Raw genomic sequence first — 46,319 nt, forward strand, 5'->3', positions numbered from 1 at the left:
GCATAACCATTCCAACCCCGCCATAATAATCATAAAAAGCTTGTACATCGGCAGTATAGTAGTCAATAATTCCGTCGAGTGTAGAGTTCTGTTTAACCCCGCCTGCGTAAGTGCCATCATCAACGGCAAGCCTTTTATCAGATACTACAACATGGACATTGCCTAAATGGTCTGTTAATTCGTAAAACTTATCGCCAATTTTTCTTTGCGAAACTATTGGTGCCGGCAATAATGTGAGCAGTCCATATTTTCTGTATGGCTGCAGCGGCAAGCCACCCGAGCAGCTTCCGTTTTGCAAATCCAATGACGCTTCTTGTGTAATTGAAGTGTTATCAATATTGTTGTAAACGTATAAAGAAGTAACGTTAGATGCGTTGTTTACATATAGTTTATTATTGTAAGCTCTGCGAACTTCTGCATTGCCCTGGCTGTTGCTGGTGTATGTATCTAATGTTTCTATTGCTTTTGTTGTAAGGTTCATTCGTTTTAGTAAAACACTTGTTGCTCCCGGAACGATTAATTGCTTTTCGGCATAGCAAAGGTAATTACTATTTTTTGAAAAGTCAAAAGAAAGTGTTCTATAATCTTCGCCAATATAATTTTCTCTTCTCAGAACAATATTGTATGGTGTGCCGTTTATGCTTCCATTTGAGAGCGGATATAAGCTAACAATGTGTCCGATGTTAGCATTGGCGAATGGCACAGGGGGCCATGCCGGCTGTGCAGCAAAATTATTATAATATCCTATAGCATCAATACTGGGAATTGCACTTGCTATTAAAGCAGGATTGCCAATATTATTTTGAATATATCCGGCAGCAGATGCAATATTTGATGCTGTTATAGATTCAAACGGGTGAATATTGCTACCCGGTTCTGTTATATAAAATATTGATGTAACAGCACCGGAACCTGACTGCCCTGTTCCATACAGATTATATCCGCCATACGTTACGGCAAGTGTGCTGCCATTTGGAGATATTTGCGCCTGATTAAGAGTCAGTTTTTTAGAAGGTGAACTATTTTCGATTTTAAGAACTGTTTCGGTTGAAGCAAGAGTTATTAAATTATTAGTCAAGTCGGATACATTTGCCTGCGCCTGCTTAATGTAAGTATAATTTTTCAACATCAATAGCGGAAGACAAGCAGGGCAATTATTATTGCCGATAATACTACTTTCCCATCCATTATGCTGATAAAAAATATATAATTTATTAGGTGTACTGCTTCCGGTTAAATCATTGTATCCTGCAAATGCAAGTTTTGTTATTTCGTTCGGACTTGCTGTAATAATGGAATTGTTTGCAGAAGTTACGGTTTTGTTTATGGCATCAATAACATGATAATAAACGCCGCTTTTATCGCCGGTAATTAAGTAATACAATCCATTAAAGTTAGGCATTTTCATAGCTATTGCAGGCATGTCGGATGAAGCGTTGAAATAAATATTACCTTTGAAAGAAGGATTATTATCTTTATCAAGTAATATGTACTGTTGTCCTCCAGAAAAATATTTTACACTAACAAATCTGAACTGAACATTACCGTACTGGTCTTCAGCCGTGGCAATGCATTTTCCAGCGTCATATCCGGCAAAGTTAGTGGGAGGAAGATTTTTCAAGTCGTTAGTAGAAACATCAGCATTATTGTCGAAATCAACACTAACAAAAGGATTAGTATATTTGAATGTTGATAGCTGCTTTTGGTTTGTTGAAGCGAGCCAATGCCTGTATTCTGTTTGGGTAATTGTCTGCACATCAGATACGGGGTCTGCACCAATATTAGATTGCTTTTGGCAAGCTGTTGTTTCGGGAACGTAGGATGATTCATTAAGCACTTCCACTCCGGTGGGCTTAAAAACACCAATACGTTTACTTCCATATATAGGAGCTTCGGAAAGGGTTACTTTTGTGGCTGTGTTGCCGGCAGTGCGGTCATATATGGCAATGGGGTTACCTGTGGGGTCGTAAACATACCACGTGGTTTCTGTTGTTTGAAGAGTTTTGTAATCACCGGTAAAAGGTGTATTTACCTTTTCGGTTTCGCTTTTCATAATACGGTTGCCCAAAGCATCATAATGATAAATAAGAAAATAAACTTTTGAATAGTCAATTACATTATTATCTTTAGGGTATTTTGTAACACAAACCACTTTATTGATATTATTCCAGTTAATGTATGATATTCCTTCCTGATTATCAGATACAAGGCGGCCTATATCGTCATATGCATAATTAATTGCAGGCTGTCCGCTCTGAATATCTACTTTGAAATCCGAGGTTCCCGCGTCATCGGCAACTGAAAAGAGCTTGTTGTTCTGCACTATATGGTTTCCATCTGGCAATACAAGAAGATTGTCGTAGATGTATCTAAATTTGTCCATTTCATTTGAAGGAATAATGCCAACAGGATACGCATTGCGTGTAAGAGTCAAAATATTACCGTTGGCATCGTAAGTGAAATTTTCGGAGTAATCGGAAGTTTGAGCCCATGATGCTAAAAGGGGATTGCCAATAACGTCGCCTGCACCTGGGTCGACAGGAACGCCTGTTCCTGAAACATATTCATGTAAAGTTGAAGATTTAATACGGTTCAGGATATCGTAGCGATAAATATTTGTTTTCATTCCTAATTGAATAGTGCCAAAAGGACCGGCGACATGGCTGCCGGCTCTGATATTAGATGTCCAGTAACTGATATTGCCGTTGTAAAGCTGGTGTTGAGCGGCATCATTAGTATTTAAAAGAATAGTATTATACGGGTCAAAAGTATTAGTTTCCCCGATTTCAGAACCTGTACGATGGTAATCATTTTTGTAATAGCCAAGTTCCATACCGAATTCATCGGGAAGAACTTTTTCATTGGAAGAAGCCGAAGCAAAGTCGGCACCGGGGTCTTTAAGTGAGTAGAGTTCCGGCTGGTTAATTGCTTTAAGATAGCCATTTATATTATAGGTATAATCAATACCTTGAATTTTATCCTTACCGATTTCTTCGCGGGAAAGAGGTCCGTGCAGATAGTATTCGTAAGAAGCATCGCGTTCCCAAGTAATACCTTCTTTGCTGGTATATGCTGCAAGAATACGGTTGTCGGCATCGTATTCGTAACGGTGCATAAATTGAGTATTGAAGTTTTCATCGTAAATAAAACGTGTAACTTTATCGGAAACAAGGTCGTATTCGTAGCGCAGATAGTTTTTGCCTATGCCCGGCAGTTGTTGAATTAACCACTCGACATTGCCATGAGGGTCGTAGCTGTAGAAAGTATATGATTCGGGATTGCCGTCGCCGTCTTCATCACGGTAAACATAGCTTACTCTGTTGCGAAGGTTTTCCTGATACATTGCTGTCATGTCGGTAGGTTTGTACATCACAGGGTACGATATATCATTACTTATAGCATCGGGGTCTTTTGCACGATTCGAGTATATTGTGCGGGTAACTTCGGAAACACTTGCAATTCCAACAGCAAGAATTTTACTATCAAAATTACTGTATGGGAAAATGCTTGCATTAGAATTAGTTTGGGGGCTCCATATTTCAGGAACAGCAAGTTCATTTGGGTCAGATATTGTAAATCCACTAGTAGTTGCCGGAGTTAATTCTCCGCTTTCAATAATTCTACCGAGAGCATCGTAAACAGAATAAGAATAATTGCCGGTTTGATTTTTCTGAAAATCATTTTGGCTGAGAATAATTTGTCCTTTAGCATTGTACCAAAAACGTGTTTCGCCTCCATCGGGAGTGTTTTGTTTAACAACCTGCTTTATACTGTTGTATTCATAAGTAGTTGCAATATGAGCAGGATACACGGGGGCAGGCGGAGTAGGTGAAGGTGGAACAGATGAAATAGCATTGCGGTAAGCCATTGCAGCATCCATTCCGGTTTTATTCAGTATATCAACGTCTTCGGGAGAAACCGTGCGTATGAGATTATTAGCCCTGTCATAATAATAGAGAGTGTAATATGAATAATCAAGATTATAAGAATACGTAAATTCATCTGTTATGTTTGCAAGACAATTGGAGGTATAACTGTCAGTAATACTTTTTATCAAATTTTCTTTACAGGTCTGAATCTGGCTCATAAACTGAGATAAGATGTATTCACTTTTCAATTCATTGCAAGTCAAAGGGTGAGTAATAAATTCGGTTTTGACAGGTTTCATTTTTTCCCAAGCCATACAGAGATTGCAGGTTGTTGTATTATCTACAGGTATGGAACATTTGCACAGTGAACGTGCTAAAACTAAGCTAAGTCCGTTGAATGTTTCGATTCTTGCTGGGGAGTTGGTTGTATTAGCTCCTACAGAAACATTGCAATTGCAAGAGTAATTACTACCTGCAGCAGCGAAACTGTAACCACCACATTCCGCCGAGTTATTATCATCCTCTGATGCAGATAATGACCCAAGATACACAATCAATCCACCAATAGGAACACCCTGATAGTTTTTTTGTTCTATTATTAACGATGAAGATAAGCACCCTGTCGTGCTTGCTGGTGTAACAGAGAAAGTAAACATTTCATCAACAGGAGAAGTACTGCCAGAAGCATTAGCTGCCCAGTTTATATTAGGGTTATCGCCACCAAATTTGGCAGACATAACGGGTAAGATACAATCACACCTTATTATATGGAAATAAAAAGCACAGTAGCCGGGTTGAACAGCGCCGAGATTATCTTTAGCGGAAACAGCAGTAACATAAAGTTTGACTTTACTTCCCGTGCTTGTGCCATCGGAAATATAAACATCTTTTTCTATTTCTCTGAAATAATAATTTGAAGGATTGTAATCAGTTGTAATATCAATAAAATTAGTGTTGTGAGTAATGCTATTGTCATTTTTTACTATATCATTTACTTCGGATTTGAAAGAGCTAACGATTTCATTTAATAAGTTGTTATGTGTAGTTGAAGTGTTATCAATTAATATACTTGGATTCTGAGTAACAGAATGTGAAAGGTGAAAATAATCGAAAGGGCAAATATTTGCAGTTGTTTCGGTATAACTGCTACAAGCAGCATACCAACTACAAAAAGGAGTAAAAGTAGTAGTGGTATTAGGATTTATAGTAACTGCAGAAGTTGAAGCAGAGCCAGAAGTAGCCCAAATATATAATTGCGAGTAATCTCCCGTGAAATTAGTAGGAACAGAAATTGTAACTTTATTATTGGCATCTACCGAAGCCGTGAAATTGGGAATATTATAATCTATATTTACCTGATTTGCAATTTCGTTTGCAATATCGGCATCGGTAGTTTTGTTGATTGTAGTGGTAAGCTGCTTAAAAACATTGTCTGTGCTACTTTTTATAGTAAGCTGAAGATTTGTTTTATTAGGAAAGGTAGTAGTGTTAGGAACATCGACTATAAAATCAGTAAGGAAATCGCTGGTATTAAAATAATTTGGAGAAACATAAAGCGAGCATTGGGGCTGAAGTATATATGGCTGCGGAACAGCGTGCAAAATGTCGTTCTGGTCGAAAAAGAATTTAACGAATGAGCTTGAAGAGAGTTTAAAGTTGTTTGAAAAATTATCGAATCCAGGATAACCGGTAGTAGCATCATTAGTAAGTACCCAAGTAGCAATAGGAATTGCAGGACTCTGACCAGTACAATAGAATGCAACATTCACTTCGATTAATTTGTCATTTCCGGGAGTTGTCGGGTAAACGCAGTCGTCCTTGTATGAAACTACATTTGTTACGACAGTAATTTTTTTATACACGTTTGGAGCAGTAGCAGTTTGCAGTACAAAATCTTGTTTTTCTTGGTTATAGTTCACACCTCCTGTAGTAGGCAGTGTTGATTCAAAAACATAATCGTAGCCGGTTGCAATTAGTTGATTGCCGCATTGAACGGTAGTTCTTTTTTGCTGCAATCCTCTATCGAGTGAAGTATTAATAAAATCAATTATCTGGTCTTTAACCAAGTTTGCATCACCAACATCGGAATATCCTGAAATATTTATAGGAGAAACAGAAGGAGTCTCAGCCACAGGAGCAAATTTGGGCACCCACATAAATGCTTTTTCGTATTCGAGTTGTTCGCTTTTAAGTATGGCTTTGAAGTCATCGGATTGAACATAAGTCATATAAATCATACCTGTTGGTATAGAAGGAGTACCATCGGTAAAGACAATTGTATAATTATCGGTAGGATTATTTTTAGCCGGGTCGGTGACATCTTTAAAAACCTGAGTACTGACAGGCATCTGGCATTGTAATTTGCATTGAGCAACCATAGCATCAACAAAACATTCTTTAAGGTTAGCTTTGGGGCATGAAGAGCAATCGTAATTGATAAATATTTCATCGAAAGTAAGCCATGTGACAGTTTGACCACCAATTACTGATGTTTGACCAGTATATGAAAGCCCTTTACTGTGATTAAACTCAGTAACAAAGTTATCAATAGCACCTTCAAAGGCGGGGCGGCTGTTTTCGCAACCTTCTTCGCAAACAGCAGGCAGGTTTATTTGTGTACCTGCAGGTGGTGGGTCTGTATGAACACATTTACAAAAACCCTGAGCAGCCCATTTAGCTTTTTCAGCAGAAGAGAGGGTGGGAGGAGCAGTGTTTATATTAAATGTTTTATAACAGATATCCTGTTTTGTAACAGTATTAATATTATTTTCTAGTGTAGTTGTATTATATATTGAAGTACTAGGGTCATTATCTGCAAATAAATTGGGACAAGAATTATTGTCTTCACTTCCAAAAATACGATAAGCAGTTTCACCTGCTGGTATTGAAGGTAAGTTGCAGTTTGATGCAGAATTATACCAGTCAGCATCAGCCCAATAAATTTTTATGTTATTAACATTATTTGCCCAGTATGTGCTGCTAATAGAACCGTCAGTTTCCCTGTTTTCATTTAAAATACTAATATTTTGGTAATTACTGCAAGTAAGGTTGTAGCCAAGACATTCATCGAGGGTTGCAATTACGTCAAAATCCGATTTGTATTGTGTTTCCCATGCATCGGGATTGCTGCCAGGATGATTCGAGTTAAAGGACTCATTAAGCGTATATAAATTAAAAACACTAACGGCGCACTGATAAATCTGGTCGCAAGTATATCCATGATTGGTTATTAAATCGTTAACATGATTTTTAAAAGTTGTAAGAGGCACCAAAGTTACGGTTGATAAGGTACAAGGGGCAATATATGTGTTATACAATTTATCCAAATCAGCATCAGTACAAGAAGGTGCAGCTAAACTGCAATCATAGCCCGAAGTGTTGACTGAAATGGTGCAGCAAGAGGGGTTTAGGGTTAAATGTCCTGCAATATTAGGAATATCCCACACAATATTACTTTCGTTATATTGGTCAACCCAGCTATCAGCAATATTGCTTAACTGTTGTTTGTAATCGTCGAGATACCTGATAGTGGAAGGAGCAGGTTCATTATTATTAGTGTAAACATTTTTAGTAATATTATATGAGCCGGAAGGAAGATATATTTCGCCTGTTGTAACAAAATTTGTAAAATTTGAAGCAAGTGTAGTACCGTCAATAGCAGTCAACTGATAAGTTACACCTGCAGGAAGGGTTTTTAATTCTATATCTCCTGTTGCCGGACAGGCATGGGGCGGGATTTTTATTAAAAGCTTCATATTTCGCCTGTTATCATTGGGGGAAAGAGGGCATGTAATTGTTATTTCTACAGTATAATCGCAAGTTTCGCATATTATTGGTCCGCAGTTATCACCGAATGTTTTCGGAGAAATTTTATAATCAACATTTACTTTTTTTACTTTTAAAGTTTCAGGATTAAAAAAATGGTCTTCATCGGCTTCAATAATGAGAGAGGTAAAGGTTGTAGATTTATTATCCAAAGCACTGTATGTTGAAGAAGGCAGAGAACTTTTAACTTCGAAAGGTTGGAAAACATGTTCGGGGTTGCGTGAGCATGTGCTGATATCAAGATTTGCAGGAATAGTAGGAGCAGAAACGATTGTAGCAAGGACTTGTCCGGCTTTTGCCATGTAATTTGTAGTAACAACGCCGTTAGGGTCTGTAGTTTTAACCTGATAAGTAGAATTCCACAGAGGGGCTTCGTTTCCGAAAACACGGTCAAGTTCTGTTTGGGAAACAGCATCGTACTGAATAGTAGTATTGTGTCCATCCGCCTTAAGGTTTAACACATCACCTGCTAAACCTTGCTTTAATGGTCTGCCCGAAGCATCGTTATAAAACAATGTTCTTGTATATGGGAATCCTTTAGCATCGGGGATATATTTAGCTTTATTGCCAAGCGTTAAGTTATTGTCGGAGTAGTAAAAATTAACACCTGCATCGGTTGCAAGAGGAGTATTAGTATAGAGATTAGCATCAGCATCAAAATTGTTGGCATTGAAAAGCCACGAGGAGCCAGAACTTGTTGTATTAAAGAAGTTACTTTTATAACCAAAATAGGAGTCATTAACAGGAGCAACAAGAGAATTAACGGCAGCACGACCGCTAAAATCGTAAACTGTTTGAGTTGCAAGTACACTTCCTGACGCACCTTGCGAAAAGAGTTTTGTTTGCTTTTGAAATAGCTGGTTCAAACCGTTAGCAAACGACATAGTTTCGCTTTTCTGGGAATTTTCGGTATATACTCTTCCATGTATCCAGTTGAAGTTGTCGTTGAACTGGTTGTAGTAGAAATAGCAATTATCATTGTTGGAATATGTTATTGGGTTGGGCGGATTGGTAGTGTGAACATTGACGAGATAGCTATTATTAACTATAGCTACAGGAACATTAGCAGGCGATAGTGATATGGGGATACTTGTATTTGGTGGTGTAAAAAGATTCGATGGGGGTATAGTTGTTTGAGTTGTCCATGAGCCATAGTTCAGATAATTGGAGCGACCTCCTTCGTAATAACTGCCAACAGCGCGAACACGCCAAAAGTAAAATCCCGTACCTTCGGTAAGTGTCATTTTATAAGTTTTCTGCCCTCTTTCAACTTCAATTGTGGATGCTTTTTCCCATTTAATTTCCACGCTTCCTGTTTCATCGGCTTCAACTTTAAGCACCTGCAGGTCATAACTATCGAAATACATATCATTGTCGCTATTCATAGGAAGGTTCCATTCAAATTGGATTTCAACAGCTTCGGCATTACTTCCTGTTTGTTCATTAATGTTGAATCCGGAAGCAGAAACACTACTAATGGAAGGAATTATTTCATTATTTGCCTGCGAGGAATTGTTTTGATATAAGCCAAAGCAAATATCGTTGTTTTTACCAATTAATAAACGCAGTTTCGATTGAGCAAAAGACTCATTGCACTGGAAGGAATTTTTTGTTATTATAAAATAGCTTGTAATATTAGCAATATTGGTATAATCAATTTCTATAATTTTTTCGGGTCTATCTTTATCAATAGCGAAAATACTTGGAGTAAATGCCCTTATTTTATTGTTTTGGGCATCGTAAGCATCAATAGAAACATTAAGGGAACAGCTCCAAGGTTTCAAATTACCAAGCTCGTATATATCACCCATGTCGAGTTTCAATGACAACTTCCTGCTTTTTACTCTTGTTTGCTGATAGGCAGACTGAGTAATTTTATCAACAGTAACAGTTATTGTCGAATGAGTGTTTAAATAAGTATAGTCGTAGGGAGTTACAGTGGCCATATATGCCGGCTTAGCTGAAAATGCATGTTTAACTGAAAAAGCATAGCTAAAAACCAAAGTCAAGCATGCGATTTTTATCAAGTTGCCCATTTTATTAATATTGAATGTTTGCATATAAAATAGAATTTATTTTTTATTAATTACTTAACTTTATTTTTTCTTGTTTTACGAATATCTCTGTATGTATATTTCTCATATTCTTTTTTTAATTTTCCATTATTCAAAACAATTTGTAATGGACTTATTTTAAGTTCTTCATCGTTGCATTTTTTTTCGAGCAAAAGATACTCATAAATATCTCTTTTTGGTTTATTATTTGGTGTGTAATAATTATATACGATTGTATATACTTCGCCGGTGGAGTAATTGTATGTATAATCAACTTCCTTAAAAACATTTGGAATTTTACCATTTTTAGGCGGAAAATATACATCAAGGCGACCTTTCTTTTGTTCTTTGCTACACGTTATCTGGCTCGCAATTTTTTTCAATGTGTCAAGCTGCTTGCGAATGTCGTAATTATATGGTACTGCCTGCTGCTTTTTAGCAGTGTCTTCAATATTTCTCACAACAATAGTTTTTTGTGCTTTTAAAATAATAATCTGAGTTTTATCATCCTGAACAACCTTAATATAATTATTCTCAAGCTTCATTTTTGCACCATCGAGCCATAAATTATTTATAACACGCTCACCGGTAATTGTGTCTTCGATATTTTGAATAGCAAACTGCACGTGGTATTTTGTAATATCTGAGTTAGTATAATACCTGTAAATTTTTTCAAACTCTTTGCTGCAATCGGGTTCGGAATTGTTAATAAAAGCAAGGGTTGTAACTGATAACACAATCAGAAAAAGATAAATAATATTTTTAAGTAATATTTGCACGTGTATAGTTTTATTTATATGATTTTTTATTTCTTTTTATCCTGCCATTTATAATATTTTTTCATTAATTCCAAAGTTGTTTTTAAAGCTTTAAAAGGATTTTGTACTTCGGAAGCAATAAGTCCGGCTTTATCTGTACCGTAATAGGCATCATAAGTTTCGAGATTCTTTAATATATAATATGCTTTAGAAATAGTAGTGTTTGTTTTTTCATAAGTTTTATTTCCTATATTATTTTTACTACTATGAATGCTTGATTTATTATACAAATCGCTTATTATAACAAAAGCATATTTATATCCCTTACAAGAAGATTTAATAAGGTCATAATAATTAATAACTTTATATTTATAAGGATAATATTCCTCCAATATTTCATTGTATTTTGCATCACTACCATAAGAATTAATTACTAAAAGTTCGTTCGATTTTAATTCGTTTTCGTCGGGAAATGATTCAATTGAATTATTGATTTTTGTTAACATATCATTATATCGTTGACTTGAATTCATTGTTTCTACTGTATTTGAAGTATCCACAGCAATTTTTTCAATAAAGTAGCCCTTAGTTTTTTTTGAAATTTCATTTTTCAATTCATCGAATGCATCAGCTAATGACAGGTTTGCCTTTTGTATAACATAAATCTGTGACGCCTGAATTTCACCAAGTTTTTGAATTGTCAAAGTAATCGGTTTAACATCTTCGAGTGTTAATTCTCCGTTTTTAAAAGCTTTTTCGGCTTTTGGGATTTCACTGAAATTAATTGACAGTATAAAAGCCGGTAGTTGCTGCAAGTTGTCTTTATATTTACTCATTGATTCAACATACTCGCTTTTTGTAACATATTGAAATGCCGACGGCTTCATATTTAATTTTAATAATCTTTCATTTATTAATTCGCATATAGCGTTATATAATCCTTCATCTAAAGAAGTTTTATAGTCATCCGGATTTATTTTTTTATAAGTTGTGCCGGGAAAATAATAAGCGCCTTTATCTCTGCTAAAAGTAATTTGATTTTTACCCATGGAAAGAATCCTAACAACAAAGTTGCTATTCTTTGCAAGAATATAATTCGGCAATTCTTTTGAATATTGCGAAAATGCATTAGTAAAAATAAATACTAAGATTGCTGTAAATGTGATTGCTTTTCTCATTGTTTATAATTTTTATTATTTTAATTTATTTACTTTTTAGTATTATATTGTGTCTCAGAAACAGTTTTTTGTCCTTTAACGGTTTCTTTTATTTTACGAACAAGCAGTCCCTGCATATTATACTGAAAAATTGAAGCAAAATGCTGGTCATCGAGAATTGCAACGGGTCGTTTTGCTTTGTCGTAAACATAGCAAGTCATTTCTGATTCGGATGGTTGAATTTTAACATCGTCAATATAAACTCCACTGATATCTTTTATAGTGACAGATACTGTTAGAACAGTGCCATCAGATACACCTGCAATAACACTTTCGTAAAGCGACCACAGACCCGCATCGCATATTTTTTGCATTTTAGTATTTGTTGTTGCGAAATTATTATTGTTTTTATCAATTCCGACAATATTGAAATAAACACTATTTTCGAGAGGCAATCCTTTTTTATTAGGATTATAAAGCCATGCTCTTACAATAAAATCTTTAGAGGTACTATAGGTATTTTTTATTGTTCCTACAGGAAAACCGTAATTTGATTTGTTTAGCAGGAGCGAATATAATCCTGTGTGAGCATATACAAGTGAACGATATGAATCTTGAGTGCTATTAGTAATGGTAGTAATATACGACAGGTTATTCTCAAATACAGTACCATTGTATAAATTTTCGAAACTTTCATAGGATATTGTGCCTTCCTTAGCATTTTGAGCAATGGCAACAGGTACTGTTGAATAGTATCCGTATTTTGCTGCACTATATATGTTCATAACGTCTTTATCTTCAACAGCATTGCCATTGGGAGAATATTGAGTGGTGGTGGATACGTTCACCCAATTATCATGGTTTACAACAGGAGTTCTGTCGGCTTCTTGTCCTTGATATGTTGCCTGATAAACAGCATCTTTCCAATCGAAAACACCATAGTGACCTAATCCATCCAAATCCACTAATTTTAATTTGAATTTTCCGCTGTTGAAATTTTTGTAATCGTTGGGTGTAGTGCCTCCTGATGTAGGATTAGGAACTGCAAAAGTATTAAGCCGTTCGCGGTAAACAAACTGCTGAAATGGACGCCATTTGCCAAGAGTTCCTTTTTCAAAGTCATTACCAGGAAAACCAGGTGTAGGATACAATGCCTGATTGTAATTCCATGTATCATAGTAGGTAGTGGTTGTGGCTGATACCACGGGAATATCAGGAAGACAAAGGGGTAAACGGCATTCATAAGGAGCACCCTCGCTGGTTTCTACACCATGAATAACTAAACATGTATTATTATTATAAATTTCCGTTTTTGCATAAAAACATGACATGGCAAAAGTGCCAACAGTGATTCCGCCACATAATGAGTTATTTGTGCTGTAACCATACGAGAAGGCATAAGGATAGGGTATGTTGGGATAGGAGGGATTAAGTTGTATTATATAGGTCAATATTACATCTTCGTTATACTCACAACAAAGTTCTTTAGGAATAGTAAATGTACGCGTAAGTGTTGTTTCCGGATAAGCAACTAAAATACCCTTATCTGTATTTATTTGATTATTAATAGTTTGTATTATGGGCGTTGCGTAGTTGCCGTTGCTGCTAAAGGGAGAAATGTTTTTACCATGGTACATGATATTGCCTTGTTTAGCAGTAAGCATGTTGTTGTAACCGCTGCGGAGTATAGTAACATTAGCAGTTGAACCGGTATAATTAGAGCTAATACCCGAGCGTTGAAGATAAACCAGACCATTAATATAATCAATATCATAAACATGATATAACGCTGTATTAGTACCTTTTAGTTCAAGGAAATCGCCTTTAACGAATGATTTCAAGGCATCACTTGGTGCCGGTTTACAATCTTGTGAAAGGTGAGTATTATCAACGGCAAAAGTTAAATAAGGATTTCCTGTAGCAGGTGCAGCAAAAGGAATATCAGCAAATTGTAATTTCTGGTTTAACGCTTTAGAGCGGAAGTTTTCGTGGCTGCAGCTTGCGAGGAAGTCCTGATTAATGTAAATATTACCAAAGTCGTCATAAGTATTGGTAACAACAGGCGTGCCTGAAAATTTGTCGAGCACTTTATTTTCGGTAACATGAGTAACACCATCGGATAATGAAGTGGTTTTTTTAAGAATGGCAGGATAGCTGATAATTTTGTTAATGACATGAGTTCGTAAATTTTTAATATCGCCGTTAACACCAACTTTAACGCCTGTTAAAACAGGGATGGAACCTGGTATAGGAAATGGTATAGGACAAAGAACAAAAGCACCGAGGGTAACATCAACACCTATATCGCCACCTATTGTGAGTTCGTTGACTTTTCGTCTTTCGCCGAGTATTTCACATTCTTTGCCAAAATAGCTACAACTAATAGGAGCAATGCTCATATTTTCATCCATAACATCAACCATATCTGATGGAGAAAAGTATTCATAAGTTTCCTGAGCCATAATAGTGCCATTTGAAGCATATTTAGTAATTTGCTTTTGTTTGCCATGCATACTGTTTGAAATAAACATATAGCCCTGTGACAAATCATATTTTTCATAAGAAAAACTAACAGAAATACCAACCATGTCGATGTTAGCACCGGCAGATAAGCTTATTTTAGGAGGGTGAATTTGCTGCAAATCGGACTTCACAGCCTTGAACGGGTAATCACGACACGTATAAAAATCGTGTATTTCATAGCCAGTAGAGGTAAAAGTATTGGTATTTATATTTTTAATAGTAACTTTAGAATAACCTACAGATGGCGAAGGATAAAGAGATTCGCCAATAGGACCTTCCTGAGAATAAACATCGCGTCCGTAAAGTAGTGCATTAAACCCTGTTTGAGGGTCTTTGTCAATAACAACAACAAAAGGATTTTCTCTTCTACCTTCTGAAGGTTCAAAAGTGGCTACACCTGAAGAAATAGTATAACCCGATTCAGGTGTTGTGTAATTATATTCCTGTCCGTACAAAGAACCATGGTCGGTTTCTGCGCCGGTGCCGGAAGGTTTATCGGAATCAATACCGGGGTCGTACATTAAAATTCTTTTAACCCTACAACCGCCACCGTATTTTTTGCCAATACCGCCATCTCTATACAAAGGCATTTGTACTCTAACATAAGACATGGCAGGTTGAAAGTAATTGCAAGAATTCGCCGCGTCCACTACTTGTTCTAAGCCTTTGAATATATTTTTAATATAACCTTCTACACTTTTGTTTTCTGCCGGTTGCGCGGACAGGTCTGCAGCACAAGTCGTTATATTACCTCTACGGTTATTTCTGTAAAAATCGGAACATACTTTGCGAGGTAATTCGCGTTTACTTGTTGCATTAGGATATGCAATTTTGCGATATAGCGTATTTGCAACACCAGGGTTAGGGTCGTTTCCATTGAATTTAAAATAAACACCACCATTATCATAGCCATAAGCATCAATTCTCGCATAACCTTCTAAATATTCGGGAGAGTTTGCATCCAAGAGTTGATAATAGAAATTAAAATACATACGCTCTTTGTCTAAGTTCATTTTCTGAAAAATATCATCAACTATATTTTGTTTATCAAAATTAGACATAGAAGAGAAATTAGTAATACCTATTTTTTCCAAGTCAAGGTAATATCGTTTATCATCTGAACCACCGGCAGTTTCATCGGAAGAAGTGGAAGCCAGCAGAGGTACCATAACGGCAGCACGTTTATCCTGCACATACATATAATCATTTTGCTCGTATTGTACATGAATTTCGCCACCGCTTGGTAAAATAATGCGTTTGAGGCACCATGCAGCAGGGTCGAAATCAACATTGGGAGTTATATTTTGCTGAACAAAGTTAAAGTAACGGGCTAAATCACCAAATCCACTACTTGAAGTACCGTTACCATTTTTCAGCAAACCGTAATCTCTGTAATTGCCCCAACGGTCGGTGTTAACATAGGAATAAGGTGGATTTTGAATTTTTTGTTTACTAGTATTAATACCACACATACCCTTATAATCATTTGTAAGATTTCCATATGGAGCGGGATAATTAATGGCATCGGAACTATTGGTTATACCAGTGGCGTTGTTGTAGTAGTTATAGTTGTATTCAAATTGGTAAGGGCTAAGTTTTGAAGTAATTTTACCTTCATATTCAAACCAAACTTTTGTTAACGTGAGCTTACCATCAGTACCAGTATAACCACCAGATTTATCGAAATTTGGAAGACCCGGACAAAGTGAGTAATCATATTCAAAATGAACTGTTTTAATTGGTTTTGCACCAGCATTAGGAATGTACACTCCACTACCTGCAGTTACTTCACCAACATCATCAATTGCATAAAGGTCAATTTTATCGAGCTTCTGCAATTTCACACCTACACCTCCTCCTTTTATATCATTATGAGTTACTCCATAACCATCTCTTCTTTCAGTAACAGTAAATATAGCAACATGGGTTTTTGACGCTATGCTATAAATGTAATAAAGTTCTTTTTCGCCATAATTAAAGCTTCCCATATCATCTTTATTATCAGATAAAGAACCCTTGTTAAAATAAACTCCTTCATAAGGGTTTCTGTATTTATACCAACCTCCACTGACGCTGGCACCGGCAAAGCAGGAATAAGTAATTTTTGTATAAGAGCCAAAATCATCTTTTGTAGGACCATTCATTGTTCTGTCAATATAGTCGGGGCTATTAATTTGAGTTAATAAATAAGTTGTAGCGTAAGATGCATTAGCTGAGTAACCACTTTTGCGTTCGGCACCGATTTCGATACTATTGGCATCACCTATAATTTTAGTATAATGCCCTCCACCACTCAAAATTCCCTCAGGGTCAGTACTTGTTCCATTTAATAAACCCTCATCATATTCAGTACTATTGCAATTTAAACTATAACTTAATTGCTTTTCATTTTGGGTGTATGCAGGTAACCCATAAACATACTGAACACCATCGGCATTAGTGTTTGCAAGTTCCTGAATTTTTTTATCATTACCCATTAAATAATAAGAAGAATTGCCTGCATAAGTATAATAAGTGGGATTCAGATAATTACTTGCAATACTGCTACCATTAACTATTTGCAAATTCTTTTCATACGATTTGTATTTATAGCTGCTGATGCTATTGCTAACATCGCCAATAGTATTGTAATCCATATAGCTGCTGCGGGAGTGGTGTGAGCTTCGTGGTTCCGGATTAATGCCATAGGGATGACCATCAGCGGAACTAAAACCATCACCTGTAACAGAACTACTCCAACCATTATAATTCAAATTATTAATATCTGCACAAAAAACGTTGTCAATTGCATTAGAGTTAGTTAAATCAAAATTACCTCCAAGGTCATTAGTGAAACGAAAAAACCAGTTTTCATTGGAGTTTGTATAATCCGATTTATCATGAAATAAATATCCGGCTGGTTTGTCAGCAGCATCCCAGTCGCTAATATCAAGAGAGTGATAAGTGCCACCCAAATCAACACCTAAGGTAGGTTCAGCATCAACACAGAATATAGGAGGAAGCGAGCCAACAGGTAAGTTAACATCGGCAGAAATCATTGCAGAAAAGTCCTCACTCTTAGTTGCATTTTTTCTATAGAAACCAAATTCGGAACGATACGGGCGGAAAGAACCACCAGTTGATTCGCCGGAGATATTATAAATATCGTTATTAGGTACGGGTATTCCCAGTATGTTGTCTCTTTTTTCGAAAGGAGAATCGTTCTCGACGGAATAATCCATTATGGTATTTTTAGGGTCAATACCCGATGGTGGATTTAATGCGACTTCTGAAAACATATATCCGTAAACGGGCTTAGTATCGGTAAGGTTATATCTCTGTCTTGCATAAGAACCATCTAAATATCCCTGCCCTGATAATGGGAAAGGCAATATATTAATACCAAGAGCAAGCTTGAGATTAAAAGTTATTCCCATATATTGAGAGACAGAGGTAGGAAAAGCTCTTGGAGAAACAGGGCTAATACTAAAAAAATTTTTAGGATTAGAATTTAAGCTTAAAGCACCCCCAGACATTCCAAAGCTTACAGGAGGAGTGCCTGTTGCTTTTTCTTTATCTCTATGTTCCTTCCTTTCATGGTCTTGCTCTCTTTTTTTATCAGTTGCTGCTTTTTTTGATTGTTCATCTTTACATTCACTTATTTGTTTATCCCAGTTCTTCCTGTATTTACGGTCTTCAGTATAACCATCTATTTTTCTGGCTAAGTCGAAAATAGCACCGGGATTTATTTCGGGAGTAAAGCCAAACCTACCATTAGCCATAGAAAAATCCATATTAACAATACCGGCAGCACTAAAGCCAAGACTAACAGAAGTACCAAAGCCCTTATAATTGTTATATGTTATACTTCCACTTAAATCTAAACTAAGCAACCCATCATATCCGAGTATTTGTAAGTCGCCAACACCAACTTTAGCGGAAACAGTCCAATTATCAGGCATTTTGTTATAATATGTTACATTTTCGCCATTCCAGTCATCGGGAAATCCCCTTTTAATTCTGTTAATGGCGCCAGGGTTTAAAGTCCAGCCCAATCCAACCCAAGAAGATTGTGCATCGGTGTTAATTTCGTTGCTGTGATAAGACAAGCTTAAAGGGTAACCATTAGGGACATCTAAAATGGGAATGTTATATGTAAAACTCCCGTCGAAAGCATTTACCATATTAGTAGTAGCTACCGGTTCAAAGGAACGATATTCGGGCATATTATTATTTCCCGTTATAGCAAAAATTTGCAACGGATGTAATATGTTGCTAAGGAAAACAACTAATGAAATAATTGCAAACAATTTACGTCTTTTTCTGAAAATATTCATGGTGTTTAATTTTTTAGTATTCAATACTATTGTTAATAAATTATTTTAATTTATATTATTCAATTTTGGTAATTTTTCTTTATCTAAAACAAATTGGAACTGGTTCATGCCTGTGCCGAATAAATCATCGTAATAACAAAATTTCACGCTATCATTTTTTATATCTCCCTGAAAACAGAGCAAAATAGTTTCTTTGTTTTCCAATTCGTAACCTCTTTCAAAGCTGTGTAAAACCGGTTTTACAGTGTCTTTCCCTGAAACCAGATAAACTTTATTTTGAAAATCAAATGATAATTCAGATACTTTTTTAGCATATTCCTGATATGATATTGAATTACCATATAAAGGACCTTCAATAGCACTATTTTTAGTATTATACATAATTTCAAGAATAAAATAATAACTTGTACTATATATTTTCCGCAATGAATCTACAACTTTGTTTGTAACTTTTTTATTACGCAATTCATTGGCAACCATAAAATCGGTTGGACGATATTTAACAATTATTGAGATATTTTCTATATCTTTCTTCTTTATCAAGCCATTATCAGAATTATTGCAATATTGTTTAAGAGTTGCAGGATTATCAATAAGTTTGCCTTTATCGGATTGGCAACTTATAAAAAATCCAATAATCATTATAATTAAAACAAAAAAGGGTATGTTATTTTTATTTACCTTCATATTTATTGTTTAACTCTTTTAGTACTTCTTCGGTAATATCAAATTTATCACTTCCATAAAATAAACTTCCATCTGTTGTTGAACCAAAAACAAAATCGTAATGCTTTTTCTTAGCATATTCATAAATATATGTATTAACCTGTTTAAGAATGGCAGAAGAAATCTTATCATCTTCTTCTTTTATCATTTTTTCTGCACCATTACGGAAATTCATAAAGTCCATTTGTCTTTGTTTAATTTGCTCCTGTCTTTCCTTTTTTTCTTTTGGATTCAACTTTTTTTCATCTTCCTTATATATTTGTATCATTTTATTAACCTGCATTTGCAAAGAATCAAGATTTGCTTTATATGTATTTACTTTGTCCTGATATACTTTTTTACCGGCTTTTACCCCATTGTATTCGGTTAAAATTCTGCTGTTATGTATAAATCCAATTCGTGGGGTAGTAATATATAAATATATTGCAATTGAGATTGCAGCTATTGCAATTACTCCATTTACAATGGAGATAATTATTAAAGTTTTATTTTTTTTCTCACTTGACATAAATAATTCCTCTTAAGTTTTTGTTATCTAATGTTAAATCATAAAAATAATATCCTTCATCAACAATATTTCCTGTATGCATGCTTACCCCATTCCAGTATGTGTTTTTTGATGCTGATTCATACACTAACAATTGTTTATTATCATAAATTTTCAGCACGACATTAGCAAAGTTTTGTAATCCATTAATAACAAATTCTTTATATGTGGAGTTTGGATCAGATGGATAAAATGCAATTCCTTTTTCTAACACAAACGAAACTTGTAGTTTTGACATAATTGATGCGGGAGATTCAATTGCACCAACATCATATTTTACTTTTCTTTCATTCCCTTTTAAATCAAAAAGAATTAAAGAATCAATGCCCGGAACTGTATCTAAAAGTAAACTTTGTTGAGAAAGAGAAAAGTCATTATTTCCCTGAAATTTCGGGTCAGTATTAAAACCATCACTCTCCACCTGAAACCCCGAATTATTAGTAATTTGTGAGGAAGTATAACTATACCAGTTATTGAAAGAACGATTGAAATTAGAAGGAATGTCGTTTTCAAAATTAATAACATATTGAGCATTCTTGTTAACAATATTATTAGCATAAAATGTTAATTTATTATTACTGCCATTAAGTATAACTGTTGAATTATTGATTCCAGTATTTGCAATAAATGTATTTGAACGAATAGTAGTATTTGAATTTACATTATTTAATTTTAGTGCATTATTTGAAGCAACAATGAGATTACCTATTATTTTCTCATAATTTGAATTTTGACTATTTATATTTTGTATTAATATGCCAACCTCCGGAGTATCTATCTCGTTATCAATTATAAGTAATTTTGTTCCTTTAAGGGAGTTTAAAAATATTCCTTCTTTAACAAAATTTAATTTATTATGTCCAATTGTTAACAGCTTTGATGATAAAGAATCTATTAAAGTATCCGAAACGTTAATTGCTTTTGCATTTATTGATTTTATTGTATTGTCTACAATAAATATTGTATCCGGGCTACTCGTATTTATGTTAATTCCGTCACCTAAATCAGATTCGAGAGAGTTATTCATAAGAAATAATATTCCTTTTCCCTTTTCTATATTATAACAATTATTTTTTGAAACAATATTATTGTTATTTAGAATAAGTGATTTTTTATTATCATTTATTTTCACTGCATCATAATTTTCGGAATTTTTAATAGTGTTTGATTTTATGCAAACATTTTCACTTGACCTCACATTGATAGGTGTTTGTTTTACATTAATAATACTATTATTTATAACGAAACCATCCTCATTATTATATGCACTAATACCGTTCTTATAATTTAAAACACGAATATTTTCAAACTCAATGTACTTAGAACCGTTTACAATAATAGCCGTATCTCCATTTATTGTGTCGTTTATTTCGCAGTTGGAAAAAAGAATTTTTTCGGAATTAATAATTTGAATGGCATTTATATTTGATATTTCAGATATAAAATTTAATCCTATGAAATATATGTTGCTTTTATTTTTAATATAAACATTTTTATCAGAAGATTTTATTTCAACTTTAATACTATCTGTGCTATCTGCCATGAAAATTACAGGAATATCATCGTTCAATTTTGTAATAATTTTATTATCTCCCAATTCTATAATTTCATTGTAAGTGCCATTTCTTATTTTAAATATTACAGCATTTGTTAATCTTTTATTATTAGACATATCGTTTATTGCAGAAGTTATGCTCGGATAATCAGCATTTGTTCCTCCAATAGTATAAGTGCCATAAAAATCGGTGCATACTATAACTGTTGCACTTGCAGTACCCATACATCCACTTCCATCAATTCCGGTAACATAATATGTTGTAGTTACTGTTGGACTCACCGTTATAGAACTTCCGGTTTCCGTATTGCTCCATGTATATGCATCAGCTCCGCTTGCTGTTATTGTTGCTGTGCTTCCGGTGCATATTGTCGCTCCGCTTGCTGTTACATTTGGCAATGCATTAACTATTACAATCGCCTGTGCAGTGTTAATACAACCGCTTCCATTTGTTCCGGTAACAGTATATGTTGAAGTTATTGTCGGATTTACTGTTATTGAGTTTCCTGTTTCGGAATTACTCCATGTATATGTTTCAGCTCCGCTTGCTGTTATGTTTGCTGAAGCTCCAGTACATATTGTCGCTCCGGTTGCTGTTACGTTTGGCAAAGAATTTACTGTTACTGTCGCACTTGCTATATTTGTACATCCATTTCCATCCGTTCCCGAAACAAAATATGTTGTTGTAACTGTCGGATTTACTGTTATTGAACTACTCGTTGCCGCATTGCTCCATGTGTATGTGCTCGCTCCGCTTGCTGTTAATTCTACAGATGTTCCATTGCATATTGCTGTTGTTGCCGGATTTACAGATAAGTTATTTGTACAGGCACTTCCTATTGTCCATCGCGACAAAGAGTTTACTGCTGTTTTTTCTACATAATTATTTGTATAATCAACAGAAGTGGGAGTTTCTGTGGACCATGTACTTCCTGTGTTTGTTGAGCGGTAAAAACTAAAGCCGGCTTCCTGCAATCCGTTAAGTTCGTTTTCGAAGTAGGATAAGCGTAGCGTGGCATTAAGTCCTTGGTCGGTTGTTGGCGTTACATCAAAATATCTTTTTATTGAAGAGTTGCTTCCGATTGTTTGTGCTTTAGAACCTCTCTTTATTACCGTTGAGCCGGGTGCTGTTCCATCTGTTATAATTTTAATTCCCATACCGGCAATATTATCGTAAGTAGTATTTGCCGAAAGTGTTTTTGTGAAAGTAATATAGCCGTCATCAGTTGCATCATATATTCTTCTGTCGTTGGTTTCTCCGCTTATTGCTCCGTAAGTTGTTTCTAATGTTATGTGATTTCCGTTAAGGTTAAGATTTCCGTTAGTCATTATTAATGTTGAATTGCAACCTGTGCCCGAGCCCTTTATTGTTATTGAGTTTGTTAGAGTTGCTCCCGCAGTGTTATCCAATTCGAGGCGTTCAAATTGTCCTCCGTTTATATTCTGATTTGAAGTTCCGTTAATTAATATTTTTCCTGTTCCGCATCCCAAGTCATAGCAAAGTCCGCTGTTTGAAACATCTCCTTTGCAGTTTATAGTGTAGTTGCCGGTTTCAAAATTTTCGCTTGCTCCATTGGTAAAAGTACCGTTTACTGTTATATTGCCTCCTGCAGTATTTGTGCCGCCTCCACTCGTTGTTAAATTGTTGTATGTTCCGGCAACTACTGTTTGTTTCGTGATTTCGCTGGTAAAACCATAGTTTATTGTGCCGCCCCAAGTTTTGCCTGTGGGTATTGGTGTTGCGTCGTTAAATGCGTATGTTATTATTGTTCCGTTATTATTTATTGTTGATAGTGTACCAAGTAATTTATAATATCCTGAACTGTTCATGCTCAAAGTACCTCCGGCTGTTGTTGTTAAATCGCCATTTACTGTTAAAATGCCACCAGCAGTATTTATTCCGCTCGTATTATCGAGTTGTAAGTTATAATATGTTCCTGCAGGAATTGTTTGTCCTCCTGAAAGTATTGCAAATTCAAATGTTCCGGTATAGCCGCCGGTAGTCCAGTTTTTTCCGGAAGGGAATGGTGTTGAAGATGTATTTGAGGTTTTTAGTATTCCATTATGATGGTATGTGGAAAAGCTGCCTGAAATCGCATAGGTGCCCATATCAAGTGTTCCTCCGGTAGCTGTAGTTAGTGTGCTGCTTACCATAATGGTGTTTGCTGCTGTATTGGTTCCGCTTGTATTGTCTGTTTTTAGGTTGTTATATGTGCCATAAACAACTGTTTGTCCACCTGTTTCGGATGCGTATTCTATTGTGCCGCTCCATGTTTTGTTTGTTGGGATTGGTGTTGTGCTGGTGTTGGAGGTTTTTATTGTTCCGTTGTTTGCAGAACTTGTTAAATTACCTCCAAGTGTATATGTGCTCATGTCTAATGTTCCGTTTGTCTGGGTTGTTACTCTGTAGTCCACTGTAAGGTTACCGACTGCTGTATTTGCATTGCTTGTGTTATCAAGCTGTAAGTTAAAATATGTGCCGGCTGGAATGTATTGTCCTCCTGTGCTTACAGCAAATTCAACTGTTCCACTGTTTGCTGACCAGTCGATTCCTGCTGGAAAGGGAGGGTTTTGCGTGCTGTATGTTTTTATTGTACCGCCGAATGTTACTGTTGTTAAATTACCGTCAAGTTTATATGTGCTTAAGTTAAGTGAGTAGAATGTCAGGGTGCCGTTAACTGTTATGTCGCCTCCGGCAGTATTTGAAGTGCCGGTAGCCATAGTTAAGTTATTGTATGTTCCTGAAACTATTGTTTGTCCGCCAAAGGAATAGCCATAGTTTATTGTTCCGCTCCATGTTTTGCCTGCGGGTATTGGTGTTGCATCGCTGTGTGAGTATGTTATAATTGTGCCGTTGTTGTTTATTGTTGTTAAGGTGCCAAGTAGTTTAAAAAATCCGGAGCTGCTCATGCTCAATGTGCCGCCTGAGGGTATCGTTAGTGTGCCGTTTACGGTCAGGTTACCGCCTGCGGTATTGGTTCCGCTGGTGTTATCGAGTTGCAAGTCATTGTATGTTCCTGCCACTATTGTTTGCGAGCCGTTAGTGGCGGCGTATTCCATTGTACCGCTCCATGTTTTGCCTGATGGTATTGGGGTTGAGTATCCTGTGTATGATGTTTTTATTGTTCCGTTGTTTGTTATTGTTGATAATGTTCCTGATAGTGTATAGCTGGAAGTTAAATTAAGTGTGCTGCCTGATGAAACTGATAAAGTTCCGTTTACCGTTAAGTTTCCTGCGGCTGAAATACCGCCTGTGCCTGATATTGTGAGGTTATTGAATGTGTATCCGGCAATTGTTTGTGTGCCTGAGCCGTTAAAATTCACTGTTCCTGTTGCTCCTGTGAAGGTTGCACCGGAGCCAAGGTTTCCTCCTATGTTTATTGTTCCTGCTCCTGTGAATGTAAGGTTTAATCCTGATGAGCCGCTAAAAGAAACATCGCCTGTGCAATTAATAGTTCCTGTAGAAACTGTTAGTGAGCTGGTGGTGGAAGTCCCTCCATGTATTGTGATACTTCCTGCGTCCAGTGTTCCTGCATTTACTGCGAGCAGAGATGATTTTAACATGGAAGGTGCAGTCATGCTGACAGCACCGGTAACTGTTAGTGTATTTGAGCCGCTGATGGTAAGTCCATTTGTCGAAGATGAACTATTCGCATTTATCGTTATGGTGTTACATTCTGCATTTGCATCAACTGTAACGGTAATTCCGCTGTTTATAACAACGTCATCGGAGGATGTTGGAACTGATGAGCCGCCCCATGTAGTTGTCGAACTCCAGTTGCCTGTTACTGATGCTGTTCTTGTTGCTGCTAATGTTGTTGTATTCATGTAAAAAAACATGAGCGTAAAAGCAGATAAACAGAAAATTGTTTGCTTGAAATTTTTTAATGATATTTTCATGTGTTTAAATTTTGTAAATAATTGAAATTTCTGCTGTTAATTTGCTGCTTTGGTTAATTAACTTTTTTAGTTACTCACTCCCACAAAAACCATCCGCACAACCTGTTCGTGAATATCCATGCATTACTTTGTTGAAAGTTGCGCTGCTCATTTAATCATTTACGGTTTGTGCATTTTTTTTTGCATGGATATTTCATAATATATATATATCATTTTTTTAATGACTATTAACTAATCTAATCAGTAACATTTCCAACAATTGTTAATACTACGGGTGAATTTATTGCATTCGAAAAAATGTCTATTTGTTTGTTAATTATGCCAAGTGCCGTAGTGTTGTAATTAACGGTTATTGTGCCTGTGCTGTTGGGTGATACTGGTGTATTTGTCCATGTTACTGTCACATAGTCGGGGCTTGTTTTTATTGAGTCAATGGTTAATGGTTTTGTTCCTGTATTTGTAAAAGTAAAAGTATAATCGCCGGCAGGAGCGTTATTTGATTCGGTTTTTACTACTTGTCCGTAATCATGTATTGTGGTTTGAAAAGTTAATTGAGCGAAAGTGGAATCGTTTTGCGGGTTTGGTTCATTTCCTCCTGCTTTTATTGTGAATACTGCAAACAATACGATGCAGATTGTTAAAATTATTTTTCTCATAATTTATTTTTTATTAGTTGAGTTCTGATTTTTTGTATTTCAATTTTATTTCAAGATTGCAATTATAAAATAAAAAAATTATTAAAAAAAAATAATTTTCAGCCAATAAAAATGCATTTAAATACAAGAATATTTAATTGTTATTACTTTTTATTATTATTTATTTTTCTGTAACACATACGATTTAAACAAAGCGGGAATTATTTGAAAATGAAATCATGGCGACAAATATCTATCAAACTGCAAATTATTTGCAGTAATTTTTTTATTAACAAAAAATTTTGAAATGTTTAAATAATTTTACGAATCTTTTTTAAAACCAAAAACGAATTTTAAATTTTCTTTGTATCTATAACTGTTTAATTGCTTATCAAAGTATATTTTAGCACCTTTTTCTTTCATTTTTTTCAATAAATAGAAAACACTTCTTTCTGATACATTTAATTTGTCAGCAATTTCTTTTGAGCGACCAGTTACTTTATATCTTATCATTTGGTCAATTTTCTCGATTTTTTTCCAACTCATATTTTTTTCGATTTTTAATTTTTTTTTTATTTCCGCCAACAAACATATAGCAATAAAGTATTGATGTCAAGTGCATTTTAGAATTCGCTGAAGTTTTCTGAGAATTCGTTGGGATATTTTTAGAATTCGTAAGAATACATATCCGAAATTTATTGTTTTGACTTTTTTGAAATACTTCAGGAGCAAAACTAAAATATAGGAAAGGAATAAACAACAGAATAATTAGTGTTTTTTTTAACCAAAATTTTGTAGGTCAACTAATAAATTTTATTGGACTCCTAATAAAAATCAGGGGGTAACGTAAGTAAAATACATAGAAGCAAACTTAATGTTATGTTGTTATTTATATTGGTTCTGTAGCCCGCAGGCTCGCCGTTTTGCCGTGCAAATGAGCATTCGCTACAAACAAAATTTCTGCAAGTCAAAAAATATAAAAGCCCCAATAAATAAAAAAGGAGAAAACAATTTTCGATTTTGCTTTCTCCAATTTTGCGGTCCGGACGGGACTCGAACCCGCGACCCCGTGCGTGACAGGCACGTATTCTAACCAGCTGAACTACCGAACCATTTTTGTTTTGAGAATGCAAAAGTAATTCTTTATTTAATAATTACCAAAAAAGAATTTTAATTATTCTGTCCATAAAGTCGAGAGTTTGGTTTAGAATGTCCGAGTTCGAGGATTTCGAAGTTTTGAAAATCAGGAGTTTCCTAAAGTAAATGACTGATTTGTAAAACGAGAGTAACGCAGAAATCGGACATTCCGGATAAACTCTAATTAAATCTCAGAACTTTTATGGGCGAAATATATTTTACAACATAAGTCGGTAATATTAATGCTATCATGCAAACAAGAATAGTTCCGATATTTAGAAGTAATATCGGAACAAAATTAAGAGATATCGGAACTGATGAAATGTAATACGATTCCTGAGGAAGAGTTATTATTGCAAATTTTTGTTGAATAAGACAAATCAGTATTCCAAAGATATTACCAAAAGCTAATCCTTTAAGAATAATATAAAAGGCATTGTACAAAAATACATTTCGCAAACTACGGTTCCTTAATCCAAGTGACTTTAGAACACCAATCATACTGTTTCTTTCCATAATGAGAATGAGCAATGCCGAAATCATATTTATAACAGCCACTGAAATCATAAGAATAATTATGATTGTAACATTTACATTCTGTAGCTCAAGCCAGTCAAATATTTGTGGATACAGTTCTTTTATAGTTTTTACCGACAAGTTATAGCTGGTGCTGTAATAAATTTCATCACTTATTTTTCCGATGTCATTAAAATCGTCGGCAAGAACTTCGATTCCTCCGACCTGATTTTTATTCCAGTTATTTAATTTTTGAATATATGCAATATCGGCAAACACATAATCTTTATCGAATTCTTCGAGACCTGTTTCATAAATTCCGCTGATGGTAAAGGGATATACTCTGAACTGGTCTTGTATGAAATAAATTTTAATTTTTTGATTGACTTTTAATTTTAGTTTCGATGCTATATATCTTGAAACAATTATTTTGTCGGTTTTGCAGCTATCATTTACCGTAAAAACATAGCCATCAGAAATCTTACTTTTAAAAAAGCTCAAATCATAATTACTGTCAATGCCTTTAACAATAACTCCGTGAATGTCGTCATCAGTTTTTATCAGTCCGCCTTTTACAGCGAATGCCTGAATATGTTTTACACCTTTTATTTTTTTTATTGTTGAGTATAATGCAGGAGATTTGCTAATAGGTTTTGATTCCAATGATTCATTCGAATCGAAATTGCTTATTAGAATATGAGAACTGAAACCGGAAACTTTTTCGCGTATTGCTTTTTTAAATCCGTCAATTATAGCTACAGACACTATCATTATTGCCAATCCCAAAACAATACTTGCAATTGCAATTTTTACAATCGAAGAAGATATGCTTTTTGATTCTTTTGCAGAAATTATTCTTTTGGCAATAAAAAATTCAAAGTTCATTGCATAAATATTTATTTTTTCAAAACTATTAAAATTAAATATAAAAACTCCATAAAAAAAATTATTTTTTTCATACGTTTGCAAAACCAATTATATCAAATTGATTTAATTGAAATATTATAAAAGTAAAATAAATGAAATATATTGGTATCAGAAATGAAGATAAATATGCAGCCGAAACACGCTCGCCATTAACACCTGCATGTGTAAAGAAAATAATTAACGAATCGGGTTTGAAATTTATCGTTCAATCCTCTGAAAAAAGAATTTTTAGTGATAAGGAATTTATTGATGCCGGAGCTTTTGTTAAGACCGACTTGAAAGAATGTGATGTTATTATAGGAATAAAGGAAGTTCCATTAGATTCTTTATATAAAGATAAAACTTATATGTTTTTTTCTCACATAATAAAAGGGCAACCTCATAATATGCCGATGCTGAAAAAAATGATGGAGCTGAAATGTAATCTAATTGATTACGAAAAAATAACCGATGAGCAAGGGAAGAGATTGATATTTTTCGGTAAATATGCAGGACTGGCGGGAATGATAAACTCTTTGTGGGCATTAGGGTTGCGGCTTGAACATCTGGGTTACAAAACACCTTTTCTGAAAATAAAACAAGCACATAAGTACTTTTCACTTGAAGAAGCAAAAAAGGAAATATCGGAAGTAGGACATGAAATTTTAAAAGATGGAATTCCAAGCGAATTAAAGCCATTTGTAATTGGAATAACAGGATACGGAAATGTTTCCAACGGAGCAAAAGAAATTTGCGATTTATTGCCCGTTAAAGAAATTCTGCCCGAAGAACTTGAAAACCTTAAAGCGAAAAGTAAAAACGAAAATATTATTTATAAAACAACCTTCAAGGAAGAACACATTTCACGGCATAAAGAAGATTGCAGTAATTTCGATTTGTCCGATTATTATAAAAATCCTTATAAATATCACAATGCCTTTGAAAAATATTTACCTCACATTTCGGTATTGATAAATGGAATGTATTGGGACCCGAAATTTCCACGCATTATTACCAAAAATATTGCCGGAAAATATTTTAATGAAGGCATTTCGAAACTCATGGTAATCGGAGATATTACATGCGATATAGAAGGTTCAATAGAATTAACTGTTAAAGCAACATCTATTGATACTCCATTGTTTGTTTATAATCCCAAAACAAATGAAATTGAGATGGGACATAAAGGTACCGGTATATTAGTTATGGCTGTTGATATATTACCGAGTGAATTGCCAAGAGATTCGTCGATGTGGTTCAGCCATGTTTTGTGTAATTATGTAAAACCACTTGCAGAAGCTGACTTCAGCAAAACGTTCGGCAAAATAAATTTACCTGCTTCAATTAAAAAAGCTTTAATACTTCACAAAGGAAAATTAACAAACAATTATAAATATATTGAGAATTTTATTAAGTAACTAATAATATTTATTAAGTTAACATTAAAAATTTTAGTATAAAACATTCTAAATATGTTTAAAATAATAATTTTATTTCCGTAATAAAACAACTTATATAATATCTAATTTTAAAAATTATGAGCAAAAAAAAAGTTTTAATACTCGGTGCAGGAATGGTTGTAAAACCAATAGTTACATACCTGCTTAAAAATAATTTTAAAGTTACGGTTGCTTCACGCACAAAATCAAAAGCCGATGAAATTATTGCAGGACATAAAAACGGAACCGCAATATCATGGACAGTTGATGCTATTGATACTCTTGATAAACTTATTGCAGAGCACGATTTGACTGTGAGTCTTTTACCATATACTCATCATGTGATGGTGGCAAAAATTTGCATTAAGCACAAAAAAAACATGGTAACTACTTCTTATATAAAGCCCGAAATGCAGGCATTAAACAGCGATGCAAAAAAGGCAAATATTATAATTCTCAACGAAATCGGCTTGGATCCGGGCATTGACCACATGTCGGCAATGAAAATAATAGACCATGTTCATACAAAAGGTGGAAAAATTGAAGAATTTTATTCATTCTGCGGAGCACTTCCAGCTCCCGAAGCAGCGAATAATCCGTTTAAATATAAATTTTCATGGAGCCCCAAAGGTGTGGTAATGGCAGGAAATAATGATGGAAAATATCTAAAAAATGGAAAAATAATTCAGGTTGATACAAAAGCTCTTTTTAAAAATCCTATTAATGTTAATTTTAAAAATGTGGGTGAATTACAAGTTTATCCCAACAGGGATTCTTTACCTTATATAGATTTATATGGAATAAAAGAAACCAAAACCATGATGAGGGGAACATTTAGGTATATCGGCTGGTGCGAAATTATTGATAAAATGAAGCAATTAAATTTGATTTCATACAATGAAAAAGATTTTACCGGTAAAACTTATTCTGATTTTATTGCTATGATGCTCGGGAAAAAATCATCAGATAATATAAAACAGGACACTGCCGGTTTTCTTAATGTTGATGTAAATTCAATCTCGATAAAAGCACTTGAATGGCTTGACTTGTTTAAAAACAAAAAAATGCCATACACAAAAACGTCCCCTTTTGAAATAACATCAGATTTAATGCTCGAAAAAATGGCTTTAGGTAAGGAAGAAAAAGATATGGTTGTTATGCAGCATACATTCCTTGCAAGTTATCCTGATGGAAAAAAAGAAGTTATAAAATCATCAATGCTTGATTTCGGAACCTTAGCAACCGACACCGCAATTGCCCGTACTGTAGCTCTTCCTGCTGCCATTGCTGTTAAAATGATTTTGGAAAATAAAATAAAAGTTAAAGGAGTGCATATCCCTATAATTCCTGATATATACAATCCTGTTTTGCGAAATCTTGAAGAAATGAATATTAAAATGACTGAAGAATATGAATTGCCTTTATCGGAAATGGTTTGAGGTTAACTTCTGCTCTTAAGTATATTAAGATATTTCTCTTCTTTCTTCAGGTTGTGCTCATGTTTATTAATTTTGTCTTCAAGTAGTTTTATCATTTTATCTTTCATCTCGTTTTCTTTTCTAATTGAGTCTAATTCATTCTTAAGGATGTCATGCTGGCTGCTAACTTTTGGCATACTTTCATTAAATGCACTTTCAATTTTCACATCGTTTTTCACGTTGTTGCGGAGTTGTGAGTATAATTGAAAGAAATCGAAATCCAGAATAATAGAAAATCGTAAAAGCAAGTCAGAATCGATGCTTTTACGTTTATAAATTCCGTAAATGTTCTGTTTGGTAGTATTAACAAGGCTACTGAGTTCTGTGGGACCCATCCTTAATTCTTTTGCTCTTTGTTTTATTTGCTCTCCAATGTGTATATACATATATTTCAATTATTTAAATTTATACTTATGCAAAAGTACAAAAGTTTTATTAAAAAATAAAACATTTGTTGAAAAAAGCTATACAAAAACTTTAATAATAGGAAAATAAATCTTGTTAACCAAGATATGATTTTTTAATATAATTTTTGAGTAAATCATATTTCTCCATCATTAAATCAATGGTTTTTACGTTTTCTTGGAAATTCTCTTCATTATCTTTAAGAGTACTTTCGAGTTTTTTAATAATTTCATATAATTGTGAAGCACCTATAGTACCTGTTAATCCTTTAATAGTATGAATTGCAATTTTCAGTTCCCCAAAATTTCGATTAAGTACAGCAGATTCTATTTTACTAAACAGTTCATCGGCATCGTCAATAAAATTCACGAAAAGTTCCTTGAGCTCGCTCTTGTTTCCATTTAGGTTATTTATAATGTCTTTTAATGTTTCGTTGTTTAATAGTGGCAAATTATTGAAATCTGTTTTAGGCATTTGTATTTTATTATCGGTATTTTGAATAGCAGATTTTGAATATTTATAAAGTTTTTTATAAAGCAATTCTTTATTTATAGGTTTTGGAAGGTAATCGTCCATTCCTTTATTCAGAAGGTTTTCGCAATCTCCTTCCAGAGTATACGCTGTTAAAGCTATTATAGGAGGAAGTTGGGGATATCTGTTTTTTAATTCTTTTGTAGTTGTTATGCCATCCATTTTAGGCATTTGGATATCCATGAAAATTAAATCATATTTATTCTCACCACATTTTTTAATTGCAGTCATTCCGTCTTCTGCTTCATCGATAATGCATCCTGCTTTCTTAAGCATTATAGTTATCACTTTACGGATTATTTTTTTGTCTTCAACCAGAAGTATTTTAAGGTTGAAATTCTTTTTATAAAAAGATTCATAACTTTTGATTTTTTCAATGGAATAATTTTTATCTAATAATTCTGCATCAAAAGTAAACCAGAATTTGCTGCCTCTACCCTTTTTACTGCTCACTCCTACATTTCCTCCCATAAGTTCTGCAAGTTCTTTTGAAACAGCAAGACCTAAACCTATTCCTTCATAATTGCTAACTTCCTTGTATGAATCAATCTGAACGAATTTTGTAAAAAGTTTTACCTGGTCTTTTTCTCTTATGCCTATTCCAGTGTCAACAACTTCAATCTTGAATTTGACTATATTTTTGTTTTTATGCAGTAATGAAAAATTAATTTTTATTTCACCTTTTTCTGTGAATTTTATAGCGTTTGATATAAAATTCATCATAATTTGTTTTACCCTGTTTTCATCAGCTTTAACAATATTAGATATTTCGGAAGGGTAATTTATTGTCAAATCAATTTCCTTATCTTTAATGAGGACTTCGCTTATTGTTCTCACATTATTGATAAGTTCGTGCATATCGAAAATAATTGGTTTTATTTCGAGCTTTCTTTCTTCAACTTTCGACAATACAAGGATATCGTTAATTATTTCCAGAAGATTCTCCGCAGATATTTTAATGGTTTGAGAATAATTCAACTGGTCTTCATCGAGTTTTGTATTCAGCAAAATATCAACCATGCCCATTATACCTGTCAGCGGAGTTCTGATTTCATGACTCATATTTGCAAGAAACTGTTGTTTTATTTTTGCTGTTTTCTCAACTAATTCCACGTTCCTTTTCAATTCCTCATTAACTTTTTGCTGTGTAATATCCTGTATGGTAATAAATATTTTCGAAGGATTGTTGTTTTTATCAGGGATTATTTTTTTTATTGCAATTATGCTTCTGTTTGTTCCATCTGAATTAAGTATTTTAATTTCCTTTTCAAAATTTTCAATTTTGATGTTCTTTTTTTCTGTTTCGAAAATTTTAATAAAATCTTCTTTGTTCTCAGGGTGAATTTTATTTAATATTGTTTGATAGTAAAAGTTTTTTCGAAATGTAATACCAAAGACCTCAAAGAAATTTTCGGAAAAATTAAAATTTTTATTTTTTAAATCATATTCAAAGGAACCTATTTTTGAAATTTTTTGGGCTTCTTTAAGTTGGTTTTCGCTTTGATGCAGCTTTTCTTCAATTTGTTTTCTTAAAGTTATGTCGCGTGAATTTATAATAAAACCTCTGATTACCGGATTTTGCAAATGGTTTGTTGCAATGCTTTCTGTGTGAACCCAGCTTCCATCTTTGCAAAGAAAACGATATTCGGTCTTTATGGTTTTATCAGGGTTCTTTAGCAAATCGCTGAATACTTCTTTTACATTGGGCAAATCATCGGGATGAATATAATCAAAAGCTGAATTGCCTAAAATTTCAGTAAGTTTGTATCCTAAAATTTTTTCAAATGCAGGACTGTGATATTTAACTTTTCCTGCAACATTAACAATAGCTATAACATCGGAAGAATTTGCAACTATCGCCGTTAATTTTTCTTCTATTAATTTTCGTTCAGTTATATCAAATGTTATTATATATTTTTTTGTTGTGTTGGAATTGCTGTTATAACTTGTTGTATAGTGATTGAATATGCAGCACTTTTCATTATCTTTTCTTATAATCCAGAATTCAAGTTCTTTGGGAAATTTCATTTTCCCTTTCTTAACATCATTATATATATTTTTTAATCTCTCTTTCTCTTCGGGTGCTGCAATTTCGAGCCATGAAGATTCACGAAATTCCTTTTTTGTGCATCCGATAATCTCAAGAGTTCTTTTATTCACATAAACCACCTTGTCATTTTCAATAATTGTCAATCCTTCGCTAATATTATCGGCCATTTCCCTGAACCTTTCTTCGCTTTCAATTAATGCTTTTTCGGCAAGCTTGCGTGTAGTCATATCTCTTCCTATTGCTGCCGAACCAATTATCTGATTTTTCGAATCTCTGAGAGGAAACATCGTTATTGACGTATATACGGGTTTCCCATCTTTTCTCAATCGTGTTGTTTCGCGTCGGTCAATGTTGTTCCCTTTTTTTATTTCTTCAAGAAATTCTAATGGTTCGTTTCGCAAATTTTCAGGAGGCAGTAACATTGTTACATTTTTTCCTATGGCTTCTTCTTTTGTATACCCGTATATTTCCTCGGCACCTTTATTCCAGCTAGTAACATATCCATCTAATGTTTCACATACTATTGCATCACTTGAAGATTCGACAAGTGTAGAAAATTTTTGCAGGTATTCCTCTGTTCTTTTGCGTTCGGTTATATCTCTTGTTGAGCCGTATATTCCTGTTATTTTGTTTTTTTTATCCCAAATAGTGCGAACACTAACTTCACCCCAAACAGTTGAGCCATCTTTGCAAATAAATTCAAGTTCTGTTATATAAACATTTTCTTTCGGAACTTTTCCTTTTATTGCTTTATCTAGTTCGACTAAAAAACTTTTTTTTACTTCCTCAAGAGATGAAGGAGTAAATACTTTTTCGACTGGCAATTGCATGAATTCTTCAGAAGTATATCCCCTTTGTTTATATATGGATGGACTCACATAAGTGTATCTCAACTGTGTGTCCATAGTCCAAATTATATCTGTTGAAAGTTCTGCAAGCAAGCGATATTTTTCTTCACTTTCTCTTAAAGCCCACTCTGCTCTTTTAATATCGGTGATGTCAGTCATAACACTACGCAAACCGGTTGCATTATTTTTGCCGTCAGTAATAATAGTGCTAATAATGTTTACCTGAAGTATTTCATTATCTTTATTTATTATGGAGTATTCCTGTATGGGAAAGTATTTTCTTTTAATTTTTTTCTTTATGGACTGAGCTATTCTAGCCCTATCTTCAGGTATGAAAATATTGATAATATTAAATCCCTTTTTTATTTCGAGGTCCGTAATACCAAATGTTTGTTTTCCGTGTTTGTTCAGGTATGAAACTCTTCCGCTTTTATCTGTTTCAAATATTATCTCGGGCAGGTATTTTAAAAAATCTTTATATCTTTTATCCGTAGATTGAGAAACCCTTTCGGTTTTTTTCTTCTGTGCGTGGCTATGATTGTTTTTTTTGTGGAAAAATATCTTTTTTTTGTTATTTTTTTTTAATATTTTCTTTGACTTTATCATAAATTATTAATTCATGAAATTAAGGAAAAAACATAAAGGCGGAAAATATAACAGGAAATAATCAATGAAACTTTTATTCTTCAGTACTTTGTTTGCTTTCTTTGTAATCGATTAGCACCAAAATATCCTGAATAATAGTTTTCAGATGTTTAAGGCATCCTTCGTTTTTGACAATATAATTAAAAATCCCTAGTTCCTGTGTTTTTGCAATCACTTCAATATCTTTCTGCGAAGAAACCACCACAATGTAGATGCCTGAACTGTATTCCTTAATAAGTTTTATGAGTTCATATCCTTGAATATCGGGCAAATTCAAGTCAACAATAACTATGTCGGGATTGAGATTTATACTATTCAGCAATTCATGTCCGTTCACAAAAGTGTGAACTTTTATGTTTTTAAATGAATTAAGCGATAATTTCAGCAGAATATTTTCTGTACGGTTATCTTCAATCAAGAATATTGTACGTTGTTTCGAATCATGCATCTGTATAATTTTTATTTCTTTAGATGCACAAAACTATATATTTTTTTTTAAATCACCAAAATATTTGTTTTTATAATAATTCAAAAATAGCATAAATTTGCATAATGAAAGAATTACCAAAAGCAGCATTTATTACTCTCGGATGTAAACTTAATTATTCTGAAACTTCCGAAATTGCAAAAAACATTGCAGCAAGCGGTTTTCAAAAAGTAAAAGCTTCTGAAAATCCTGATGTTTTTATCATAAATACATGTCTTGTAACTAAAAACGCTGAAAGCAAATGCAGGCAAATAATCAGGCAGATTACAAAATCATCATCAAAAGCTTTTATTGTGGTCGTTGGTTGTTATTCACAGATGAAACCCGAAGATATAGCTGTAATATCGGGTGTTGACTTGGTAATTGGCAATAAGGAAAAACATAAGCTTGCCGAATACCTTACAAATATTGAAAAGAAAATACATCCCGTAATTATTAATTCCGACATGAAGATTGAGAATAATTTTGTTCCCTCATGTTCGGCAGATGACAGAACCCGCTCCTTTCTTAAGATACAGGATGGTTGCGATTATTTTTGTTCGTATTGCGTAATTCCTCATGTGCGGGGTAAAAGCAGAAGTGATACTGTAAAAAATGTTGTTGAAAGTGCAAAGCAAATATCTGCAACGGGTGTTAAAGAAATAGTTCTTACAGGTGTTAATATTGGCGATTTCAGTACCGACACAAATGAAAAATTTTACGACCTGCTCAAAGAGCTTGATAAAATTGATAATGCTGAAAGATTCAGAATTTCTTCAATAGAACCGAATTTGCTTACTAATGAAATTATTGAATTTGTTGCCGCCTCAAAAAAGTTTTTGCCACATTTTCACATTCCTCTTCAATCGGGCTCAAACAGAATTCTGAAATTAATGAACAGAAAATATGAAAGAGAATTATATGTTGAAAGAGTTAAAAAAATAAAATCAATAATGCCGCAGTGCTGTATCGCTACCGATGTGATTGTAGGTTTTCCTTCAGAAACAGAAAATGATTTCATGGAAACATATAATTTTCTTGATAAACTTGATGTTTCCTATATGCACGTTTTTACTTTTTCCGAAAGAGATAACACGGCAGCTTTGAAAATCGGAAATATTGTTCCTGTTAATGATAGAACAAAAAGAAGCAGAATTTTGCATGAACTTTCCGATAAAAAGAAAAAATATTTTTATGAACAACAGAAAGGACGGACAGCAAAAGTTCTTTTCGAATCGAAAAATAATAAAGGATTTATTTATGGTTTTACTGAGAATTATGTGAAAGTAAAAACAGCTTTTAAAACGGAATTAATAAATAAAATTATTGAAGTGAAACTACTCAAAATTGATGAAGATGGTGTTTTTATCCGCGATTGACTGACCCCGACCTTAAGGGTAATGAAACTCGGCACAAACGGGCTTTAGCCCAAAAGTAATATTTTTTAACCGGACAATAGTAAAAAAACTAAAATTTAAACAAATGAAAGCCATATTTAAAGAATTCGAATTAAAAGGATTTAAAATCAAAAACAGAATTGTAATGCCGCCAATGGTTAATTTCGGTTGGTCTGATGATAATGGATTTGTTAATGAGAAACACATTAAACATTATGAAGAACGAGCAAGAGCAAATGTCGGAACTATTATTGTAGAAGCCACAGCAATAAAAAAAGAAGGACGCGGATTTATTCCGCAGCTTGGTATCTGGGACGATTCGCAAATTGAAGGAATGAAAAAGATAACAGATGCTTGTCATAAATATGGCTCTGTAATGCTTTTGCAATTGCATCATGGAGGGTTTTACACTCCCGAAACAGTTTCCGAAAAAGCAGCAGGTCCTTCAATAGACCCGAAAATAAGCAGGTCTTACAGCTTAGCTACCGAAGAAATTAAAGAACTTACTAATGATTTTATAAACGGAGCTGTTAGGGCAAAAAAAGCAGGGTTCGATGGAATAGAAATACACGGAGCTCATTTGTATTTGTTGTGTTTGTTTGCATCGGCGGCAATAAACAAGAGAACTGATGAATACGGAGGAAGAGTTTCAAAAAGATTAAAATTTGCCGGAGATATAATAAAAGGAATAAAAAATAATTCAGGAAACGATTTTATAATATGTTACAGAATGGGTGCAAACGCCCCTACTTTAGACGATGGCATTCAGGTAGCACAGGAATTAGAAAAACTTGGAGTGGATATACTTAACGTGTCACATGGCGGAGTTAATAAGCTCATCCCTCAGGTGCCAGAAAATTTTGGTTACAATTGGATTGTATATAGTGGAACAGAAATAAAAAAACATATAACTATTCCTGTTATTGTTGTTAATGAAATTAAAACTCCCGAAAGAGCTTCTTATCTTATCGAAAACAATTTAACTGATTTTGTTGCTATAGGACGCGATTTACTTACTGACCCGCAATGGGTGGAAAAAGCATGCAGAAATGAAAAGGTAAACCAATGTATAAGCTGCAAGCCCAAATGCAAGCGATATGAGAGTGAAGAATTATGTCCGGCAAAAAAGCTATTGGGTTAAAACTACTAATAACACTGCGAGAGCTTGAAACTCTCGCAGTGTTTCAGTATAATTCACCAACTTTAACCTATCACCTAATATTTTATTACTTCCAGCATTTTTTTACCAATATCAGCAGGGGAATCAGCAACAGTAACTCCGCAATCTTTTAAGATTTTTATTTTTGCTTCTGCAGTATCTTCTTTCCCTCCTATAATAGCACCTGCATGTCCCATGGTTCTTCCTTTCGGTGCAGTGCGTCCTGCAATAAAAGCCACAACAGGTTTTGTTTTATTTTCTTTTAGCCAATAGGCAGCTTCGGCTTCCATGTTGCCTCCTATTTCTCCAATCATGACAATACCTTTGGTTTCTTTATCAGCCATAAATAATTTTACTGCATCGAGAATAGTTGTGCCTATTATCGGGTCGCCACCTATGCCAATTGCTGTGGTTTGTCCTAATCCGGCTTTTGTAAGCTGGTCAACAGCTTCGTAAGTTAATGTGCCAGAACGCGAAACAACTCCTACAATTCCCTTTTTATGAATGAAACCGGGCATTATTCCTATTTTTGTTTCACCAGGAGTTATTATTCCCGGACAATTCGGGCCTATTAACCTGCAATCTTGAGCTTTCAGAAATTCTTTAACTGTAACCATGTCGTTTGTTGGAATGCCTTCGGTGATGCAAACAATTATTTTTATTCCTGCTTCGGCAGCTTCCATAATTGCATTGGCAGCATACGCCGGCGGAACAAATATTATTGAAACATTTGCATTTGTTTGCTTCATTGCTTCGGAAACTGTATTAAATACGTGCTTTCCGAGATGCGTCGTGCCACCTTTGCCCGGTGTAACTCCGCCAACTATGTTTGTTCCATATTCAATCATTTGCATTGAATGATGCGTTCCTTCAGTTCCGGTAAATCCCTGAACAATGACTTTCGAATTTTTGTTGACTAATATACTCATGGCTTTTTGAATTATATATCATACAAAATTAACAGCAAAATCAATTAAAAAAAATCCAAAACAAATATTTTTTAGAAATTAAAAAAAAACTTTTTATATTTACTAAACTTTTAAATTTAAAAACTTGCATTATGAACATTGAAGATGATATTTGTGTAATTTCAACACCTGCGGGAATAGGTGCTATAGCCCTTGTCAGAGTTTCGGGAAAAAATTCAATTTCGATTGTTAAAAAGATTTTCAGCTATTCCGAAAATTCAATTTCACTTGAACAACAAAAATCTCATACTGTTCATCATGGTTTTATCACAAAGGGTGATGAAATTATTGATGATGTTCTGTTGAGTGTTTTTAAAAATCCGAATTCCTATACCGGACAGGATTTGATAGAAATTTCATGTCATGGTTCTATTTATGTACAACAGGAAATATTAAAATTATTAATTGACAATGGAGCACGATTAGCAAAGCCGGGAGAATTTACAATGCGTGCTTTTCTAAATGGCAAATTCGATTTATCCCAAGCCGAAGCAGTAGCTGATTTAATAAACTCTTATTCTCAGTCGGCACATAAAGTTGCCATACGACAAATACGCGGAGGTTTTTCAAATGATATAAAAAAATTAAGGGACCAGCTTTTGGAATTTTCATCATTACTTGAACTCGAACTTGATTTCAGCGAAGAGAATGTCGAATTTGCAAACAGGAGCAAATTTAAAAATTTACTTTTCGACATAAAAGAAGAAATTAAAAAACTCATTGATTCGTTTTCGGTGGGAAACGTCATTAAAAACGGCATACCGGTTGCAATTGTCGGAAAACCTAATGTAGGAAAATCAACATTGCTGAATGCTTTGTTAAATGAAGAAAAAGCAATAGTTTCTGAAATTCCTGGAACTACAAGGGATGCAATTGAAGACACAATTGTTATAAATGGTTACTCATTCCGATTTATTGATACTGCGGGCTTGAGAGATGCAAGAAGCAAAATTGAAATTATGGGAATTGAAAAAACGTATCAGAAAATCGAACAGGCATCAATAATTCTTTATGTTGTTGATATAAACGAAACGCCACTTGAGGAAATCAACACGAATATTGAAGATTTTAAAAATCACATAAAAGATAAAACAAAAAAAATAATTGTGATTGCCAACAAAACCGATTTGCTTATTGAGGCGCCGAAAGGATTTAAAAATCTTGTTGAAATGGAAACAATTTTTGCATCGGCAAAAAGAAAGGAAAACATAAAATTAATCGCTGAATGTCTTGTTAATTCGGTTCTTAATGAAGATATTTCAAACACAACAATAATTACAAATGTACGCCATTATGAAGCACTTTCAAAAGCATTAACTTCAATCAATAATGTTGAAGACGGCTTGAAAAACAAAATTTCAAGCGAACTTCTTGCTTCAGATATCCGAAATGCACTGCACTACCTCGGCGAAATCACAGGCGAAGTTACCTCTGATGAAATTTTGAATAATATTTTCGGGAAGTTTTGTGTGGGAAAGTAACCACCACGCAACAAACAATCAACAAATTTCAGCAATCCACTACAAGCCCTATGTATAGGGCTTTTTTTATGATTTCCATTTAACATTTATTACGCAATATTATTTGGTTATTATGTTTAATTTTGTACCTTTGTTGTACCTTGAATGTGTGAGGTACAAATTTAAAAGTTAACAGGAGAAATTATGGCACAATATGACACACATTGACACATTATGACACAATAAAGCACAAAAATGAGTTCAAATATTGAGGTACAAAGAATTTGCGAATATTGTGGAAAAGAATTTACAGCTCGAACCACAAAAACACGCTTTTGCTCTCATCATTGCAACAGGAGAGCATATAAAAAAAATCTAAAAAAAACAAAAATTGAAATAAGTAATAATGAAACCAGGCAAATAATTATAAAACCTATTGAAGAGCTAAAAACAAAGCCATTTTTAAGTATTTCTGAAACATGTTTACTTTTAGGTATTAGCAGACGAACAATTTATCGTCTGCTTGAACAAAACAAATTTTCAGCATCTAAAATAGGAAAAAGAATAATTATTAAAAGAACTGAAATTGATAATTTACTTACTAAAAATAAAATATAATGGCTACAAAAGTAAAGTTAAGACAAAAACCAATTACAGGAAAAAGACATAGCTTGTATCTTGATTTTTATCCGCCAATACAACACCACAAAACAGGTGAGCCAACAAGAAGGGCGTTTTTGGGATTATATATTTTTGATAAGCCAAGAAAACCCATTGATAAGCAACATAACAAAGAAACATTAAAACTTGCAGAGCAAATAAGACAAAAAAGAGAAAACAATATTAATAAACCTGAAATATATTCAGGATATGAAAAAGAACAATTAAAAATTAAAGAAAGAAGCGAACAAAATTTTGTTGAATATTTTAAAATATTAGCAGATAAACGCAAAGCATCAAACCACGACAATTGGGTTTCGGCATATAATTACCTCAACTCATTCACAAAAGGAAAATTAAAGTTTGCTGAACTCAACGAGAAATTTTGTAACGACTTTAAAGAACATCTTCTAACAACCAAAAGCAATAAGAGCAGTAAAACAACACTTTCTCAAAATTCTGCTTTATCATATTTTAATAAGTTGAAAGCATCTTTAAAGCAAGCATTCAAGGACGGCTATTTACAAATCAATTTAAACGCAAAGGTAGAGCCAATAAAAGAAATGGAAACACAAAGAAACTTTTTAACTTTGGAAGAACTAAACCAGCTTGTAAAAACCGAATGTAAAAATCCATTAATAAAAAGAGCGGCACTATTTTCAGCATTAACCGGTTTGCGTTTTTGTGATATACAAAAACTTGTTTGGGGAGAATTAGAATACATTGAAGGTAATGGATATTTTATTCAATTCAAACAACAAAAAACACAAGGCGTTGAGATGATGCCAATTTCTGAACAGGCATATCTTTTACTTGGTGAACGTGGGCAACCTAAGGACAGAGTATTTGAGGGACTAACTTATTCGGCACACGAAAACAAATATCTTTTTCAATGGCTTGGAGCCGCAGGAATTACAAAAGACATTACTTTTCATTGTTTTAGACATACATTTGCTACATTACAATTAAGCAAAGGAACTGACATTTATACAGTTTCCAAAATGCTTGGTCATAGAGATATAAAAACTACTCAAGTGTATGCAAAAATTATTGACAAAACAAAACGTGATGCAGCTGATAAAATAAAATTAATTTTTTAAACTTTAGTAACTATGATTGAAAATAAAGTAACAAAAAAAATACATAAAGAATATTTTAGCTATTTTGAGGTAATTGATTTAGAACATTTATTAAACTCGGATTTAAAGCCATTAATTGATAAATTTATGTTATGCCAAGAATATATATATTTAGGCGAACTTGAAGAAGAGTTAAAATTTGCATTGCTAAGTTTAAATTCAGATAAAGATAGATATAGGTACTTAAACATCATTATTGATAAATTTCACTCTGCCGGTCTTGATTATATTTTAGGTTATTTTTCTGAACGTATTGAAAAATTGAGTGAATTAGACAATATTGAAAACTTTTTTGACTTATCTAATTCTGATGCCATAGATAAAATTGAAAGTTTTAATATTAATCCTCAATTATTAAAAGCTTTTGGTGATGTTGTTTATTGCTTATATAAAATTAAGAATTTCAGAAAAGATATTTACAAATCGATTAAAAATGTTTTTGAATATTTTAATTTAGATTATAATACTTTCATGAGTAAAAAATTTGAAGATTTAGATGAATTGTATGATTATTATTTTATAAATGAAATTGTCAGAAATAAAGAACATCAAAACACATCTAATTTAAACGCTATACCTGAAACAGAAAAGACAACAATAGAAAAAAATAAAGAAATAGCAAAAGAATTCTTGTTATGTTTAAATGGCAATAATTTTCTTAAACAAAAAATAATGTCAGATAAAGATTTTGAAAGATTAATGGAATACACCTATTATCTCATAGAGTACGAGTCATTACCTAAAGAAATAAATCCTTTACCTCATATAAATATTTCCGTTGAATTTATCAGAAAAACATACGAGCAATTACATAAAAGAATTTATGGTAAAAAGAAACGACAATACTGGATTGACTTTTTACATGAAGTTTTTATACAATTTGAAAGTTGGGATAAAGAAACCACTAATAAAAATTTTGCCACATACAGAGGGCAATATGAAGAAGACCTAAAAAAACTTACAAGTTGATTTGCATGATTAAAATCAACAAGTTTCAGTAACATATCATTAATTTTCTTTGCTTCAAAAGAAATTAAAAATTGAAGCAATGCAAAAAATAACATTCGACCAATTACCTCAAGCTGTTGAAGAGCTTAACGAAAAGCTCACAAACATTGAAAAACTTTTGCTTTCTAATAGCAATCAGAATCAGAAAGAAGAAGATGAGCTATTAACAGTACAACAAGCAGCTCATTTGTTGTGTCTTTCTGTTCCTACTATTTATGGATTAGTCCAACGTTCAGAGATTCCTGTATGCAAACGCTCAAAGCGTTTATATTTCTCGAAACAAGAATTGTATAATTGGATTAAATCAGCACGACGAAAAACTAATTCCGAAATTTCCGTTGATGCTGATAATTACCTGAAACACCAATCAAAATAAATTATTAATTTTTTAAACAATTGTATTATGCGAACACGTGAATTTTATGTGCCTGTAGATTCTATAATAGAATTTGCAGATGTATTGGAAGAAAAAGAAATTACCAATACAATTACTGGAGTGTCTGAAGACGATGAGATTGTTATTCTTGTTTCTTACGAAAAATTTGAAAGAGATGCAATCCTTGAATTAGAGGACTTATTGGAAGAAGACGAAAATGATTAGTTAAAAGGGAGCTCATCAAGCTCCCTTTAATTATTTAAACAATTAAAAAAATAATTATGCAAACTAATAGTTATTTTGTTCAACGACTCGAAAAACTTGGCATTTCGGAAGCTGACAACAAAATAAAAGCATCCGACAGAGATGGACATAGTTACGAAAGTTGCTATTTCAAAGAAGCTCCCGAAGGCATTCAAATAAATTATTTCAGCCCTTCAGGATTTGTTTGCAAGTATGAAAATGGTAGCGGAAAACTTTTTGATTATTCAAGAATCCGATTAGCAGAACCCAAAGAAAACAAGTATAAACAGCCATATCATAGCGAAGTAATACCGTTCATCACGCCATCAATCATTGAGAAGTTTAAGAATAAAACAAGCATTGATACTTTAATTATTGTTGAAGGCGAGTTTAAAGCATTTGCAGGACATTTAGCAGGATTTAATATTATCGGAATCGGAGGAATACACAATTACACAGAAAGCAAAACAAAAGAGTTACATTCATACATTGTTCATATTATTGAAGTATGCAAAGTAAAAAATCTTATTTTGCTTTTCGATGCTGATTGTATTTCGGAAAACTACATAAAAGAAAATCTCGATAAAGATTTACACACCCGGTTATATTCATTTTATAGTGCAGCAAAAAAGTTTCGTGAATTGTGCAAAGAATTAAATGTTGATGTTTATTTTGCACATATCAATAATGAGTTTGAAACCAAAGCCAAAGGACTTGATGACTTGCTTTGTTGTTTCAATGATAAAAAAAAGAACATTGTAAAAGACCTGTTAAAGCTGGAAAAAGCAAAAGAATATTTTTATTGCTTAAACATTACTGATAATTCATTAAACAAATTATACTCACATTTTTTGCTTGATACCGATAAACTCGGAAAACCTTTAAAATTCCACGAAAAATTTAAAACAATAATCGAAAATAATGAATTTCTATTTAAAGGAATATCATTTCAATTTGATGAAAACGAGCTAAAACTTATAAAACACCCGAGAGCAGCTGATTATTTGAGAGTAAAAACAGATTATTATTTTAAAGGATACAGAGTAACATCAAAAGGCGAAAGAGTTTCAGAAATAGTATTTTGGAAAAAAGGAACAATAAGAGAGGACTATGGTAAAATTCCTGATTTTTTTTCAATGATTCCCAAATACGTTAATTTCTGCAATGTTCCTGATAATACCGAAACATTTCGGCAAACAGTTGAAAGATGTTATAATCTTTATGAAAAAATACTTCATATTCCAAAAGAAAACACAACGGAAAAAGATTTTCAAAGCACAATTAATTTTCTAAAACATATTTTTCAGGAAAAATACGATGTAGCATTGGATTATTTGACATTACTCTACCGCTATCCTACTCGAAATTTACCAATAATCTGTTTAGTATCGAAAGAAAACGAAACAGGAAAAACTAAATTCCTGCAATGGTTAAAAGAAATATTCGGAAACAATGCAATTATTCTCGGCAACGAAGATTTTGACAGCAGGTTTAATTCACATTGGGCAAGCAAACTGATTGTCGGAATTGACGAAAGTTTTATTGACAAGCGATTGATTAAAGAAAAAATAAAGCGACTTTGTACCGACAACAGCATAAACTTTGAAGCAAAATCAAAAGACA

General features: G+C 33.6%; 25 protein-coding genes and 1 tRNA gene. 11 read left to right on the top strand and 15 right to left on the bottom strand.

What is annotated here, in order from left to right; all coding sequences use genetic code 11:
• From WC223_08960 to WC223_09010, 11 genes are all read right to left on the bottom strand, one after another.
• The coding region (locus tag WC223_08960; protein ID MFA6924368.1) for a hypothetical protein at window positions 1–9,754 on the bottom strand (9,754 nt) is incomplete at its 3' end.
• A gap of 26 nt (window positions 9,755–9,780) precedes the next feature.
• The gene (locus WC223_08965; GenBank protein ID MFA6924369.1) at window positions 9,781–10,527 is read right to left on the bottom strand and encodes a hypothetical protein; all 747 of its coding nucleotides are present in this window, start codon (window positions 10,525–10,527) and stop codon (window positions 9,781–9,783) included.
• A gap of 26 nt (window positions 10,528–10,553) precedes the next feature.
• Window positions 10,554–11,684, bottom strand: coding sequence for a hypothetical protein (locus tag WC223_08970; GenBank protein ID MFA6924370.1), 1,131 nt, complete (start codon window positions 11,682–11,684; stop codon window positions 10,554–10,556).
• 29 nt (window positions 11,685–11,713) lie between these two features.
• On the bottom strand, window positions 11,714–18,502 hold the full coding sequence (locus WC223_08975; GenBank protein MFA6924371.1) for a hypothetical protein: 6,789 nt from the start codon (window positions 18,500–18,502) through the stop codon (window positions 11,714–11,716).
• Window positions 18,503–18,547: 45 nt separating this feature from the next.
• On the bottom strand, window positions 18,548–19,189 hold the full coding sequence (locus tag WC223_08980; GenBank protein ID MFA6924372.1) for a hypothetical protein: 642 nt from the start codon (window positions 19,187–19,189) through the stop codon (window positions 18,548–18,550).
• Window positions 19,176–19,736, bottom strand: coding sequence for an OmpH family outer membrane protein (locus WC223_08985; GenBank protein ID MFA6924373.1), 561 nt, complete (start codon window positions 19,734–19,736; stop codon window positions 19,176–19,178). Before WC223_08985 ends, WC223_08980 begins: the two co-directional genes overlap by 14 nt.
• Complete coding sequence (locus WC223_08990) at window positions 19,726–25,230, bottom strand: gliding motility-associated C-terminal domain-containing protein (GenBank protein ID MFA6924374.1); 5,505 nt, start codon at window positions 25,228–25,230, stop codon at window positions 19,726–19,728. Before WC223_08990 ends, WC223_08985 begins: the two co-directional genes overlap by 11 nt.
• A gap of 236 nt (window positions 25,231–25,466) precedes the next feature.
• Window positions 25,467–25,886: a DUF1573 domain-containing protein gene (locus tag WC223_08995; protein ID MFA6924375.1), complete on the bottom strand. Its 420-nt coding sequence runs from the start codon at window positions 25,884–25,886 to the stop codon at window positions 25,467–25,469.
• A 300-nt stretch (window positions 25,887–26,186) separates the two neighbouring features.
• The gene (locus WC223_09000) at window positions 26,187–26,411 is read right to left on the bottom strand and encodes an HTH domain-containing protein (protein MFA6924376.1); all 225 of its coding nucleotides are present in this window, start codon (window positions 26,409–26,411) and stop codon (window positions 26,187–26,189) included.
• Window positions 26,412–26,903: 492 nt separating this feature from the next.
• Window positions 26,904–26,977: transfer RNA gene (locus WC223_09005), tRNA-Asp, on the bottom strand.
• 205 nt (window positions 26,978–27,182) lie between these two features.
• Window positions 27,183–28,403, bottom strand: a complete 1,221-nt coding sequence (locus WC223_09010; GenBank protein ID MFA6924377.1) for an ABC transporter permease — start codon at window positions 28,401–28,403, stop codon at window positions 27,183–27,185.
• 134 nt (window positions 28,404–28,537) lie between these two features.
• On the opposite strand from WC223_09010, the gene WC223_09015 reads away from it, so the two are divergent.
• Together WC223_09015 and WC223_09020 are read left to right on the top strand one after the other, a co-directional pair.
• Window positions 28,538–29,842: a bifunctional lysine ketoglutarate reductase /saccharopine dehydrogenase family protein gene (locus WC223_09015; GenBank protein ID MFA6924378.1), complete on the top strand. Its 1,305-nt coding sequence runs from the start codon at window positions 28,538–28,540 to the stop codon at window positions 29,840–29,842.
• A gap of 119 nt (window positions 29,843–29,961) precedes the next feature.
• Entirely contained in the window at window positions 29,962–31,302 is a 1,341-nt protein-coding gene (locus WC223_09020; protein ID MFA6924379.1) for a saccharopine dehydrogenase C-terminal domain-containing protein, read from the top strand.
• Between the two features lie 2 nt (window positions 31,303–31,304).
• Here the strand turns inward: WC223_09020 and WC223_09025 are convergent, their stop codons facing one another.
• The 3 genes from WC223_09025 to WC223_09035 all read right to left on the bottom strand — a co-directional run bounded on the left by WC223_09025 (window position 31,305) and on the right by WC223_09035 (window position 36,268).
• Window positions 31,305–31,727, bottom strand: coding sequence for a hypothetical protein (locus WC223_09025; GenBank protein ID MFA6924380.1), 423 nt, complete (start codon window positions 31,725–31,727; stop codon window positions 31,305–31,307).
• A 115-nt stretch (window positions 31,728–31,842) separates the two neighbouring features.
• Window positions 31,843–35,781: a PAS domain S-box protein gene (locus WC223_09030; protein MFA6924381.1), complete on the bottom strand. Its 3,939-nt coding sequence runs from the start codon at window positions 35,779–35,781 to the stop codon at window positions 31,843–31,845.
• Window positions 35,782–35,854: 73 nt separating this feature from the next.
• Window positions 35,855–36,268, bottom strand: coding sequence for a response regulator (locus tag WC223_09035; GenBank protein MFA6924382.1), 414 nt, complete (start codon window positions 36,266–36,268; stop codon window positions 35,855–35,857).
• A gap of 104 nt (window positions 36,269–36,372) precedes the next feature.
• On the opposite strand from WC223_09035, the gene mtaB reads away from it, so the two are divergent.
• Together mtaB and WC223_09045 are read left to right on the top strand one after the other, a co-directional pair.
• Window positions 36,373–37,665, top strand: coding sequence for a tRNA (N(6)-L-threonylcarbamoyladenosine(37)-C(2))-methylthiotransferase MtaB (mtaB, locus tag WC223_09040; protein ID MFA6924383.1), 1,293 nt, complete (start codon window positions 36,373–36,375; stop codon window positions 37,663–37,665).
• Between the two features lie 103 nt (window positions 37,666–37,768).
• Window positions 37,769–38,824 (top strand): NADH:flavin oxidoreductase, encoded by a 1,056-nt coding sequence (locus tag WC223_09045; protein MFA6924384.1) that lies wholly within the window; start codon window positions 37,769–37,771, stop codon window positions 38,822–38,824.
• 74 nt (window positions 38,825–38,898) lie between these two features.
• Here WC223_09045 and sucD read toward each other — a convergent pair whose 3' ends face one another.
• Window positions 38,899–39,771 (bottom strand): succinate--CoA ligase subunit alpha, encoded by an 873-nt coding sequence (gene sucD, locus WC223_09050; GenBank protein MFA6924385.1) that lies wholly within the window; start codon window positions 39,769–39,771, stop codon window positions 38,899–38,901.
• A 131-nt stretch (window positions 39,772–39,902) separates the two neighbouring features.
• Here sucD and mnmE point away from each other — a divergent pair, with 131 nt between their 5' ends.
• The 7 genes from mnmE to WC223_09085 all read left to right on the top strand — a co-directional run.
• Window positions 39,903–41,291 (top strand): tRNA uridine-5-carboxymethylaminomethyl(34) synthesis GTPase MnmE, encoded by a 1,389-nt coding sequence (gene mnmE, locus WC223_09055; protein ID MFA6924386.1) that lies wholly within the window; start codon window positions 39,903–39,905, stop codon window positions 41,289–41,291.
• Window positions 41,292–41,525: 234 nt separating this feature from the next.
• A complete protein-coding gene (locus tag WC223_09060) occupies window positions 41,526–41,888 on the top strand; it encodes a helix-turn-helix domain-containing protein (GenBank protein ID MFA6924387.1) in 363 nt (120 codons plus the stop codon).
• Window positions 41,888–43,030: a site-specific integrase gene (locus WC223_09065; GenBank protein ID MFA6924388.1), complete on the top strand. Its 1,143-nt coding sequence runs from the start codon at window positions 41,888–41,890 to the stop codon at window positions 43,028–43,030. The genes WC223_09060 and WC223_09065 overlap by 1 nt, the downstream gene beginning before the upstream one ends.
• Before the next feature lie 12 nt (window positions 43,031–43,042).
• Complete coding sequence (locus WC223_09070) at window positions 43,043–44,038, top strand: hypothetical protein (GenBank protein MFA6924389.1); 996 nt, start codon at window positions 43,043–43,045, stop codon at window positions 44,036–44,038.
• 79 nt (window positions 44,039–44,117) lie between these two features.
• Window positions 44,118–44,453 carry a helix-turn-helix domain-containing protein gene (locus WC223_09075; GenBank protein MFA6924390.1) on the top strand — a complete coding sequence of 112 codons (336 nt, stop codon included), beginning with the start codon at window positions 44,118–44,120 and terminating at the stop codon, window positions 44,451–44,453.
• Window positions 44,454–44,480: 27 nt separating this feature from the next.
• Window positions 44,481–44,678 (top strand): hypothetical protein, encoded by a 198-nt coding sequence (locus WC223_09080; protein MFA6924391.1) that lies wholly within the window; start codon window positions 44,481–44,483, stop codon window positions 44,676–44,678.
• Between the two features lie 56 nt (window positions 44,679–44,734).
• The coding region (locus WC223_09085; protein ID MFA6924392.1) for a primase-helicase family protein at window positions 44,735–46,319 on the top strand (1,585 nt) is incomplete at its 3' end.

The organism is Bacteroidales bacterium, assembly GCA_041671145.1.
Taxonomy (GTDB): Bacteria; Bacteroidota; Bacteroidia; order Bacteroidales; family JAHJDW01; genus JAQUPB01.

Excerpts from the sequence above, each read along its gene's own strand:
- WC223_09025 (MFA6924380.1), bottom strand. The coding sequence starts at position 31,727 with ATGTATATACACATTGGAGAGCAAATAAAACAAAGAGCAAAAGAATTA.
- sucD (MFA6924385.1), bottom strand. The coding sequence starts at position 39,771 with ATGAGTATATTAGTCAACAAAAATTCGAAAGTCATTGTTCAGGGATTT.
- WC223_08985 (MFA6924373.1), bottom strand. The coding sequence starts at position 19,736 with ATGTCAAGTGAGAAAAAAAATAAAACTTTAATAATTATCTCCATTGTA.
- mtaB (MFA6924383.1), top strand. The coding sequence starts at position 36,373 with ATGAAAGAATTACCAAAAGCAGCATTTATTACTCTCGGATGTAAACTT.
- WC223_08975 (MFA6924371.1), bottom strand. The coding sequence starts at position 18,502 with ATGAATATTTTCAGAAAAAGACGTAAATTGTTTGCAATTATTTCATTA.
- WC223_09080 (MFA6924391.1), top strand. The coding sequence starts at position 44,481 with ATGCGAACACGTGAATTTTATGTGCCTGTAGATTCTATAATAGAATTT.
- WC223_09020 (MFA6924379.1), top strand. The coding sequence starts at position 29,962 with ATGAGCAAAAAAAAAGTTTTAATACTCGGTGCAGGAATGGTTGTAAAA.
- WC223_09000 (MFA6924376.1), bottom strand. The coding sequence starts at position 26,411 with ATGAGTTGGAAAAAAATCGAGAAAATTGACCAAATGATAAGATATAAA.
- WC223_09065 (MFA6924388.1), top strand. The coding sequence starts at position 41,888 with ATGGCTACAAAAGTAAAGTTAAGACAAAAACCAATTACAGGAAAAAGA.
- WC223_09010 (MFA6924377.1), bottom strand. The coding sequence starts at position 28,403 with ATGAACTTTGAATTTTTTATTGCCAAAAGAATAATTTCTGCAAAAGAA.
- WC223_08970 (MFA6924370.1), bottom strand. The coding sequence starts at position 11,684 with ATGAGAAAAGCAATCACATTTACAGCAATCTTAGTATTTATTTTTACT.
- mnmE (MFA6924386.1), top strand. The coding sequence starts at position 39,903 with ATGAACATTGAAGATGATATTTGTGTAATTTCAACACCTGCGGGAATA.
- WC223_08990 (MFA6924374.1), bottom strand. The coding sequence starts at position 25,230 with ATGAAAATATCATTAAAAAATTTCAAGCAAACAATTTTCTGTTTATCT.
- WC223_09030 (MFA6924381.1), bottom strand. The coding sequence starts at position 35,781 with ATGATAAAGTCAAAGAAAATATTAAAAAAAAATAACAAAAAAAAGATA.
- WC223_09045 (MFA6924384.1), top strand. The coding sequence starts at position 37,769 with ATGAAAGCCATATTTAAAGAATTCGAATTAAAAGGATTTAAAATCAAA.
- WC223_09070 (MFA6924389.1), top strand. The coding sequence starts at position 43,043 with ATGATTGAAAATAAAGTAACAAAAAAAATACATAAAGAATATTTTAGC.
- WC223_08995 (MFA6924375.1), bottom strand. The coding sequence starts at position 25,886 with ATGAGAAAAATAATTTTAACAATCTGCATCGTATTGTTTGCAGTATTC.
- WC223_09060 (MFA6924387.1), top strand. The coding sequence starts at position 41,526 with ATGAGTTCAAATATTGAGGTACAAAGAATTTGCGAATATTGTGGAAAA.
- WC223_09035 (MFA6924382.1), bottom strand. The coding sequence starts at position 36,268 with ATGCATGATTCGAAACAACGTACAATATTCTTGATTGAAGATAACCGT.
- WC223_09075 (MFA6924390.1), top strand. The coding sequence starts at position 44,118 with ATGCAAAAAATAACATTCGACCAATTACCTCAAGCTGTTGAAGAGCTT.
- WC223_08980 (MFA6924372.1), bottom strand. The coding sequence starts at position 19,189 with ATGAAGGTAAATAAAAATAACATACCCTTTTTTGTTTTAATTATAATG.
- WC223_09015 (MFA6924378.1), top strand. The coding sequence starts at position 28,538 with ATGAAATATATTGGTATCAGAAATGAAGATAAATATGCAGCCGAAACA.